The sequence below is a fragment of the Marinactinospora rubrisoli genome, from assembly GCF_042664915.1.
In the GTDB taxonomy this organism is placed as follows: domain Bacteria; phylum Actinomycetota; class Actinomycetes; order Streptosporangiales; family Streptosporangiaceae; genus Marinitenerispora; species Marinitenerispora rubrisoli.
Genome location: NZ_JBHTBH010000005.1, coordinates 396,346 through 454,016, shown reverse-complemented (window position 1 = coordinate 454,016; position 57,671 = coordinate 396,346). Strand labels below are relative to the sequence as shown.

The 57,671-nt window shown below is 73.9% G+C and carries 37 protein-coding genes (2 of these 37 only partly in view); 23 read left to right on the top strand and 14 right to left on the bottom strand.

Annotation, left to right across the window (positions count from 1 at the left end):
- The 3 genes from ACFQRF_RS13300 to ACFQRF_RS13290 all read left to right on the top strand — a co-directional run.
- Positions 1–1,498 carry the 3' end of a pPIWI_RE_Z domain-containing protein gene (locus ACFQRF_RS13300; protein ID WP_379871368.1) on the top strand. Its footprint begins 2,204 nt before the window's first position, so only the last 1,498 of its 3,702 coding nucleotides appear in the window; its start codon lies off the left edge, out of view; it ends in the stop codon at positions 1,496–1,498.
- Between the two features lie 9 nt (positions 1,499–1,507).
- Entirely contained in the window at positions 1,508–4,432 is a 2,925-nt protein-coding gene (locus ACFQRF_RS13295) for a pPIWI_RE module domain-containing protein (RefSeq protein WP_379871367.1), read from the top strand.
- Positions 4,433–4,601: 169 nt separating this feature from the next.
- Entirely contained in the window at positions 4,602–5,138 is a 537-nt protein-coding gene (locus ACFQRF_RS13290; protein ID WP_379871366.1) for a hypothetical protein, read from the top strand.
- Positions 5,139–5,921: 783 nt separating this feature from the next.
- Here the strand turns inward: ACFQRF_RS13290 and ACFQRF_RS13285 are convergent.
- Together ACFQRF_RS13285 and ACFQRF_RS13280 are read right to left on the bottom strand one after the other, a co-directional pair.
- Positions 5,922–6,599: an AAA family ATPase gene (locus ACFQRF_RS13285; protein ID WP_379871365.1), complete on the bottom strand. Its 678-nt coding sequence runs from the start codon at positions 6,597–6,599 to the stop codon at positions 5,922–5,924.
- Between the two features lie 3 nt (positions 6,600–6,602).
- Entirely contained in the window at positions 6,603–6,956 is a 354-nt protein-coding gene (locus tag ACFQRF_RS13280; protein WP_379871364.1) for a TFIIB-type zinc ribbon-containing protein, read from the bottom strand.
- Positions 6,957–7,267: 311 nt separating this feature from the next.
- Between ACFQRF_RS13280 and ACFQRF_RS13275 the strand changes: the two genes are divergently transcribed.
- On the top strand, positions 7,268–8,443 hold the full coding sequence (locus ACFQRF_RS13275) for a S8 family peptidase (protein ID WP_379871363.1): 1,176 nt from the start codon (positions 7,268–7,270) through the stop codon (positions 8,441–8,443).
- Between the two features lie 177 nt (positions 8,444–8,620).
- Here the strand turns inward: ACFQRF_RS13275 and corA are convergent, their stop codons facing one another.
- Together corA and ACFQRF_RS13265 are read right to left on the bottom strand one after the other, a co-directional pair.
- Positions 8,621–9,595 (bottom strand): magnesium/cobalt transporter CorA, encoded by a 975-nt coding sequence (gene corA, locus ACFQRF_RS13270; protein ID WP_379871401.1) that lies wholly within the window; start codon positions 9,593–9,595, stop codon positions 8,621–8,623.
- Positions 9,596–9,719: 124 nt separating this feature from the next.
- Positions 9,720–10,022: a hypothetical protein gene (locus ACFQRF_RS13265; protein ID WP_379871362.1), complete on the bottom strand. Its 303-nt coding sequence runs from the start codon at positions 10,020–10,022 to the stop codon at positions 9,720–9,722.
- Between the two features lie 552 nt (positions 10,023–10,574).
- Between ACFQRF_RS13265 and ACFQRF_RS13260 the strand changes: the two genes are divergently transcribed.
- From ACFQRF_RS13260 to ACFQRF_RS13240, 5 genes are all read left to right on the top strand, one after another.
- Complete coding sequence (locus ACFQRF_RS13260; RefSeq protein ID WP_379871361.1) at positions 10,575–11,609, top strand: sporulation protein; 1,035 nt, start codon at positions 10,575–10,577, stop codon at positions 11,607–11,609.
- A gap of 203 nt (positions 11,610–11,812) precedes the next feature.
- A complete protein-coding gene (locus ACFQRF_RS13255; protein WP_379871360.1) occupies positions 11,813–12,196 on the top strand; it encodes a VOC family protein in 384 nt (127 codons plus the stop codon).
- Positions 12,197–12,497: 301 nt separating this feature from the next.
- Positions 12,498–13,127 (top strand): superoxide dismutase family protein, encoded by a 630-nt coding sequence (locus tag ACFQRF_RS13250; protein ID WP_379871359.1) that lies wholly within the window; start codon positions 12,498–12,500, stop codon positions 13,125–13,127.
- Positions 13,128–13,551: 424 nt separating this feature from the next.
- Entirely contained in the window at positions 13,552–14,460 is a 909-nt protein-coding gene (locus ACFQRF_RS13245; RefSeq protein ID WP_379871358.1) for an SDR family oxidoreductase, read from the top strand.
- Positions 14,461–14,691: 231 nt separating this feature from the next.
- On the top strand, positions 14,692–21,027 hold the full coding sequence (locus tag ACFQRF_RS13240) for an SDR family NAD(P)-dependent oxidoreductase (protein ID WP_379871357.1): 6,336 nt from the start codon (positions 14,692–14,694) through the stop codon (positions 21,025–21,027).
- A 378-nt stretch (positions 21,028–21,405) separates the two neighbouring features.
- Here ACFQRF_RS13240 and ACFQRF_RS13235 read toward each other — a convergent pair whose 3' ends face one another.
- Positions 21,406–21,615 carry a 4-oxalocrotonate tautomerase family protein gene (locus ACFQRF_RS13235; protein ID WP_379871356.1) on the bottom strand — a complete coding sequence of 70 codons (210 nt, stop codon included), beginning with the start codon at positions 21,613–21,615 and terminating at the stop codon, positions 21,406–21,408.
- A 562-nt stretch (positions 21,616–22,177) separates the two neighbouring features.
- Here ACFQRF_RS13235 and ACFQRF_RS13230 point away from each other — a divergent pair.
- The gene (locus ACFQRF_RS13230; RefSeq protein ID WP_379871355.1) at positions 22,178–23,359 is read left to right on the top strand and encodes a methyltransferase domain-containing protein; all 1,182 of its coding nucleotides are present in this window, start codon (positions 22,178–22,180) and stop codon (positions 23,357–23,359) included.
- A gap of 19 nt (positions 23,360–23,378) precedes the next feature.
- Here the strand turns inward: ACFQRF_RS13230 and pabB are convergent, their stop codons facing one another.
- The 3 genes from pabB to ACFQRF_RS13215 form a co-directional block, all read right to left on the bottom strand.
- Positions 23,379–25,604: an aminodeoxychorismate synthase component I gene (gene pabB, locus ACFQRF_RS13225; RefSeq protein ID WP_379871354.1), complete on the bottom strand. Its 2,226-nt coding sequence runs from the start codon at positions 25,602–25,604 to the stop codon at positions 23,379–23,381.
- Between the two features lie 220 nt (positions 25,605–25,824).
- On the bottom strand, positions 25,825–27,192 hold the full coding sequence (locus tag ACFQRF_RS13220) for a cytochrome P450 family protein (protein WP_379871353.1): 1,368 nt from the start codon (positions 27,190–27,192) through the stop codon (positions 25,825–25,827).
- 388 nt (positions 27,193–27,580) lie between these two features.
- Positions 27,581–29,641 carry a glycoside hydrolase family 48 protein gene (locus ACFQRF_RS13215; protein WP_379871352.1) on the bottom strand — a complete coding sequence of 687 codons (2,061 nt, stop codon included), beginning with the start codon at positions 29,639–29,641 and terminating at the stop codon, positions 27,581–27,583.
- A 492-nt stretch (positions 29,642–30,133) separates the two neighbouring features.
- Here ACFQRF_RS13215 and ACFQRF_RS13210 point away from each other — a divergent pair, with 492 nt between their 5' ends.
- The 5 genes from ACFQRF_RS13210 to ACFQRF_RS13190 all read left to right on the top strand — a co-directional run bounded on the left by ACFQRF_RS13210 (position 30,134) and on the right by ACFQRF_RS13190 (position 38,498).
- On the top strand, positions 30,134–31,276 hold the full coding sequence (locus tag ACFQRF_RS13210) for a glycoside hydrolase family 10 protein (RefSeq protein WP_379871351.1): 1,143 nt from the start codon (positions 30,134–30,136) through the stop codon (positions 31,274–31,276).
- A gap of 85 nt (positions 31,277–31,361) precedes the next feature.
- On the top strand, positions 31,362–33,671 hold the full coding sequence (locus ACFQRF_RS13205; protein WP_379871350.1) for a WD40/YVTN/BNR-like repeat-containing protein: 2,310 nt from the start codon (positions 31,362–31,364) through the stop codon (positions 33,669–33,671).
- A gap of 221 nt (positions 33,672–33,892) precedes the next feature.
- Positions 33,893–35,182: a lytic polysaccharide monooxygenase gene (locus ACFQRF_RS13200; protein ID WP_379871349.1), complete on the top strand. Its 1,290-nt coding sequence runs from the start codon at positions 33,893–33,895 to the stop codon at positions 35,180–35,182.
- Positions 35,183–35,329: 147 nt separating this feature from the next.
- Positions 35,330–35,827 (top strand): GNAT family N-acetyltransferase, encoded by a 498-nt coding sequence (locus ACFQRF_RS13195; RefSeq protein WP_379871348.1) that lies wholly within the window; start codon positions 35,330–35,332, stop codon positions 35,825–35,827.
- Between the two features lie 82 nt (positions 35,828–35,909).
- Positions 35,910–38,498, top strand: coding sequence for a hypothetical protein (locus ACFQRF_RS13190; RefSeq protein WP_379871347.1), 2,589 nt, complete (start codon positions 35,910–35,912; stop codon positions 38,496–38,498).
- 75 nt (positions 38,499–38,573) lie between these two features.
- Here ACFQRF_RS13190 and ACFQRF_RS13185 read toward each other — a convergent pair whose 3' ends face one another.
- Both ACFQRF_RS13185 and ACFQRF_RS13180 read right to left on the bottom strand, forming a co-directional pair.
- A complete protein-coding gene (locus ACFQRF_RS13185; protein ID WP_379871346.1) occupies positions 38,574–40,391 on the bottom strand; it encodes a glycoside hydrolase family 9 protein in 1,818 nt (605 codons plus the stop codon).
- Between the two features lie 383 nt (positions 40,392–40,774).
- The gene (locus ACFQRF_RS13180; RefSeq protein WP_379871345.1) at positions 40,775–41,359 is read right to left on the bottom strand and encodes a snapalysin family zinc-dependent metalloprotease; all 585 of its coding nucleotides are present in this window, start codon (positions 41,357–41,359) and stop codon (positions 40,775–40,777) included.
- Between the two features lie 576 nt (positions 41,360–41,935).
- Between ACFQRF_RS13180 and ACFQRF_RS13175 the strand changes: the two genes are divergently transcribed.
- Entirely contained in the window at positions 41,936–43,348 is a 1,413-nt protein-coding gene (locus tag ACFQRF_RS13175) for a glycoside hydrolase family 6 protein (RefSeq protein WP_379871344.1), read from the top strand.
- Between the two features lie 126 nt (positions 43,349–43,474).
- On the opposite strand, the gene ACFQRF_RS13170 is transcribed toward ACFQRF_RS13175, so the two are convergent.
- Positions 43,475–44,644 (bottom strand): site-2 protease family protein, encoded by a 1,170-nt coding sequence (locus ACFQRF_RS13170; RefSeq protein WP_379871343.1) that lies wholly within the window; start codon positions 44,642–44,644, stop codon positions 43,475–43,477.
- An 84-nt stretch (positions 44,645–44,728) separates the two neighbouring features.
- Positions 44,729–45,457 carry a phosphoribosyltransferase gene (locus ACFQRF_RS13165; RefSeq protein WP_379871342.1) on the bottom strand — a complete coding sequence of 243 codons (729 nt, stop codon included), beginning with the start codon at positions 45,455–45,457 and terminating at the stop codon, positions 44,729–44,731.
- A gap of 275 nt (positions 45,458–45,732) precedes the next feature.
- On the opposite strand from ACFQRF_RS13165, the gene ACFQRF_RS13160 reads away from it, so the two are divergent.
- The 5 genes from ACFQRF_RS13160 (at position 45,733) to ACFQRF_RS13140 (ending at position 52,242) form a co-directional block, all read left to right on the top strand.
- Complete coding sequence (locus ACFQRF_RS13160; protein WP_379871341.1) at positions 45,733–46,560, top strand: SAM-dependent methyltransferase; 828 nt, start codon at positions 45,733–45,735, stop codon at positions 46,558–46,560.
- A gap of 309 nt (positions 46,561–46,869) precedes the next feature.
- Complete coding sequence (locus ACFQRF_RS13155) at positions 46,870–48,441, top strand: pyridoxal phosphate-dependent decarboxylase family protein (protein WP_379871340.1); 1,572 nt, start codon at positions 46,870–46,872, stop codon at positions 48,439–48,441.
- Between the two features lie 26 nt (positions 48,442–48,467).
- Positions 48,468–49,802, top strand: a complete 1,335-nt coding sequence (locus ACFQRF_RS13150) for a lysine N(6)-hydroxylase/L-ornithine N(5)-oxygenase family protein (protein ID WP_379871339.1) — start codon at positions 48,468–48,470, stop codon at positions 49,800–49,802.
- On the top strand, positions 49,799–50,407 hold the full coding sequence (locus tag ACFQRF_RS13145; RefSeq protein WP_379871338.1) for a GNAT family N-acetyltransferase: 609 nt from the start codon (positions 49,799–49,801) through the stop codon (positions 50,405–50,407). Before ACFQRF_RS13150 ends, ACFQRF_RS13145 begins: the two co-directional genes overlap by 4 nt.
- Positions 50,404–52,242: an IucA/IucC family protein gene (locus ACFQRF_RS13140; protein WP_379871337.1), complete on the top strand. Its 1,839-nt coding sequence runs from the start codon at positions 50,404–50,406 to the stop codon at positions 52,240–52,242. The genes ACFQRF_RS13145 and ACFQRF_RS13140 overlap by 4 nt, the downstream gene beginning before the upstream one ends.
- A gap of 140 nt (positions 52,243–52,382) precedes the next feature.
- On the opposite strand, the gene ACFQRF_RS13135 is transcribed toward ACFQRF_RS13140, so the two are convergent.
- A complete protein-coding gene (locus ACFQRF_RS13135) occupies positions 52,383–53,354 on the bottom strand; it encodes a siderophore-interacting protein (RefSeq protein WP_379871336.1) in 972 nt (323 codons plus the stop codon).
- A gap of 386 nt (positions 53,355–53,740) precedes the next feature.
- Positions 53,741–54,211: a hypothetical protein gene (locus ACFQRF_RS13130; protein ID WP_379871335.1), complete on the bottom strand. Its 471-nt coding sequence runs from the start codon at positions 54,209–54,211 to the stop codon at positions 53,741–53,743.
- A gap of 98 nt (positions 54,212–54,309) precedes the next feature.
- Between ACFQRF_RS13130 and ACFQRF_RS13125 the strand changes: the two genes are divergently transcribed.
- Complete coding sequence (locus ACFQRF_RS13125; RefSeq protein ID WP_379871334.1) at positions 54,310–55,920, top strand: S8 family peptidase; 1,611 nt, start codon at positions 54,310–54,312, stop codon at positions 55,918–55,920.
- 135 nt (positions 55,921–56,055) lie between these two features.
- Positions 56,056–57,671, top strand: the 5' portion of a protein-coding gene (locus ACFQRF_RS13120) for a hypothetical protein (RefSeq protein WP_379871333.1). It continues 82 nt past the right edge of the window; the window shows 1,616 of its 1,698 coding nt (coding positions 1–1,616); it begins with the start codon at positions 56,056–56,058; its stop codon lies beyond the right edge, outside the window.

The window sequence follows — 57,671 nt, the reverse complement described above, 5'->3', positions numbered from 1 at the left end:
TGTGGAGGTGCAGCTGCGCTTGGAGTCCTCCGCCAACGAGCTCTACCACCGTTCCCCCAACGACTACGGTCCGTTCATCCCCGAATCCCCCATGGGCAACGTGCTGGGCTTCCAGTTCCTGGAGAGCCGCGCCGGCAGGGCAGACGGAGATTCCGTGCCGGCGACGGGCGAACTCCGTTTCTTCCGGTGCGGCGGCGTGGGGCGCGAACTGCTGACCCGGCTCCCGCAGCTGGCCCTCACCGACGGCCTTCCCGGTCCCAACGTGCTGCTGATGTCCGGCACGAGCTGGGCGGGTGCCTCGACGCGCTACCACGTCCTCAGAGACGTGGGCGCCGTCCTCCGGGAGCGGCGGGACGAAGAGGACGCTGCCGCCCCTGGGCCGCGCATTCACCTGGAGACGCTGTTCTTCACCACGGACAGCCCGGCGGCCGACGGCAAGGGCAGACGGCGCCCCCTGCGGGCTTCGGGCGAGGATCCCAAACTGCGGCCGGCGCGGCTGCGCGAGATGGTGACGCTGCTGGCAGAACCGCCGGGCAACGACCCCGATGGGCAGAGCCTGTTCGCCCGGCACCTGAGCGACCTCGTGGACGATGACCGCGCCCGGCTGCTCGTCCTGGTCGGCAGCTACGACGAGGCGGACGACATCGCTGACCATCTGCACGGCTTCGACCGCTGGCGGGGAAAAGTGTGCCGGCTGATCTCCGACGACGCGGATCTGGAGCGTTTCGAGCGGCAACGGGATGAGGCACCGGAGCGCAGCAAGCGAGCCCTGGCGCTGCGGCGCGGCGATATCACCGAATTCGTCGAGACCGGGGCGCAGATCCTCGTGGCCCCGCTGCTCGCGGTGGAGCGCGGCCACAACATTCTCAAGGGTGGCAAGGCGGCGTTCGGGGCCGTCTACTTCCTGGCCAGGCCGTATCCCAGACCAGGTGATATCGAGATCGCCATCCAGGCGATGAACGACTGGACGACCCGCCGGCTCGATCCCGCGGCCTTCCGTCGCGGGCTGGACGCGTGGCACTCGCTGGACAGCGCGGGTCTGGAATTCCGGAAGAGGGCGCGGGCCGAGCTGCACCGGCTGCTCACCCGCGACTCCTCCTGGCCCAGACTCACCGGCGCGGATCGTGAGTACCTGACCTGGGACCTGCTCGTCGTGCTCTGGCAGGTCATCGGACGGCTCACCCGTGGCGGCGTCGGCGCGCGGGTGTACTTCGTCGACGCGGCGTTCGCGCCCACGCTCGCCGAAGGCGGCCGGCGGGAGTCCGCGCACCGCAGCCTTCTGGTCAGCATGCGGGACGTGCTGGCGCCGTACTTCGACGACGCCCCGTCAGCCGCGCCGCCTTCTCACGCCGCGGTGCCGCCCCCGCACCGCATCCCACCGGACGGCGCCAACCGCTACCTGGTGGAATCCCTCTACGCGCCCCTGTACGAGGGGCTGACCAACCTCCTCCGGGCCCCAGGACAGCCGCTGCCCCGCCAGACATCCGATGCACGCTAGGACACCACCATGTCGTCGTCCCCCTACCCGGCCATCCGGTTGACCGCCTACCGGCCGGCGACCGACCTGTCGCAGACCTTCCACGTCCTGCGGTTTCCGCGTCCCTGGCGCGCCGCGCTGCTCGAACTGTGGCGTCGGGGGAAGCGTCGCCCCGAGCGCCACCTGACCTTCCCCATCGGCCGGTTGAACGCGCTGCTCCGTGCTCTGGCGCCCGACCTGGTCTCGGTGGTGAACGGGGCGGGGCTCGATGACGAGGCGCCCTGGCTGTACGCGCGCACCCGCATTCCGTCCGAGGAGCTCATGACGCTCGTCCGGGCATGGGTGTGGGGGTTCGCCGAGCGGCCGGAGCGGCAGGGCGCCTGCCGGGAAGTGATCGACGCCCTCGATCCGGCCGACCTGGAGCGCGAGTGGCGGACCGTGGAGGTGGACCTGTTCGGACGGACGCTTACCTCCGGCGGGACGGCGCAGCCGCACGGCCACCTCTACCAGCTGCTCCCGGACGCTCTCGCTGAACGCATCGCGGCGACCGGGACGTTCCGGCACCGGGAGCTGCGGCTGGACTTCGCCGTCGCCCCGCGCTACCGCGGTGCCGAACTCGTCTCGTGGCCGCCCAACTCCTACCGGGATGAGAAGTCGGGCGAGCTCTGGCGCTACTCCTACCTGCTGACGCTGACGGTGCAGACGCTGCCCTTCACCGATCATTTCCGGGTGCACCTGCGCAGCGGGGTGCGCCGGTGGGTCACGCAGGGGGCGATCAGAATCCCGCCCGGATGGGGTTCGGCGGTTTACCTGCGAACCGAGTTCCCGTGGCTGCTCGGCGCGGGGCACACAGCTCGGTTCGCGGTCAACCGGATCCGCTACAGCTCTCGGAGCGGCGAGGCGGTGTGGAGTCCGGGCGGGTCGGGGTCCGTGATGGCCCGATTGGGCGACGGCGCGCGCTCGCTTCCCGAAGCGGAGCGGCTACGAGAAGACCCCGCCTCCTGGCTGACCGGGCACGACGGTCTGGAAGCGGCCGTTCCGTACCACACCGCGACCCGCCGGTCGCACAAAGTAGGCGCCGGTCTCATGGCGGGGGACCGCGTGCCGCTGAGCGAGTGGGTCGACGCCGCAGTGGCGCCGCACCTGGTCAGGGTGCCCGACTACCGCAGGGTTCACGTCCCGCTGCATCCGGGGAATCTGCTGCCCAAGCCGAAGGGCCAGGACAAGGCCGAGCAGGACGCCGACAAGGCACGGATCGCGCGTGAGACCGCGGTCGCCCATCGGCGGCTTCTCGGATCGGTCCTGCCGGGCGGTGTCCTGCAGGTGACCCTCCTGTGGCAGAACGAGCGGACGCGGGACGCATTGCTGACGGCTCTCACCGACCACCTCGCCCTCGACGGCCCGGGCGGGACGGATCCGGGGGCGCGCGTCTGGCAGACGCGTGAGGTGACCGTGCGCGTGGAGCTGCGCCAGCCCGGAGCGCTGACCGGTGACCTCGACCTGGGCGGCCGCCGACATCTCGACAGGGAGGCTCTCGGCGCCGCGATCGCACAACGCCGCGCCGAGACGGCCCGAGCGCTGGCGGCATCCCGTTCCGAGGGCGCCGGCACCGAGGACACGGCCACGCCCCGGCTGACCATCATCGAAATCGCGCCGAGCCAGGACTTCAAGCCGCGGCACGCCGATCCCAAGTTCGCGGTCCGGCTCGGCTGTGCGGACGCCGGCTCCCTCAGCCAGTTCATCAACACCGCCGTCCGCCCAGATGACGTCACGAGTCTCCCGCACCGCGCAGCGGCCGCCTGGGCGGACGGACTGCGCCAACTAGGTCTGCCGCTGGTACCGGAACACTCCCTCGGCACGGCGATACCCACCGGCTTGAGCTACGTCGCGGTCTGGATGATCAAGCGCCGCCGGGACGGCCCCACCCGGACCGCCTGGAAGCTTCCGGTGGCGGTACGCCTCGTCCGCACCGACAACGGGTGGTCGGTTACGGGCTGGGACCGTGAGCGGGACCGGTGGGTACCCTACCCCGAGCTGCTGCTTCGGCTGGCGAGCGGCGTGCGAGCGCAGACCGTGGCCGGCGAAACCGCCCCGGGATGGCGAGCCGCGGACGACGAGCCGGACGACCAGGCGGACGCCCCGTCGAACGAGGGCGTCCGCAGGTCCCGGTATCTGAGCCGCGACCAGAAACGGGCTGAGGTGGCCGCCTTCCTGCGGGTGCTGCTGTACGAACTGCGCGACGAGCCCACCTTGCTTCTCACGCACGCGCAGAATCTGCGCTACCACTGGACGTGGCTGCAGAACGGCGCGGTCGTGCGGGACCGGATCGCGCTGGAAGGTGAGTCCGCCGACGGCGAAGCCGGCGCGGAGGGCATCCCGTCGCTGGACACGTGGGGTGACGGACTACGGCTGGTGCGGATCCGGGACGGCGACGCTGACGAGACGGCCCAGTGGTACGGCGTGCGGAGAAAGGCCGGCGGCCCGCACGGGCAGCCGGAGGGCCTCTGGGTGGACTCGACGGAGCCCGAAGGGTCCGACGTCCGGGTGTTCTTCAGCACTACGGGTTCCGCGCCCTCGGCAAGGCAGGCGTCCGTGGCAGCGTCACGGTCGCTGCCCAGGATCGATCGCAAGGGCAAGGAGACGATCGACACCGAGCGCACGGCGTGGAACCCGAATCTGCTGGAGATCGCCGTCCTCGGCTGCCGTTCTCCTGAGCTGCTGGCGAAGTCGGAGTCGGGACCGGTCACGCCCGACGTTCCAGAGAGCTGGGCCGCCCTGACCCATCAGTTGCGGCACGCTCCTGGTCACCGGAGCCCACTGGCGCTGCCCCTCCCGTTGCACCTCGCCCGGCTTGCCGCCGAGTACGTGCTTCCGCACAGCGGAGCCAGCGAGGAGCTGATGGACGAGAACGACCTTCCACCGGCACGGGAGGACGTGCAGGAGACGCTGTTCTGAAGCGCCCTGTCAGGGCGGCCGGCCTGCGGGACGCACCGGCTCCGGTGCAGTGGGCTCTGTCCGGGCGTGAGCCGGAGAGGAGGGGAACAATGGGAGGAAGAGGCCGGCGGGGTCGCGTGGGGGAAGTGCTGGGCGGGGCCTTGGCCGGTGGGGATGGAGGGAGGTTGCCATGCGCCGGAACACCGTCCGGGAACCGTCGCAGGCGGAGCTCGCGCGGTACGCGCGGAAGGCCGGGGACGTGTTCGCCTCCGTGGGGATGCCGCGGCTCGCGGGGGAGGTCTTCGGTTATCTGCTGGTCTGCGATCCGGAGCTGCGCACGGCGGGGCAGATCGCCGAGGCGCTCGGGGTGGAGCGGTCCGACGTGGACGCTCCGCTGCGGCTGCTGGCCGCGATCCAGCTGGTGCAGCGGTCCATTCCGCCGCACAGCCCGACTCCCGTCTACCGGCTGCCCGACACCGCGCACTGGCGCGACCTCGCGCGGGCGCGCTTGCGGCTGCCGTCCGCGGTGCGGTCGCTGACCGAGGAGGGACTGGTCCTGGTCGGCGACGAGGAGGGGCTCGGCCGTGGGCGCCGGCTGCGGGAGATCCGCGACTTCACCCGGCTGGTCGAGCAAGATTTCGGGCCGTTGCGGGAACGGCTGGAGGCGCATCTGGCTGCGCGGGACCGCGGGGAGGTTCCGCGGCCCGGGTCGGCGCACGGCCGCTGATCACGTGGCGCCCGGGGGCGCCGGCGCCCCCCGGCGCCGGGGCGGGCACGGTGGGGACGGCCCGGTGGGGGACGCCGGCTACCGCACCGTTTTCGGTCGCTCGATTCTCACGTATTCGAGGTGCCGGACGCGGAATTTCTTACCGCGAGAATTCCGGCGTGCGCACTCGTGAATGCGGGTTTTCGACCGCGCTCCATAGTGAGACGGATCACGTCGCGGAAAATCGGGGCGCGGCCGCCGGGCCGTCCGAACACGACTCGACTCCGCCGGAGGGCGACGGCCCGCGAATTCGGACCCGCGCCGTCGGCCGGGTACGGCCGGGGTTCGCCCGGCACCGGCCCGGCCGGCGTGCCCGGGACGTCGGCTTTCTCGGCGGTCGACGGCGTGCCGGCCGGATTCGGCGTCCGGTTCGCCCGCCTTTCCCAGAGCCGGACGGTGGTCCGGCCACGGAAAGCCCAAGACCGCCCCGCCGTCCCGGTGACGTGCCGCGCGATCGGTGCGGGCTCCGAATCGACGCGCTCGGCTGCAATCCCGTAGCTGGAATACCAGATCGGATAATTCTTTGACTCACCGGTCGCCGCTTCGTAATCTCGGCACGAGTGAGTGGAGCGGCGGTGCCCCCTCGGCGTCCGCCCCACCGCCGCTCCGAACCCGAGGTGGCCGCCTCGGGCCTGACTCAACGTAGCCGCATCAACGCGCTTCGTGAAGCGTTGTCGGTCTCGGCTGCGACATATCCCCGCGAATGGCGCGCGACCTGGAATTCCAGGTCGCGCGCCATTCCCGTCATTCGCCGCACACCTCGTTCATCGGGCGCTCTGCGGCCGGGTCGATACCGCGGTCGGCCGTCGCGGCGATCCAGCCGCAGACGGCGTCGACCGTGGCCGGCAGTGCTGCCCGGGTGGTGTCGAGCAGGGTCATGGGCGGATCCATCGTGTGCGCGGCGGTCCGGATCCACTCGTTGTAACGGAGCATCTCGGCGATGCGCGGCTCGGTCCACTCACGCCATGCGGGGCGGGAGCGGAGCCGCCGTGCCAGCTCCCCGGGCTCGCAGACCAGCGCCAGGTAGTGGACGTCCTGGAACAGCGCCCGTTCGGGCAGCCGCTCGAACTCCGGCGGGGCGACCGTGCCGCACAGCACCGCCGGCCGCCCGCTCTGGTGGAGCATCGCGATCATCCGCAGCCACGTGGACCGGAACGCGCGGTGGTCTTCGGCCGGATCACGCAGTCCGGCCACCCACAGGACGTCCTGTTCCAGGATCACGTAACGGTCGGCCAGCCGGTCGGCCAGCCGCCGGGCGACGGTGGACTTGCCGGTCCCGCTCGGACCGGTGACGCAGTACAACGGGAGCCGGCGGAACGGCCGGCGGGTGCCGCAGTCGGGGCACACGACGACCGAGGCGCCGGGGTCGACGGCCGGCCGGTCCGTCCGGCCGCCGCATGCGTCGCAGATGAGCGGATTCACCGGTCAGTCGAACAGGTCCTCAAGGAAACTGCGGCGCCGCTTCTTGTGGTGGCCGTACGGCGGCGGCGAGTCCGGGTGGTGGTACCCGCCGTGCGGCGGCGGGGAGTCGGGATACCCCCGGTAGGGGCCCGGCGAGTCCGGCCGCCCGTGGAACGGTGGTGGCGAGTCGGGGCGCCCGTACCCGCCGTGGCCCCCGTAGGGCATGGTGGGCGCTCCGTAGTGACGCTGCTCGGCGGCGAGGATCTGTTCCAGCTCGCCACGGTCGAGGAAGATCCCCCGGCAGCGCTCACACTGGTCGATGCGGACGCCCTGGCGGTCGTAGGTGGTCATTCGGCTCTGGCACTTAGGGCAAATCACGCTCGTATCGTACCGATGCCCTGCGCCCCAGGGGTTTCGGCCACGGAATCACCGTCCGTCACACATCGTCACCGCGGCGCGGACGCGAGTGGCCGTATGTGGACACCCGAGCTTTAACCCTCTTTCCCTACCTGCAAAGTGTGTAATGGGAGTCCGCGCTGATCACCAAGAAACATTCACGTAAAGTGATGGGTCTTTCCATTTCCGTCAACTCCTGCCTAAGGTTCGGTCAACCGCGGTGCACACCCGCTCCGCGCGCCACGGCGTCCGAAACCATGGGCCGCCGTGGATCTATCCCCCTGGAGGAAGACGTGGACCGACCGTCCGGGAAAAGGACGCCCCTCGCCATCACCACCGCCGGTCTGCTGGCCCTGCCGCTCGTCGTCCTGGGCGCCGGCGCGGCCGGCGCCGAGGACCTGGCCCCGCTGACCACGGCCGGCGCCGCCGGAGTCGACGGCGAATACATCGTGGTCCTGGAGGACGACCTCTCCCCGCGCACCGTCTCGGCGGCCGACATCGGCATCCAGGCCGGCGACGTCGCCTACACCTACGACGCCGCCCTGAACGGCTACGCCGCCGCGCTGACCGAGGCCGAACTCGCCGAGGTGCGCGCCAGCTCCCAGGTGGCCTACGTCGAGCAGGTCGCCGAGGTGCACGCGCTCGACATCCAGCAGAACGCCACCTGGGGCCTCGACCGGATCGACCAGGCCGGCCTCCCCCTGAGCACCACCTACGAGTACGACTACACGGGCGCCGGCGTCTCGGCCTACATCATCGACACGGGCATCGTGCCGAACCACCCGGACTTCGGCGGCCGCGCGCAGGTCGCCTACGACGCGACCGGCGGCAACGGCATCGACGGCAACGGTCACGGGACGCACGTCGCCGGCACGATCGGCAGCGCCACCTACGGCGTGGCCAAGGAGACCGAGCTCTACGGCGTGAAGGTGCTCAGCGACAGCGGCCAGGGCACCACCGCCGGCGTCATCGCGGGCGTCGACTGGGTGGCCGCCAACGCACCCGCCGACTCGGTCGCCAACCTCTCACTGGGCGGCCCCGCCTCGACCGCCCTGGACAACGCGGTGAACGCGCTCTCCGCGTCCGGCGTCTTCGTCGCCGTCGCCGCGGGCAACGAGACGCAGAACGCCTCCAACGTCTCGCCGGCCCGTGCCTCCGGAGTGACCACCGTCGCGGCCTCCACGAGCACCGACGCCTCGGCCTCCTACACCAACTACGGCTCGGCGGTCGACATCTACGCCCCGGGCAGCTCCATCACGTCCACCTGGACCAATGGCACCCGGTCGATCAGCGGAACCTCCATGGCCTCTCCGCACGTCGCGGGCGCCGCGGCACTGTACAAGGAGGCCCGCGGCGACGACGCCCAGGCCACCATCCAGAACTGGCTGCGCAGCAACGCCAGCAGCGGCGTGCTGAGCGGCGTCCGCTCCGGCACCCCGAACCTGCTGCTCAACGTCTCCGCCCTTTGACCGGCTGAGCGGCCCGGCCGCACGCCGCGGGCCCGGTGCGGCCCCGGGACCGGATGACCGGTTCCGGGGCGGCACCGGGCCGCACCGCCGTCAGCTCCCGCGGCGCGCCGGCCGGCCGATCGCCCCGTACCCGGCGCGAACGCGCGGCGGACGGGCGCACGGCCGTGGACCGGACGCTCAGAGCCAGCGGCTGCGCTTGAAGAGCGCATAAAGCACCGCGCAGGCGCTGAGGATGAAGAACAGCGCCACCGGATAGCCCCACCGGGTGTGCAGTTCCGGCATGTTCTCGAAGTTCATGCCGTAGACCCCCGCGACCATGGTGGGGATCGCCATGATGGCGGCCCACGCCGAGATGCGGCGGCCGTCCTCGTTCTGCTGCACACCGACCTGGGCCAGGTAGGCCGACATCACCTGGCCGAGGAGTTCGTTGATGGCCTCCGCGCGGGCGGCGACCTGCGTGCTGTGGTCGGCGACGTCACGGAAGTAGGGGCGGGCCTCGGGGGTGACCCGGACCGTGTCGCCCGCGGCCACCGCCCCGGTCACCAGCATCATCGGCTGGGCGGCGCTGTGGATCTCCATGACCTCGCGCTTGAAGGCGTAGATCTCTCCGGCGAGGCGGCGGGCCTGTTCGACGAAGACCCGCTCCTCCATCCGGGTGACCTCCTCCTGCACGGCGTCGACGATGTCCACGTAGTCGTCGACGACCGCGTCCAGCACCCCGTAGAGCACGACCGGCGAGCCGAACCGGAGCAGTTCCGGTTCGGCCTCCAGCCGGCGCCGCACCGTCTTGAGCGGGTCGACGTCACCGTGCCGGACGGTCACCACGTAGTTGCGCCCGAGGCAGACCATGATCTCGCCGCCGGTGACGTCGCGGTTCTCCGCGTCATAGGACAGGGACTTCAGGACCACCAGCACGGCCGTCCCGTACCGCTCCAGTTTGGGCCGCTGGTGGGCACTGAGAACGTCCTCCACCGCGAGCGGGTGCAGTTCGAGCTCCCGCGAGGCGAGCGCGAACTCCTCCTCGGTGGGCTCGTGCAGGTCGATCCAGCAGAACGCCTCCGGATCCTCGGCGAGGGCGGCGTCGAGGGCGTCGCTGATGTCCCCGTCGACCTCGATCCGGTCGTTAGCGCGATAGATCGCACATTCGGTCATCACGGAGTTCGATTATGGTGCAGTTCACCACCCGCTACGCCTGAATTCGGACGATCGACCATCAAATGCCGCGAGCGCGCCGCGCGACCGGCCGGACCGTCCCCTCACCGCTCGGCGGACCAGGTCAGCGGGCGGGCGGGGGCACCTCGGGGTTCTCGTCGGCGAGCACGATCAGCAGCGCGTTGTCGTTGGTCATGCTGGTCGTCACCCGGCGCCCCAGCTCTGCGGCGGCGGCGCGGGCCGCCCGGCGGACCTCGGAGCGTTCCGCGGCGTCCACGGCCGGGATCTTCGCCCAGGCGCGGTGCCGGAGGGCGTCGAGGATGCGCGTGACCAGGTCGGCGAACTCGCCGTCCGCGCCGAGTCGCGCCGCTTCGGCGCGGGCCCGCGCGCTGGGCGCCGAGTTCAGGGGCCGGACGTTGTCGACCATGACGAGACTCCTTGGCTTGATTCCTCGCCCTCTCGACGGAGGGGGACCACCGCGGGAGCGGCCGGCCGAACGCGCGGGCCGGCAAGGCCGCCTGCGGGGTCCCGGTGCGACCGGCCCTCCAACGCCGTCCTCACGTCCGCGAGCCTACAGAAAATTCTCCCCTTTCGGATCCACGAACGGACCGGCCCGCGTGTTCGGGGCGCTCCCGTCATGCCGCCGTGGCGGCGGGACCGGGCCATGACGCATCCCCCGCTTCGGCCCGTCCGCAATCGCCGGCGCGCGGGGGCGGACGCGATGGCCCGGCTCCGGCGGCGCGAACGTATCGCCGCAGCTCAGCCGGCACTCCGGTGCGGGGGAGCGCGCGGGACGGCTCCCGTACGGCCCCGGCGCGGCGGTCGCCGCGCCGCCACGGACGGCCCCGCGGAACCGCCCGGACCGCGGCGCCGTTGCCCCGGCAAGGCCGGTTCCGGGCCGGTCCCGGCGCGGGACCCCGGGGAGCCGGCTCGTGGGCGGGGTGCGTGCACCCCACGACGCGCATTCTGGAAGGAAACGATGAACTTCAAACGCGTACTGGCCGCCTTCGGGGTCGGCGGTCCGAGCGTCGACACCGTCCTGGCCAACCCCGACGTGCGTCCCGGCGCGCTGCTGGAGGGGCACGTGGAGCTGTCCGGCGGCTCGGTCGACGTCGACGTCGACGCCGTGGTCCTGACACTCGTCGGCCGGGTGGAGCACGAGGGAGGGTACGGCGAGGAGGAAGAGGCGGCCGGCGTGGAGTTCGCGCGCATCACCGTGCGCGACGCGTTCCGGCTCGCCGCCGAGGAGCGGACCTCGTTGCCGTTCCGGTTTCCGCTGCCCTGGGAGCTGCCCATCACGGACGCGGGCGGCGGCCCGCTGCCGGGGATGGTGCTGGGGGTGCGCACCGACGTCATCATCGGCAACGCCGCCGACAAGGGCGACCTCGACCCGCTGCGCGTGCACCCGCTCCCGGTCCAGGACCGCATCCTGGAGGCATTCGTGCAGCTCGGCTTCACGATCAAGAACGCCGACCTGCACCCCGGCCACCTGGCGGCCACCGGACAGCAGATGCCGGTCTTCCAGGAGATCGAGTTCTACCCGTCACCGCGCTACGCGCACGAGGTGAACGAGGTGGAGGTCAGCTTCGTCGCCGCGCCGCACGGGGTCGAGGTGGTGCTGGAGTTCGACAAGCGCGGCAGCATGTTCCACGAGGGCCAGGACGTGTACGGCCGGTTCCGCGCCGACCACGCCGACGCCGACCGCCCCGACTGGGCGCCGCGGCTGGACGCGTGGATCGCCGAGGCCCTGGAGCAGCACCGGCGGTACTTCGGGCACGGCGGCTACGGCGAGTACGGACAGCCGGGCTACCAGCCCGAGTACGGGCACCCCGGATACCACCCGGAGTACGGGCACCACCACGAGGAGGAGCGCGGCGGCATGCTCAGCGGCGCGGCCGGGGTCGCGCTGGGCGTGGCCGGCGGGCTGGCCGCCGGCTACGTGGCCGCCGAGATCGTCGACGAGGTCTTCGACGGCGACGAGGAGGAGGCCGAGAGCGAGGAAGAGGAGGAGTAGCTCCGGCGGGGCGGTGCACGGCCGTGCCGGGCACCGCCCCCGGCGGCACGCCGGGTCGTTGACGGGATTATTGGGAATTGTTGCCCGTCGCCGGAGGCCGCGCCGCGCGCCCGCCCTGACTAACGTGGGACACGGGCACCGGCCGGGCGCCGACCGCCCGGCGGCCGTCCCGGCAACCCGGACGTCCACAGCGGGAGGACGCAATGGCGGTCTCGCTCAACCACACCATCGTTCCCAGCCGCGACAAGCAACGCTCCGCCGACTTCCTGGCCGGCCTGCTCGGCCTGCCCGTCGGCGAGCCGACCGGCCCGTTCGTGCCGCTCCAGGTCGGGAACGCGGTGACCCTGGACTTCGCCGACAGCGGCGAGTCCGGTGTCATGGCGCTGACCCCGCACCACTACGCGTTCCAGGTCAGCGAGCAGGAGTTCGACCAGATCTTCGAGCGGATCGTGGCGGCCGGACTGCGGTACTACGCCCGTCCGCACGAGCCGAAGGGCTATGGGGAGATCAACACCGAGCGGGGCGGCCGCACGGTGTACTTCGATGACCCCAACGGCCATGTCATGGAGGTGCTGACGGCCGGGTGATCCCCGGCCGCACCGCGCGTGCCCGGGGGCGCCGAAAAGCGCCGTCCCCGGGCACGCGCGGTTTCGTGCCACGCCGGTCGGCCACGGTGAGTGCTCACCCGGAAACAGTCGGTAAGATTCCAGCCGTGACAGTGGCGTACGGCTGCCGGACCCGCCCGCAGGTGGCGGCCGCCGGTCCGGTGCCGGCCGCGGAGCGATTCCGCGGCCGGCACCGGACCGGAAACCGGCCGTGACCGCCGGAGTCCCCGCCCGCGCGGCAGGGAGAAGTCGATCAGTGTCGTTCCTACCTTGGAGTCTCGCCATGCGCACGACGCGTACCACCGTCGGGCTCGCCCTGACCTCGCTGCTCCTCGCCGGATGCGGCGGCGGCACGGCCGGTCAGCATCACGCCACGCCGTCGGCCACGCCGACGCACAGTGCCCCCTCCCCCACCGCCTCTCCCGGGCACGGCGCGGGATCGGCCACCGTGACCGGGCGGTTCGCCCCCTACGCGAGCGGGGCCCCGGCCGTGACCTACGACGACAAGGCGGTCCCCGACGGGGCCGACGTCGGGGTGGACGTCAGCGCGGCGGACGACCGCACGGAGTTCGCGCTGCGGGTGCGCGGGCTGCAGCCCGACCGGGCCTACGGCGCCCACCTGCACACCCGGCCATGCGGCGAGAAGCCGGACGACTCCGGGCCGCACTATCAGAACGACCCGGATCCGCACCAGCCGTCGACCGATCCGAAGTACGCCAACGACAAGAACGAGGTGTGGCTGGACTTCACCACCGACTCCCAGGGGCAGGCGGAGTCGGAGACGACCGTCGACTGGGTGCCGCGCGCGGGCGAGGCCCGCTCGATCGTCATCCACGCCGAGCACACGAGGACCGAGCACGGCCATGCCGGTCAGGCCGGCGACCGGCTGGCGTGCGTCAACGTGCCGCTGTAGCTCCGGCCGCCGTGGGTGCGTCCCGGCCGGGACGCACCCACGGCGCGCACCGGCCCCGCTCCGGCGTCGCACGGGCCGGGGATCTCCCCCAAAGGGCACATCGGCCACCCGCCGGCTCCCTCATCGGCGGCGCATCCCGAGTAATCAGCAAAAGCCACGAAATCCCACGGAACGCGAAATTCCATTCCGGACGTTCTCTGGAAATCCCGCGATCCCCATCGGGAACGATTCACAAAACGCGGGGCGCTTGCGATACTCGGTGATCGAGGACGCGCATTCCGGAAGTCCCGCGCGCCTCGCCCGGCAGCCGATCCGACCCCCGCCCGCGCCTCCGCCTTCCGCCGATGCCCCGCGTCCGAGTCGTGCCGACCGGCGCCGGCCCGGCGCCGCCGGAGCACCGGGCTCCCACGCGATGGAGGCAGCGATGAGTGGTGCGGTACTGGTCACCGGCGCGACCGGCGGGATCGGACGGGCGATCGCGCTGCGGCTGGCCCGGGACGGCTGGCGGGTGATCGGCACCACGCGCGACCGGGACCGCGCCGCCGAACTCCGGGCGTGCGCGCGGCGGCACGGCCTGTCCTTAGACACCGTCCTGATGGACCTCACCGACACCGCCTCCCGCGAACGCGGGTTCGCCGAGGCCCTCGACCTGGGCGGCGGCCGGTTGCGCGCGGTGGTCAACAACGCCGGCATGGCGATGAGCGGGACGGTCGAGGACGTCACGGAACAGGCGGCCCGCGACGTGCTGGAACTCAATCTCCTCGGCCCGGTGCAGCTGGCGCGGCTCGCCCTGCCCGTGATGCGCGACCAGGGCGGTGGCCGGATCGTCAACGTGTCGTCGCTGTCCGGCCGGGTGGCCACCCCGATGATCGGCTGGTACTGCGCGAGCAAGCACGGGCTGGAGGCGGTGAGCGACGCAATGCGGATGGAGGCCGAGCGCGACGGCGTGCGGGTGGTGATCGTGCAGCCCGGCTGCTACGCCACCGACCTGTGGAACGAGGTGTTCGCGCGCATGGCCGCCATCGGGCCCTCCGCCTACGCCGACTGCTACCGGCTGCTGAACGCGGTGAAGCCGCTGGTGGCCGGCCGGCTCCCCTCGCCCGAACCGGTGGCGCGCGTGGTCCGGCGCGCCCTCACGGCCCCGCGGCCGCGCGCCCGTTACTCCGTGGGCGTCGACGCGCGGGTGGCGCTGGCGGCCGAACGGCTGCTGCCCGCCCGCACCGCCGACGCGGCCAAGCAGGCCGTGGTGGGGTTGCGCGCCGCCGCGCTGTGGCGGCTGCTCTGCGGCCGCGCGGCGCCCATGGACGGAATTCCGCCGCTGCCGAGCCGCTGAGGCGCGCCACGCCCGGCCCACGGCGGGCGGACGATTACCGGCGCCGCGCTTTCCCGGTCGGCGTCGGAGAGGTATTCCCCGGGTTTTTGCCATCCCGCGCTCTTTTCATGGATAAATTCGCGGTCGGGGCCAGTCACCACAGGAGAAGGCGCGATGGAAATGCCACTTTCCCGTTCGACCGAGTTCTCGGAACACCGCATGTCGGACAATTCCGGTGCACCATGGGACCCAGTGGCGGTGATCGGCATGTCGTGCCGGCTCCCGGCCGGAGTCGACTCCCCCGAGGGGCTGTGGGACGCCCTCCTGACCGGCCGGGACCTGATCGCCGAGTGCGAGGCGCGCGGCCGCCGGAGCGAGCGGCCCCCCGGCGGCGCCGCACTGCCCGCCGGGGGGCGGCTGGACGGGATCGAGGACTTCGAGCCGGCCTTCTTCGGCATCAGCCCCAAGGAGGCCGCCTTCATCGACCCGCAGATCCGGCTGGCCATGGAGGTGGCGTGGGAGGCGCTGGAGCGCGCCGGCATCCCGCCCCGCGACCTGCGCGGCGGCCAGACCGCGGTGTACATGGGCATGACCCAGATGGGGTACATGCTGCACACCTCGCGCACCCGGGCCGAGGTCTACTCCGCCACCGGCACCATGCTCAGCGGCGTGGCCGGACGGCTCTCCTACCTGCTGGGCTGCCACGGCCCCAGCGTCGCGCTGGACGGCGGCTGCGCGGCCTCGCTCATCGCCGTGCACCTCGCCGGTGCCGCCCTCCAGGCCGGCGAGACGGACATGGCGCTGGCGGGCGGCGTCAACATCACCCTCGACGAGGTGAGCACCACCGGGCTCACCGAGGCCGGTGTGCTCTCCCCCACCGGGCGCTGCCGCACGTTCGACGCGGCCGCCGACGGCTTCGTCCGCAGCGAGGGGTGCGGTGTCGTGGTCCTCAAGCGCCTGGCCGACGCGCAGCGGGACGGCGACCGGGTGCTCGCCGTGCTGCGCGGCAGCGCGATCAACCATGTCGGGCCGTCGCGGAGCATCATGCAGCCCTCCGCGGAGGCGCAGCGCATGGTCATCCGCACCGCGCTGCGACGCGCCGGGCTGCCCCCGGACGGGATCGGCATGGTCGAGACCCACGGCACCGGCACGCCCACCGGTGATCCCATCGAGTTCGAGGCGCTCGCCTCGGTCTACGGCCGCGGCGCCGGCCGGTGCGCGCTGGGGGCGGTCAAGAGCAACGTCGGGCACACCGAGAGCGCGGCCGGCGTCATCGGCCTGATCAAGACGGTGCTGGCGCTGCGGGCCGGCCTCGTCCCTCCCAACCTGCACTTCCGGACGTGGAACCCGGCCATCGCCGGAAACGCCGGTGCCACGGGGGACGGCAGAACCGCCGGAAGCGCCGGGGGCGCCTCCGAGCCCGCGGCGCGGACCCGGCTGTTCGTCCCCACCTCGGCGGTGGCCTGGCCGGTGCCCGGAACGCGCCGGGCCGCGGTGTCGGGGCTCGGCATCACCGGAATGAACGCGCACCTGGTGCTGGAGCAGCCACCGGAACCGGTGGCGGAACCGGAGCACACCCCGGAGCCGTCGCTCGCGCGGCCCGGGGTGTTCGTCGTCTCGCACGTCTCGCCGGGCGGCCTGGCGCGGACGGCGGGGCGGATCGCGGACTGGCTGGAGGACGGCGGTGCCGCGACTCCGCTGGCCGACGTCGCGCACACGCTCGCCGCCCGGCGCTCGCCCGCGCCGTACCGCGCGGCGGTGGTCGCCGGCGACCGCGCGCGGCTGTCGGCCGGGCTGCGCGCGCTCGCCACCGGCCATCCCTGCGAGGACGTGCTGACCGGCCAGGCCGACGGCGGCACCGACCCCGTCTGGGTGTTCTCGGGCCACGGGTCCCAGTGGCCCGGCATGGCGCGGGGGCTGCTGGCCGATCCCGCGTTCGCCGCGGCCCTCGCCGAGGTGGAGCCGGTCGCCCGGGCGGAGTCGGGTCTGGAGCTGCGCGACCTGGTCGCCGCGGGCGAGCCGGTGACGCGGATGGACGTCGTGCAGCCGCTGGTGTTCGCGATCCAGATCGGCCTGGCCGCGGTGTGGCGTTCCCGTGGCGTGCGCCCGTCCGCCGTGGTCGGGCACTCCATGGGCGAGGCCGCCGCCGCGGTGGCGGCCGGGATGCTCACCCCCGAGCAGGGCATGCGGGTGGTGTGCGTGCGCTCGCGGCTGCTGGAGAAGGTCGCCGGCGGCGCGATGGCGATGGTGCCGTGGCCGCGCGCCCGTGTCGAGGAGTGGCTGGCCCGCCGGCGGTACCCGGAGGTCGGCGTCGCCGTGGTGGCCTCACCGGGCAGCACGGTGGTGGCCGGCGACGGCGAGGAGCTGCGGCGGCTGTGCGCCGAGTTCGCCGACGCCGGGATCGAGGCGCAGCCGGTCGCGGTTCCGGTGGCGGCGCACTCGCCGAGCGTGCAGCCGGTGCTGGCCGAACTCGTCGACGCCCTGGGCGACCTCGGCGCCGCGCCCGGCTCCCCGGACGTGCCCTTCTACAGCACGGTCCTGGACGATCCGCGCGCCGGGGCGCGGTTCGACGCCCGCTACTGGGCGGCGAACCTGCGCCGCCCGGTGGAGTTCGCCCGTGCCACCGAGGCGGTGCTCGCCGACGGGCACCGGCTGTTCCTGGAGATCTCGCCGCACCCGCTGCTGGTGAGCGCGGTCGAGGAGACCGCCGCGGCCGCCGGGCACCGCGTCACCGCGGTCCCCACGCTGCTGCGGGACCGCGACGATGCCGCCGCGTTGGCGGCCCACCTGGCGGCGCTGTACTGCGCGGGCGGGCGGGTCGACGCGCGACGGGCCTTCCCGGGACGGCTGGCCGACGTGCCCGCCACGACGTGGGACCGCCGGCGCTACTGGCTGGAGGGCGGCGACCGGCAGGTGCGGGCCGGATGCCACCCGCTGCTCGGCGAGCGCGCCGAGGTGCCCGCACCGGCGGCCACGGACGGCGTCCGGCTGGTGTGGCGCGGCGACGTGGGGACGGCGGCGCATCCGTGGCTCGCCGATCACCGGGTGCGCTCGGTGCCGATCTTCCCGGGGGCCGGCTTCCTGGAGATGATCCTGGCGGCCGGGTGCGCGGCGTTCGGCTGCGCCCCGACGGAGGTCACCGTGCGGGACGTCCGTATCGAGCAGCTACTGGCGCTGTCGGAGCGGGTGGAGGTGTTCACCTGCGCGGCGCCGGCCGGGCCCGACGTCTGCGACGTGGAGATCCTGACCCGCGGCGGCGACACCGGGTGGACCCGGCACGCGTGCGGGCGGGTGCGGCGCGTCGACCCGGCGGCCACCCGACCGGATCCGCGGCCGCTCTCGGCGCCGGAGGCGGCACCCGTCACGGTGTCGCAGCAGGAGCTGTACCGGACGCTGGCCGCGATCGGGCCCGACTACGGTCCCGCGTTCACCGGCGCGGCGGGCGTCGCGACGTCCAAGGAGGGAGCGGTCCTGCTCGGCCGGATCGAGGTGCCCGCCGCCGCGCGGCTGCGGGGCGGCATGCACCTGAACCCGGCGCTGCTCGACGTGTGTCTGCAGCCGCTGCTGCTCGGGCTGGACGGCCGCGACCGGAGCCGCGCGCCGGGCGCCGGGCGGCCCTGGCTCCCCGAGCGCATCGACGGGTTCCGGCTGCTGCGCGCCGGCACGCCGATCCGGTGGTGCCGCACCGAGGTGGTGCGCAGTGACGGCGAGCGGGGCCACGGCCGCGCCCACCTGTTCGCCGAGGACGGCACCCCGGTCGCGGTGGTGGAGGAGGTCACGCTGGTGCGGATGCCGCGGCCGTCGTCGGCCGAGCTGCTCCCGCAGCGCCTGTTCGAGGTGACGTGGCGGCCGGTGGCGCTGCCCGAACCGTCCGGCGGCCCGCCCGGAGAGTACCTGGTCGTGACCGAGCCCGGGGCGGCGGACCTGGCGGCCGCGGTCGTGGACCTGCTGACCGCGGCCGGCCGCCGGGCCTCCCGCATCGCGCCGGACACCGGCCTGGCCGCGGACGAGTGGGCGGCGGTGGTCACCTCGCGGGCCGCGCGGCGCTCCGCCGAGGGAGGGCTGGCCGGAGTGGTGCTGTGCGTGCAGCCGGCCGACGCGGACGCCCCGCCGGACCGCGACGGCGCGCTGCGGCGGGTGAGCGCCTGCATCGCGCTGGTGCGGGCGCACTCCGACGGCGCGTCGCTGCCGCGGCTCTGGCTGGCCACCCAGGGTGGGCGCGACGTCGGCCCCGACGGCCCGGCCGACCCCGGTCAGGGCGCGCTGCGCGGCCTGGTCCGGGTGCTCGCGGCCGAGCACCCGGAACTCCGTCCGTGCCTGGTGGACGTCGACGGCGACCCCGCCGCGCTGGTCGCCGAGCTGTGCGCCGACTCCCCGGAGGACGAGGTCGCCTGGCGCAAGGGCGAGCGGCACGTCGCCCGGGTGACCCGGGCCCCGCTGGCGGCGGGCGAGCGGCGGCCGCCGCGCCTGGTGCCGCGCCGGTTCGGCCGCGACGGGTTCGTCGCCGTCCCGGACGGGTCCGGGACGCTCGGCGGCGTGCGGCTGGTCGAACTGCCGCGCCGGGCCCCCGGCCCCGGCGAGGTCGAGGTGCGGATCGCCGCCACGTCGGTGAACTTCCGCGACGCGATGATGGTGCTGGGGCTGCTGCCGGACGAGGACTGCGACGGCGGCACGCCGATCGGCATCGACTGCGTCGGCACCGTCACCGCCGTCGGCCGCGGCGTGACGCACGTCGCGCCGGGCGACCGGGTCCTGGCGGTGGCGCTGGGGATGACCGGATCGTTCCGGGTCGTCACCGGCGCGCTGGTGCGCCGCATCCCCGGGCATCTCGGGCTGGAGGAGGCCGTCACGTTCGGCGTGCCCTATCTGACCGCGTGGGTCGCGCTGCGGGAACGCGCCCGGTTGCGTCCCGGCGAGACGGTGCTCGTGCACTCCGGCGCGAGCGGCACCGGCCTGGCGGCGCTGCACGTGGCCCGCAGCGCGGGCGCGCGGGTGATCGCGACCGCCGGCACGGAGGAGAAGCGCGAGTACCTCCGCCGTCTGGGGGTCGAGGAGGTGCTCGACTCCCGCACGCTGGACTTCGCGCCGCGGGTGCGGGAGCTCACGGGCGGCCGCGGCGTGGACGTGCTGCTGAACTCGCTGGCCGGCCCGGCGATGCTCGCGGGGCTGGAGCTGATATCGCCGCGCGGCCGTTTCGTGGAGCTGGGCAAGCGCGACCTGCAGGCCGACACCCGCATCGGCCTGCGCGCGCTGCGCGGCAACGCCACCTACGGCAGCGTCGATCTGGCCTCGCTGGTGGCGGACCACCCCGACGAGGTGGGCGCGTGGCTGGACGCGGTGCTCGCCGAGGCGCAGGCCGGCCGGTTCGTGCCGCTGCCGACCCGGGTGTTCCCGTTCCAGCGGCTGGCCGAGGCGCTGCGGGTCATGGCGACCGGGCAGCACATCGGACGGCTCGTGGTGCGCATGCCGCGGGACGACGAAGTGCGGGTGGTCCCCGAGCCGGGCGGTTCGCCGGCGGTGCGTCCCGGCGACGCCTACGTCATCACCGGCGGCCTGCGCGGCCTGGGACTGGCCACGGCCCGGTGGCTGGCCGGGCACGGGGCCGGGCGGATCGTGCTGAACGGCCGGTCCGCGCCTTCGGAGGAGGCGCGCGTGGCCATCGCGGAGCTGCGCGCCGCCGGAACCGAGGTCGAGGTGGTGCGGGGCGACATCGCCGACCAGGCCACCGCCCCGCGGCTGGTCGCGGCGGCCACCGCCGGCGGGCGCGCCCTGCGCGGTGTGCTGCACAGCGCGGTGGTGCTCGACGACGCCCCCATCTCCGCTCTGGACGCCGCCCGGGTGGAGCGGGTGTGGCGGCCCAAGGTGGACGGCGCGTGGCAGCTGCACCTGGCGACCCGCGACTGCGACCTGGACTGGTTCGTCACGTTCTCCTCGATGTCCACCCTCATCGGCAACCCCGGGCAGGCCAACTACGCGGCCGCCAACGCCTGGCTGGACGCCTTCGCGGGCTGGCGGCGGGCGCACGGCCTGCCCGCGCTGAGCATCGCGTGGGGCCCGTGGGGCGAGACCGGGCTGGCCCGGGACTTCGCCGAACGCGGCGCGGCGACCATCAGCACCGAGGAGGGCGTGGCGGCTTTCGAGGCACTGGTCACGCACGACCGCGTGCACACCGCCATGGGGCCGTTCGAGCCGGCCGTGTGGTTCCGCGGCTTCTCGCACACCGCCGCGGCGCCGCTGTTCTCCGCGCTGGTGACCCCGGGCGGAAGCGACTCCGGCGGCAGCCAGGGCGAGATCATGGCGATCCGCGCGGCGGCGGCCGGCGCCCCGCGCCGCGCGCTGCTGCGCGCGCACCTGACCGGCCTGGTGGCCGCGATCACCAACGCCCCGCGTGCGTCGATCCGCACCTCGGCGGGGTTCCGGGCCCTCGGCATCGACTCGCTGATGGCGGTGGAGCTCCGTAACCGGCTGCGCAGCGGCCTGGGCGTGGAGCTACCGCTGAACGCGATCTGGTCCCATCCCACGGTGGCGGAGCTGGCCGCGCACCTCGACCGGCACCTGGAGCCGTCGCCCGTGGCGGTGGGGGGATGATCCGCGCGGCGACACGGCACCCGCCTCGGCGGGCGGGCACCGGCCGCTTCCCGCCGTTCCCGTGCCGGCCGGCGTTCAGCGCGATCCGCCCGGAAAAAGCGCCGGGGGCCCGGGAGCCGGAACCGAGTCGCCGTGCCCGTGCCCGCACCTCCACTCCCGATCCGCTCACGCGGCCGGTGGCAGGGCGCGGGCGGATCGGCCGGCGTAGTGGCGATCCCCCGGTCGCAACCGGCGCGACCCGGTCATCACCCCCGCCGCCGGCATGCTCTTCGGCGGTTCCCGCCGCCCCGGGCGCGCCGCCCGGGACCGGCCGGCCAGGGCGGTGGCCGCCGCGTGCGGCCCGGTGGGCCGCGCCGTGCCGCACGCGGGTGGGCGGCGTCACTCGTCGCCGTTGAGCATGGCCGCGGTCAGGACGTTGCCGGCGACGCCCCAGCCGCCGTCCGCGACCTCGTCGACGAGCACGACCGTGGTGGGCCGGGCCCGCTCACCGTAGATCTCCGCGTACAAGTCGGTGGTGCGCTCGACGATCTTCTTCTTGTCCTCGGTGGTGATGGTGCCCGCGGGAACCTTGAAGTGGGCGAACGGCATGCGGTTTCTCCTTCGATCGGGTTTTCTTCCGTGGCTCAGCGGTCGGCCGGACTCGGCGTGGTCGGCTCACGCCGTCCGCTCGCAGGGCCGTTGCCCGAGTGCCCTTCCGGGCCGGTGCGGAAGGCGACCACACCGGCGATCCGGTCGATCCGCTCGGGCGTCGTGCCGTCGAGGAACGGTCCATGGCCGTGGGACCGGGGGGTTCTCGGTCATGGCCTCCATGATGTGCGACGCCGGCCTTCCCAGCCAGGGGACGTCATCCCCTGGGTCAACGGCCCCGCGGAGGTCCGCACCTCGACCGGCGGATCGACGCCGCGGCCGTTGAGCGCGCGGTCGTGGTGACCGTCCGCGGCCACGCCGGTGACCCACCGCGATCGCGACGCTACGCTTGTAGAGCCACCCGCCTCGCCCCCAGGAGCAGCAACATGGGCCGACACGAAAACCAGGACAAGCCCCGCGACAGTGGATCGGGAGGGAGCGCCGGCACTGACGGGAACAAGCCGAATGATCACGGCTCAGAGGGTGTTCCTCCCCAGAGCGGTGACGGCCGGAACCCCGGCGGGTGAGCGTGCACGGCCCCGGGGCGCGGCTCGCCGAGGTGCTCACTTCGGTCGGTGCCATCACCGATCCGGCCTGGCACCGCGCGATCCGCGCGGTGCCGCGGGCCCCGTTCATCCCCGACACCGTGTGGGTGTCCTCGCGCGACCGGCCGGGCTGGTACCGGCCCATCACCTCCGACGATCCCGAGTGCCCGACATGGGCGGACGCCGACTGGTCCCTCATCACCCAGGTGGACGACGGTGTGCCCGCCGGTGAGGACGGCTGGAGCCGGCTGCCCACTTCCAGCATCTCCCAGCCCTCCCTGGTGGTGGCGATGCTGCAGGCACTGGACGCCCGGGACGGGCAGCGGGTGCTGGAGATCGGCACCGGAACCGGCTACAACACCGCGCTGCTGTGCGAGCGGCTCGGCGATGAGCGGGTGACCTCGGTGGAGATCGACCCCGAAGTGGCCGACAGCGCCCATCGCGCCCTCGGCAAGCTCGGGTACCGGCCGCGCCTGGTGGTCGGCGATGGCGTGCTGGGCGTGCCCGACGGCGCTCCCTACGACCGGCTACTGGCCACCGTGGCCGCCCACGACGTTCCCACCGCGTGGATCGGGCAGGTCCGCCCGGGCGGGGTGATCGTCACGCCATGGTCGACGTGGTTCTCCCCGGGCGTCCTGCTGCGCCTGGAGGTGGCCGGTGACGGCGGCGCCTCCGGCCGGTTCGTGGGCGAGGCCGATTTCATGATGCTGCGGTCGCAACGCTCGCGCTCGCCCTTCGGCGAGTGGCGCGAGTACGTCGACGAGAACGACCCGGCCGCGGTGGCGGGCCGCACCAGGACCAACCCCCGCTGGATCGCGTACCGGAACGACGGGTGGCGGCTGGTGGCCGGTCACCTCGTGCCCGGTGTCGACTTCGTGTCCTATGAGGCGGCCGACGGCTCCGGCGAGGCTTCGGTGTACGTCTTCGATCGCGGCCTGGGGACCGGCTCCTGGGCGCTCGGCGAGTACTCTCCCCGGGAGGACTCCTGGGAGACGAGCGTGCGCGGTCCCCGTGACCTGTGGGCCGAGATCGGCGCCGCCTGGCGGGTGTGGCAGCGGGCGGGTCGTCCCGGGCGGGACCGGCTCGGCCTCACCGTCACCCCGGAGGGGGCACAGGTCCTGTGGGCCGACGTTCCCGAGCGGACCCTGACCACGGCCTGAGCGGCGGGCCGCGCGCCGGTCAGGCCGGCCGTCCCGCCGGGCGCCCGCTGGTCCCGGTGGCGGGCACTCCCGGGAAACCGGTGCCGAGCAGCCGGAGCAGTGGCACGGCCTTCACCGCCGTCTCGGCGTACTCGGCCTCCGGGTCGCTCAACGCCGTGATGGCGCCACCGATCCCGTAGCGGATCCGGCCCGGGGTGACCACGGCGGTGCGGATGACGACGCTGAGATCGGCGGCGCCGTTGAGGGACAGGTAGCCGATCGCCCCGGAGTACACGCCGCGCGGGCCGTCCTCCAGGCGGTCCAGGATGCGGGTCGCGCGGAGTTTGGGCGCGCCGGTCATGGAGCCGCCCGGGAACGCGGCGCGGACGCAGTCCACCGCCGAGACTCCGGGGCGCAGCCGGGCGCGGATCGTGCTCACCATCTGGTGGGCGTGCGCGTAGCTCTCCACGTCGAAGAGCCCGCTCACCTCGACGGAGCCGACCTCGGCGCAGCGGCCGAGGTCGTTGCGGACCAGGTCCACGATCATCAGGTTCTCGGCGCGTTCCTTCTCGTCCTCCGCCAGCTCCCGGCGCAGTTCGGCGTCCGCGCGCGGGTCGGCGGAGCGCGGGCGGGTGCCCTTGATCGGGCGGGACTCCGCGACGCCGTTCCGGTCCACCCGCAGCAGACGCTCCGGCGAGGCGCTGAGCACCGACAGTTCGCCGAACCTCAGCAGGGCGCCGAGCGGTGTCGGGCTGATGCGGCGCAGCAGCCGGTAGGCCCGCCATGGGTCGACGGTGCGGTGCGCCTCGATCATGTTGGTGAGGCACAGCTCGTAGCTCTCGCCGGCCGCGATGAGCTCCTGGCATTCGGCGATCAGCGCGAGGTAGCGGTCGCGGTCGTGCCGCAGCCGCAGCGCGGGGGCCGGTCCGGGGGAAGCGGCCGCGGATCCCCGCTCAAGGGGCGCGGTGCCCGGCCCCGGTGCGGGCGCCGGCTCAGGGCGCCGGCCGGCCAGCTCGGCGAGCTCGCGCGCGGTGCCCTCCAGCCAGTCACGGGCCGGGCGTTCCTCGGCGTCCTCGGCCAGCGCGAGCAGGTAGGTGGTCGCGGTCGCGTGGTCGAACACGACCGCGCGGTCGGCGAAGACGGCCATGGCATCGGGCTCCTCCGCGCGGTGCGTGCGGTCCGCGCCGCATTCGGCCTTCAGGCCGTAGCCGAGGTAGCCGACCCACCCCAGCGCGAAGTCGAAGGGCAGCGGCGGCACCTCGGTCCGCAGGGACCGCAGGTCGCGGTCCAGCCAGTCGAGGAAGCCGCCGGGCTCCGGCCGGACCGCGTCGCGGGTGCGGACCAGGACGGAGCCGCGCCGCACGTCGGCGGACGCGACGCGGGCCAGTGGCCCGTCGGCGTCCCCCATGACCGAGCAGCGGCCGGCTCCCGCGTCGCGGCGGCCGGCGTCCAGCCAGAACGCCGTGGCGGATCCGCCGAACAGCCGGTCGAAGACGACCTCGTCGTCCCACCTGGTGGGCAGCCGCTCGACCAGCACGCGCAGCCGCCGCACCCGGTCCGCGGGACGGGCCGGCCGCAGCCACTCGGCGCCGGGCGACACGCTCGCCGCGCCGGGGCGGGCCGTCGTCCGGCGGCGGGTGAGCTCGGCGAAGTTGCGGAGCAGGCCGAGCCCGTGCGTCGTGCGGATGGACTCCGGGTGGAACTGCACGCCCCACATCGGCCGGTCGCGGTGCCGCAGGGCCATGACCACGCCGTCGGCGTCCCACGCGGTGGCCTCCAGCGGCGGCGGCAGGTCGGGGCCCACCGCCAGGGAGTGGTAGCGGACGACGTCGAGCGGGTCGGGGAGCCCCGCGAACAGGTCGGTGCCGCCGTGGTGGATCCACGAGACCCGGCCGTGCCGTTGCTCGGGCGCGCGCGCCACGGTGGCGCCGCCGGCCAGTGCGATGGCCTGGTGCCCCAGGCAGACACCGAGCAGCGGCAGCGGGCACTCGGCGGCGAGGTCCCGGCAGATGCCGACGTCGGCGGCGCGTTCGGGCGTGCCGGGGCCGGGTGAGAGCACCACGTTGTCGAAGCCGGCGAGGCGGCCGGGGTGCCAGCCGGGCTCGTCGTTGCGCACCACCACGGGCGGCAGGCCGTTCACCTCGGCCAGGTAGTGGGCGAGGTTGTGGGTGAAGGAGTCGTAGTTGTCGACGAGCAGGGTGCGTACGGGCCGCGCGGTGGCGCCCGGCGCGGCCGGGACGGCGCGGTCGCTCCGTGGCACTCGCACCCTGTGTCCCCTCCGAAACGCCGCCGGATCGCCTCCCGGCGGCCTCGCCGGCCTGCTCCGCGCCGGACCGGCGCGGATGCGGGCCGGTGCCGCGGCCGGCCTCATCGGCGTGCTGTCCGCTGACCAGCGTACCCGGGCGCGGCCGCGCGCCCCGTCGCGCCCTCCGGGATCGGGGCGGCGATGCCGCCCGGCGGGCCGGGGCGAGGCGGCCGCCCGGCGGTCACCGGCCCCGGCGCCACCGGTCCCGGCGGCGTGGCCGGGACGGCCGCGCGCCGCCACGCGGGTCCTCCGTTCCGGTGTCCGCGCGCGCGTCCCGGTGCCGCGGTTCCCCCTCGGCGGCCGGCACGGTGGCGGTCTGTTCGGCCTGCTCCCTGACGCGCTCGGGCGGTTGCGGGGTGAACACCACCGGCAGCGCGGTGAGCGCCCGGGCGAACGGCGAGTTCCGCCAGCGGAGTTCGGATTCGGGAACGGCGAGCCGCAGCTCGGGCAGGCGTTCGACCAGGATCTCGACCCCGTTGCCGGCGATCATCCGCGCGATGTCCTGCGCCGGGCAGCGGTGCGGGCCGACTCCCCACGCCAGATGCGCGCGGTTCGCCGTCTCCTGGATCCGCTCCCGGTACTGGTCGGCCAGGAACCGGTTGGCCGCGCCGAGGCCGAGCAGGATCGGGGTGCCCTCGCGGATGATCCGGCCGCCGGCCAGTTCGATGTCGCGCACCGGGTAGAGCACCGGGAAGTTGGTCACCGGCGGGTCGGACCACAGCGCGCGGTCGACGGCGTCGTCGATGCCGACCCTGCTGCCGGCGAGGTCCGCGGCGAACTCCCGGTCGGTCAGCAGCAGCCGCATGGTGTTGCCGATAAGGTTGGCGGTGGACTCGTCGCCGATTCCGAGGATGAGCACCAGGTGGTGCAGCACCTCCTCCCGGCTGAGCCCGGCGTCGTGGGCCATCAGCCGGGACAGCACGTCGTCGCCGGGGCGCGCGCTCTTGGCGGTGACGGCCTCGCTCAGGGTTCGCTCGTAGGCGGCGTTCGCGCGTTCGGCGTCCGTGCCGTCCCACATGCCGCGTACCGCCTCGGCCAGCCGCCGGCCCGCGTTGTCGCCGAAGCCGACCAGCCGGGTGAGCACCAGCAGCGGCAGTTGCCGGGCGTAGTCGGCGAGGAGGTCGGCGCGGCCACGCGCGCAGAATCCGTCGATGAGCCGGTGGGCGAAGCCGCGCGCGTCCGCCGCGATGCGGTGCGCCTCCGCGCGGCCGAGCGCGTCGGTGACGGCCCGGCGCAGCCGCAGGTGCCGGTCGCCGTCGGCGAACATCGCGTTGGGGCGGTACGCCATCATCGGGACGACGCGCGCGTCGTCGCGGACGCGGCCCGCACGCCAGTCCCGCCAGCGCCGGGCGTCCCGGCTGAACGTGCGGGTGTCGCGGCACCACGCGGTGATGATCGTGTAGTCGATCACCAGCCAGGCGCGCACGCCCGGCTCCAGTTCGACCGGGACGACGGGGCCGTGCGTGTCGCGCAGCCGCTGGAGGACGGCCTGCGGATCGGCGTGGAACCGCGGATCGTGCAGGGCCGCGTGGGGGCACGGATGTGTCACGGGGCAGATCCTGGAGAATCCGGGGCGGCACCTCGCGATGCTCGGTACGCCGGCTGGACGGCGGGCATCACCACACAATGCCAACGGTTTCGGTTCGGGGGCTAATGTTTGGCCGGTTCAGGGCACCGCACTTCCGGTCCGGCGCCCGATGGGGTAGGGCATTTCACCATTTCCACGATCCCCCGTATATCGGGATGAAATGCCGCGAGGTGCGACCGGGTAACGCGCCGCATTCCACCCACCGGCCGAAACGCAACCGGTGGCATTCCCGGCCTCCCCCACGCCCGGTCCCGGGCGTGGGGGAGGCCGCGCGCACGGCCGCGGTGCGGTGGCGGCGGTCCCGGTTCCCCGGTCCCGCCGCCACCGGCCGTCCGCCGTGGCGGGCGGCTCAGCCGAACAGTTCGTCGTGCACGGCGAAGGCCGTCGCCACGTCCACCTGCGACCAGAAGCGGTGGTAGGTGAACGTCGGCGCCTCGCCGCCGTTGAGGTAGGCCTCGACCTGCGGCCAGTCGGGGTCGTCCTGGTAGAACGACCGGATGGAGGAGAACGTGGCGCCCGGCTCGACCGGGTCGCCGTTGGCCATCTGGCCGGACCAGCCCTGCGGGATGTACACCTCGTCACCGAACCGCTCGTAGTCGGCGCGGACCTCCGGGGTGGCGACGCCGATGGCGTCCCGGTTGGCCAGCAGCGCGTCCAGCAGCCCCTCGCCCATGGCGCGGGCCTCGGCGTCGCCGGAGGCGGCGGCGTAGTACAGCAGCGTCTTGGCGAGACCCGCGGCCACACCGACGTCCTGGCCGTGGGAGACCACCTCGACGTGCAGCCCGGTGTTGCCGGAGGGCGTCCCCGTCCAGGTGTCCGGCTGGCCGCTCCATTCCAGGTCCGAGGGCACCGCGAAGGCGCCGTCGGCGCCGACCGTGGTGTTCGCCATGGCCCACGGCACCCACTTGTCCAGGATGGCCCCGGCACGCTCGTCGCCGGTGGTCTGGTAGAGCTGGGCGACCCGCTCAATGCCCCAGACCTGGAAGCCGAACCACCGGTTGGACGGCGGGTCGTGCCAGACCGGCTGCCAGTCGTAGTACATCCCGTAGAAGGTCGGGGAACCGGCGGGCGGCTCACCGTAGTCGCCGCCCCAGCTGTTGGTCGCGCCGCCGGCGATGCCGCCCTCGGCGGACTGCAGCCACTGGAGGAACTCCAGTTGCCGGTCCATGCTGACGGCCCAGTCCTCGGCGCCGGTCGCCGACTCGGGCCGCAGCACGTCCACCTCGGACAGCGCGTAGGCGGCCAGCGGGTTCTGGTAGCCCTGGTGCGAGGAGCTGCCGCCGATCCGCCAGGCCCACGGGTACTGGGCGTTCTGCAGCGCACCGCCCCAGGCGTAGTACCAGGACATCAGGTAGTGCGCGCTGTTCTTCCCGGTACCGGGAGCGCAGGAGTTCGCGCCGACGCAGTCGCCGATCTCCTTGAAGTACTTGTCGTACATCGCGTACCGCAGGTAGTCGCCCATCTTGGCGGCCTTGGCGACCGTCTCGGCGACGGCGGCGGCGTTGCCCTGCTCGCTGGCCCAGGTGTGGGCGAGGTAGGCCACCTGCACCGCGCGGGCGTCGGCGTCGGGGGCGTTGGTGTAGCGCCACTGCTGCGAGTAGCTCGCGTCGTCGGTGAACAGGTCGAGGAACCCGTTCGGCCCGCCGTGGTCGAACGTCTCGCACGAGGGGTGCGGGACCGTCTCCCACACCGACTCCTGCGATCCGCGCTGGAAGGTGTTGATGTAGGCGGGGGCGTCGTCGCTGCCGTCGCCGCAGAAGCCGTACCCGTAGGTGTTGTCCACGTCGAGCAGCCAGTGCATGCCGTAGATCTCGTCGGTGCCGTAGGTGCTGCTCAGCTCGTCGGCGAGCGGATCCTCGCCTGCGGTCACGCTGTTGTCCAGCGCCGAGGGATAGCCCTCGGGGCTGTCGTGCTCGGGGATGTAGGTGGCGGGCGAGTCGGGGTTGTACGAGGCGTTGGTGGGCTGGTCGGCGGTGCCCGGGATGATGAACGCCTCCATGGACGCCCAGGCGTCGTTGAAGGGCTGCCACTCCCCGGTGATCCGGCCGTAGGTGGCCTCCAGCCAGAGGTAGTAGCTGAACGCCTCGGAGGTGGTGGCGTGGCCGTGGTCGGGCGCCTCCACGATGAGGGTCTCGACGGCGTGGTAGGGCACCAGCATCCCGTCGAACTCACGGAAGTACCCGTTGGCCGGATCCTTGATCTTCTCGTACTGCTCCAGGAAGGCGTCGTCGTAGGCGGAGATGGCGGGCGGGGGTTCGGCGTCCGCGGCCGCCGGGCGGGGCGGGGCACCGCCCGGGGCGGCGGCTGCCGCGGCGGGCAGCGCGGTGGCGACCAGCGCCACCGCCAGGGCGCCGGGCAGCAGCCCCGTGCGGAGCAGCCGGGCCGCCGGCGCCGACAGTGGAGATCTCATGGTGGGGGACAACCTCCCGAGGTTGACGGAAGCGGGGGGCGTCCCGGAAGCCCGCCCGGGCCGGGAGCCCGGGCGGGCTTCCGGATCGGGTCCGTATCCGGGAACACATCGTCATGGGAGCGCTTCCACGGGATAGTAACCAGTCGAAAACAACCTGTAAACAGCACATTTCCGGATCATCACGACAGTCACTCACGCCGCATTGCCGGCCGCCACGGAAAGGTGAGACAGATCTGACTTCGCGCCGGGTCCGCACCGTTCGGTGCGCGATCCCGGAAATCGATCACCGATCCGGGCGGTTTCCCGATCCGGCACCACCCGGAAATCGGCGCGGCGCCACCGCCGGATGCGCGGCGCCGAATTCGCAGCGAAACACCACTTTCACGCTTCGTTAACGAATGTTACATTCGTCGGCAAATCATGGGAGCGTTCCCACAGCTTCACGTCAGTGCCCGTGACACCTGCCGGAGACCCCCGGAGAAGGACGGACCGATGGAACGGAACGATGACTCCAGCCGGCGCCCGTACATTCGCCGCAACGGCGCGCTGCTGGCCGCCGCCGTGTTCGCGCTGAGCCTGGTCACGCCCGCCGCGGCGCAGGCGCAGACCGGCGCCGCCAGCGGCTCCCTCCGCGAGCACGCCCAAGCGCGCGGCGTCCAGATCGGGGCGGGCATCGAGGCCGGCCCGCTCACCAACGAGGCGCAGTACCGCGACATCCTCGCCGCGGAGTTCAACGCGGTCACCCCCGGAAACGAGATGAAATGGGAGTCGGTCGAACCACAGCGCGGACAGTACCGCTGGGGACCGGCCGACCAGATCGTGGCGGCCGCCGAGGCCAACGGCCAGCAGGTCCGCGGACACACCCTGGTCTGGCACAGCCAGCTGCCGTCCTGGGTGGCCAACGGCGGGTTCGGCGCCGAGGAACTGCGCGGCATCCTCCGGGACCACATCGAGGTCGAGGCCGGCCGCTACGCCGGCCGGATCTACGCCTGGGACGTCGTCAACGAGCCGTTCAACGAGGACGGTTCGCTGCGCGACTCGGTCTTCTACCGCACCCTCGGCGAGGAGTACATCGCCGACGCGTTCCGCTGGGCGCGCGAGGCCGACCCGAACGCCCGGCTGTACATCAACGACTACAACGTCGAGGGGATCAACGCCAAGAGCGACGCCCTGTACGAGCTGGTCCGCCGGCTCCGGGAACAGGGCGTGCCGATCGACGGTGTGGGCCTGCAGGGCCACTTCATCCTGGGCCAGGTGCCCGGCACGATCGAGGAGAACCTGCGCCGCTTCGCCGACCTCGGCGTGGACGTGGCCATCACCGAACTCGACATCCGCATCCCCATGCCGGCCGACGCCGCCGAGATCCAGCAGCAGGCGCGGGAGTACGAGAGCGTGCTGGCCGCCTGCCTCGCGGTCTCCCGCTGCACCGGCGTCACCGTCTGGGGCATCACGGACCGGCACTCCTGGATCCCCGGCACGTTCCCGGGTTACGGCGCCGCGCTGCCCTACGACGAGCAGTACCGGCCGAAACCCGCCTACCACGCGCTGCACGACACCCTCGCGGCGGCCGTGGTGAACGACGGCGGCACCTCCGTTCCGGCCGGCCCGCCCGGCGCCGCCGCACCGGCGGGCTGACCGGCGCTCCCGGGCCAACGCACATCCCCCACGCGCGTCCCGGCCCAGCGGCCGGGACGCACGGCGCACGAAGGAGCAGGCGCACATGCGAACCCGACGACGGCTCGCCGCCATGGTGGCGGGCCTGCTGGTCGCCACCATGGCCGGCTCGGCGCAGGCGGTCCTCGCCGCCCCGGCCGAGGAGACGGCCGCCGACTACCAGTGGAACAACGTGGAGATCGTCGGCGGGGGATTCGTCCCCGGCATCGTCTTCAACCAGTCCGAACCCGACCTCGTCTACGCGCGCACCGACATCGGCGGCGCCTACCGCCTGGACCCCGGCACCGGCCGGTGGATCCCGCTGCTCGACTGGATCGGGTGGGACGACTGGAACCTCACCGGAATCGCCGGCCTGGCCACCGACCCGGTCGACACCGACCGCGTGTACGTGGCCGCCGGCACCTACACCAACGACTGGACGTCGGACAACGGCGCCATCCTGCGGTCCGCCGATCGCGGCGCCACGTGGGAGCGCACCGACCTGCCGTTCAAGGTGGGCGGCAACATGCCCGGCCGCGGTATGGGCGAGCGGCTCGCCGTCGACCCCAACGACAACCGGATCCTGTACTTCGGCGCGCCCAGCGGCAACGGCCTGTGGCGCAGCACCGACCACGGGGAGACCTGGTCGGAGGTGACCTCCTTCCCGAACCCGGGCGACTACGTGCAGGATCCCAGCGACTCCAGCGGCTACCTCTCCGACGAGCAGGGCGTCGTGTGGGTGACCTTCGATCCGGGCAGCGGCTCCGAGGGCCAGGCCAGCCAGAACATCTACGTCGGGGTCGCCGACAAGGAGAACACCGTCTACCACTCGACCGACGGCGGGCGGACCTGGGAGCGCATCCCCGGGCAGCCCACCGGGTTCCTCGCGCACAAGGGCGTGCTCGACCACGAGAACGGCGTCCTCTACATCGCCACCAGCGACACCGGCGGACCCTATGACGGCGGCAGCGGCGACGTGTGGAAGTACGCCACCGCGTCCGGCGAGTGGACACGGATCAGCCCCGTGCCCTCCGACAGCGAGGACAACTACTTCGGCTACAGCGGGCTGACCATCGACCGGCAGAACCCGGAGACGATCATGGTCGCCACCCAGATCTCGTGGTGGCCGGACGTCATCTTCTTCCGCAGCACCGACGGCGGCGAGAACTGGACCCGCATCTGGGAGTTCGCCAACTACCCCGAGCGCACGACGCGCTATGAGATGGACATCTCCGGCGCGCCGTGGCTGGACTTCGGCCAGAACCCGGCTCCACCGGAGACCGCTCCCAAGCTCGGCTGGATGACGGAGTCCCTGGAGATCGACCCGTTCGACTCCGACCGGATGATGTACGGCACCGGAGCCACCATCTACGGGTCGGAGAACCTGACCGCCTGGGACCGGGACGAGACCGTCACCATCGAGGTGATGGCCCAGGGCCTGGAGGAGACGGCGGTGAACGACCTCGTCGCCCCGCCGACCGACACCCCGCTGATCAGCGCGCTGGGCGACATCGGCGGGTTCCGGCACGACGACGTGACCCGGGTGCCCGACCGGATGTTCACCGCTCCCGCGTTCGACAGCACCACCAGCCTGGACTTCGCCGAGCAGAACCCCGATGTGGTGGTCCGGTCCGGCGACTTCACCAAGGCCGACCGGCCGAACGACCGCAGCGTCGCCTTCTCCACCGACGGCGGCGCCAACTGGTTCCAGGGCGGCGAGCCCGGTGGCGTCACCGGCGGCGGCACCGTGGCGGCGGCGGCCGACGGCAGCGGGTTCGTCTGGTCCCCGGAGGGCACCGGGGTGCACCACACGACCGGGTTCGGCAACTCGTGGGCGCCGTCGCAGGGCATCCCCGCGGGGGCGGTCGTCGAGTCCGACCGGGAGAACCCGGACGTGTTCTATGGATTCTCGGGCGGCCGCTTCTACGTCAGCACCGATGGCGGGGCCACCTTCAGCGCCACGCCGGCCGGCGGGCTGCCGGCGAGCGGCGACGTCCGGTTCAAGGCCGTCCCCGGCGAGGAGGGCGACATCTGGCTGGCCGGCGGCGAGGGCGACGGCTACGGCCTGTGGCACTCCACCGACCAGGGCGCGTCCTTCACCCGGATCGAGGGCGTCGAGGAGGCCGACAACATCGGGTTCGGCGCCGCCGCGCCCGGCCGCGACTACCCGGCCCTGTACTCCAGCGCCCGGGTCGACGGCGTGCGCGGGATCTTCCGGTCCGACGACGCCGGCGCCACCTGGGTCCGCATCAACGACGACCGGCACCAGTGGGCGTGGACCGGCGCCGCGATCACCGGCGATCCGGACGTGTACGGCCGCGTCTACGTGTCGACCAACGGCCGCGGGATCATCTACGGCGATCTCGCCGGGTCCTGAGGCTCGCCCAGAGGGGCGCTCGCCCTTCCTCCGGGGCGACCGCACGCCGCTCCGGAGACGAGGCGCCCCTCCGGCCGCGCGGGCGGCCACGTCCGCGCGGCCCCCGGGTGCGGCCCGGACGGGCCGCGCCAGCATCCCCCGTCCTCCTCCCCCGCGCCGCCGCACCGGCCGCGCGGCCCGCCGAACCCAGCACCGACCCACCGCACGAGAAGGAGCACACCGTGCGATTCGGACGCCACCTCGCCCTGACGGGCGCCCTCGCCGGGCTCACCGGCATCTTCTTCACGGCTCTGCCGGCCGACCAGGCCCTGGCCCACGGCGGGCTCACCTACCCCGCCACCCGCACCTACGCCTGCTTCATGGACGCCACCGGCAACACCGGCGGCGGCGCCCTGAACCCGACCAACCCCGCCTGCGCCCAGGCGCTGGAGGAAGGCGGCATCTACGCCTACTACAACTGGTTCGGCAACCTCATCAGCGACGCCGACGGGCGGCACCGCGAGGTCGTCGCCGACGGCGAGCTGTGCGGGCCGACCGAGAGCTTCGCGGCCTTCAACGCGCCGCACGACGAGTGGCCGACCACCGAGCTCCAGTCCGGCGCCGGCATCACCTTCCGGTACAACGCCTGGGCCCCGCACCCGGGCACCTGGTACCAGTACGTCACCAAGGACGACTGGGACCCCGGCCGGCCGCTCACCTGGGACGACCTGGAGCCGCTGCCGTTCGACGAGGTGACCGACCCGCCGATCAACGGCGAGGGCCCGCTCGGCCCGGAGTACACCTGGGAGGCGACGCTGCCCGAGAAGACCGGACGGCACATCATCTACTCGATCTGGGAGCGTTCCGACAGCCCGGAGGCGTTCTACAACTGCGCCGACGTGGTGTTCACCGGCGGACAGAGCGGCGAGGACACCGAGGCCCCCGGCGCGCCGGGCGCTCCGGTCGCCACCGGGGCCACCGCCGACAGCGTCCAGCTGGAGTGGCCGGCCGCCGAGGACAACGTCCGGGTGACCGGTTACGAGGTGCGCGACGCCGCCGGCGAGGTCGTCGCCACGTCCACCCGGACCGCGACGCGCGTCACGGACCTGGAGCCCGGCACCGACTACGAGTTCACCGTGGTGGCCCGCGACGCCGCCGGCAACCGGTCCGCGCCGTCCGAGCCCGTCGCGGTGACCACCGGCGCAGCCCGCAACGCCGACCACTGCGAGGTGGACTACCGGATCACCAGCCAGTGGTCGCAGGGCTACTCCGCCGAGGTGCGCGTCACCAACACCAGTGGCCAGGCCATCAGCGGATGGGACCTGGAATGGTACTTCCTCGGCGACGAGCGGATCGCCTCCGGGTGGTCGGGCACGTTCGAGCAGTCGGGTAAGCGCGTCACGGTGACCGGCAACGGCTCCATCGCGCCCGGCGCGTCGGCGAGCGTCGGGTTCAACGCCGACACCCAGCGGCCGGCCGACGAACCCGACTACTTCGTCCTCGACGGCACCGCCTGCGGCACCGTCGCCTGATCCCCTCCCACCGGGCGGTCGCCGATGGGCGCCCTCTCCCCCATCGGCGACCGCCGCCACGGCCGGGCGGGCGCGGAGTCCGGCCGCCGGTCCGGCGCGGTCGGCGGTTTCCGGCCCGCGGGCGGCGGGATCCGGCATGCTGGCGGCATGCTGATCCGTGACGCGCGGCCGGCCGACTGGCCGCGGATCTGGCCGTTCCTCCGCCGCATCGTGGCGGCCGGTGAGACCTACACGTGGGACCCGGACGTGTCCGAGGACCGGGCCCGCACGCTGTGGCATCCCGCCCCTCCGGGCCGCACCTTCGTCGCCGTTGCCGGGGACGGGGCCGAGGACACCGTGCTGGGTTCGGCGAAACTGCACCCCAACCAGGAGGGACCGGGCGCGCACGTGGCCGGTGCCAGTTTCATGGTGGATCCCGGCCACACCGGCCGCGGGGTCGGCCGCGCGCTGGGCGAGCACGTCATCGCCCGGGCGCGGGCCGACGGCTACCGCGCGATCCAGTTCAACGCGGTGGTCGAGACGAACACCGGCGCGGTCGCGCTGTGGCGCTCCCTCGGCTTCGAGATCCTGGCGACGGTGCCCGAGGCGTTCCGGCATCCGGCGCACGGGTTCGTCGGCCTGCACGTCATGTACCTGCGGCTGTGACGGCGGGCGCGGCCGGAGTCCGCGTTGTCGCCGTCCTCCGCTACCCTGCGCCTCCTCAGGCCCACGGGGAAGGGATGCGCGCATGGCGGGGAAGCGGCCACGGGAGACCGGCTTCGGCCGGTTGCCGGGTTTCGGGCGGGAAGCCGACCTCGTGGAGCTGCTGGAGCGCGGCGCCGCCGATCTGGCCGAGGTCGTGCGGCACGCGCCCGGCCTGCCGCCGCCGCTGGTCGAGGCGGTACTCGCCGTCGGCGGCGAGTGGATCGGCGCCCTGGCCCGCAACACCGCGATGACGGAGAGCGCCGCGCTGCGGTTCCGGCTGGCCGGCACCGGGCATCCGCTGGTCGCGCGGGCCGTCTTCGAGAGCGCCTGGCCGTGGCGGCGGTGGGAGATCCGGGTGCTGCTGGCCGCCGCGGACCCGGCCGACCCCGGCTGGAAGCCGCGGGTGAGCCGGGCCCGCGCCCTCGTCACCGAGTACGCCACCGGCCGGCGCGACGGGGAGCCGCACACCGTGCGCGCGGCCGTCGCCGCGCCGTTCCCGCGCCTGGTCCGGGCGGCCCTGGCCACCGACGGGATCCTGGAGCGGGCGGACGTGCTGCGCGGGCTGCTGTCGCTGCACGACCACGGCGGTCCGGCCCAGCTGCGGGCGGCGCTGGGAGAGCCCGCGATCGACCGTACGCTGCGGCGGCACGGCTGCGCCGACCTCGGTGCCCGGGCGCTCGCCGGTCCGGACGGCGCCGCGGAGCTGCGGGCCGCCGTCGTGGCGGCGGAGGGGACGCCGGGCGGGCCGGCCGAGGACTACCTGAATCCGTGGCGGGAGGTCGACTGGCCCGCGCTGCTCGCCGCGCACGCCGGTCGGGCGCTGCCGCCCTGGCTGGTCGAGGCGCTGGTCGGCCGCGCGGACTGCCCGGACGAGGCGTTCGCGCCGCTGGGCGCCGCCCACCCCGAGCCGGCCGTGCTGCTGGACGGGCTGGAACGCCCGGCCCCCGCGGCGCTGCTCGGCGCGCTGCGCGGCGACGGGATCACGGCCGACACCCTGATCGCGACGTTCGACCGGGGGCTGGGGCGCACGATCACCGGCGAGGACCTGCTGCACCGGGTGCGCCCGGCCCGTGTCGTGCTGGAGGTCGCGCAGGGGGTGCGCGACCCCGGGGAGCGCGCCCGCTCGGAGTGGTGGGCGTTCCGCGCCGCCCTGGCCGATCTGGTGGCGCGGCGGCTGGGCTCGAACGTGGCCGCCTGGCGGGCGCTGCGCGCCGGGCTCGCGGAGTTCCCGGGCACGGTCGCCGAACTGCTGGCCGACGCGGCGGCGCGCGCCGGGGAGGTGGCGGACGCCCCCTGGCCGCACGCCCGGGAACTGCCCGCGCTGACCTTCCCCTGGTGGGTGCTGAAGGGCGAGCGGGCCGCGTTCGTCGAGCTGCTGAACGCGGCGTCGACCGCCGCCCAGCGCGAGCTGCTGCGGCACGTGGACGACGAGACCGCCTCCGACCTGCTCGCCATGGGCGAGTGGCGGCCCGAGTGGCTGGACTGGGCCCGGCGGAGCGGGCCGGGCGGCCGGGACCGGGTGCTTCTCGCCCGGCACCAGCTCGAACGGCAGGTCATCTCCCGCGGCCAGATGGCGACGAGCCTGCCGCGCCGGCCGCTCCCGGCCGAGGTGGTGGCGGAGCTGGCCGCCCTGGACGACCCGGCGGTGAACGCCGCGCTGATCTACCAGCCGCGCCTGCCCCCGCGGCTGCGCGACGCCGTGCTGACCGGCCGGAGGGTCGGCCCCGGGCCGGACGAGCGGCTGCCGTTGGACGCCGGCCTGCGGTCCCAGCTCCTCGACCCGCCGACCTCGTGGGAGGACCTGCTTCCCGCGTTCGGCACCGGCGACCCCGAACTGACGGCGCACTGCATCCGGTCCGGCTGGGCCGACCGGTCACCGGGGCTCCAGCTGCGCGTCGTCCTGGGCCTGTGGGAGCGCAACGGCCCCGGCCTGATCCGCGCGGACGAGCGCCGGTGGCTGCCCGGCTCGTTCGACCGGAGGGTCCGCGTGCTCGTCACCGGGCTGCTGGCCGAGAAGGACGAGGGCGCCGCGCTGGAGAAGCTGCGCGCCGCGGTGGCCGAGGAGGAGTCGACGGAGGCGCTCGTCAGGCGGTTCCGCGAGTCGGGTAGTGACCTCGACATCATCCGGCGGGAGGGGTTCGTCCTGGACTGGCCGGAGCTGTACGCCGCGTTCCAGCGCGGCGCCCTCGACCCGTGGCGGGCCGGCCAGCTCGCGCGCGACGACCTCTGCCCCGAGCCGCTGCGGGACCGTGACTGGGTCCGGCTGACCCGGGCGCAGCAGCGGGCCGTGCGGGAGCTGGCCGACGGCCGCCCCGCCGCCGACGTGCTGGCCGCGACGCCGCTGGCGGCGCGCGCCGGGCGGAGCTGGGTCGAGGAGGCGCTGCACACGCCCGGTCCCGGCCCGGAACGCCGCCTGCTGACGCCCGCCGACGTGCTCCGTCACGGGCGTCCGGCCACCGACGTCCTCACCGCCGTCACGCTCGACGCCCCGGCCCGCCGGGAGCTGGCGGAGCTGGTCCGCGAGCATCTGGACGGACGGCCCGAGGCGTGGGCGCTGGTCTCCCACCTGATCCGCGACTTCCGGGGGACCCTGCCCGAACTGCTGCGCACCGCGGCGCTGGCGGTGGCCTGAGCCGCGGCGCGAGCGCGCGGTGCGGCCCGGCCGGGTGCGCCGGCCGGGCCTTAGCGCGGGGTTCCCGCGCCGCGGTCAGCTCGTGGCGGCGAACACCGCCACCCAGGACAGCGCGGAGTTCCAGTTGATGGTCAGCTCGTTGGTCGCCCACGAGCCGATGTCGTCGATGAAGCAGGTCTGCGGCGCGCAGCCCTGCAGGTTGGCGCGGGCCACGTCATCCCAGGTGTCGGCGTTGGAGTTGGGGCCGCCGGAGACGGTGCCGACGGGCGGGTTGGGCAGGCTGGGGTCGAGCTGGTCGGCGTACCACCGGCTGTGCTGGTTGCGCACGTCGTTGGTGCCGTACCCGGTCACGTAGGACTGGTTGAGGGCGTTGCGGCCGAGGAGGTAGTCCATGCCCTGGAGCACGCCGTCGCGGAACCGGGCCTCGCCGGTGAGGTCGAAGGCGGTCGCGAGCACCACCATGTTGTTGAGCACCTGGCTGTTGGAGCCCCAGACGAACTGGCCGTCGGCCGGGGCGTACGGCATGCCGTACGGCTGCTCCTCGATGGCGGCGAGGTAGCGTTCGGCACCCGCCACGACGGTGGCGCGCACGTCGTCGAGGCCGGGCAGGTCGTTGGGCACGGTGGCGAGCGTGAGCCGGCCGAGCGGGGCGGTCCATTGCCAGCTGAAGCCGTGGTCGGTGAACACGTCCTCGGTGTGCACCGGGGAGGAGGTCACGGCGTCGCGGTATTCGGCGTCCCCGGTGGTGACGTACAGCTCGGCGGCGGCCCAGTAGAACTCGTCCTCGACACGGACGTCGTCGTAGGGGCCGCCGCCGACGCCGGTGGAGGGGGCGAGGATGTCGGGGTTGGCCACGGCCGCCTGCCAGGCGGTCTCGGCCGCGGTGCCGCACCGGGCGGCGAACTCGGCGTCGAAGGGCGCGAACACCCGGGCGCACTGGGCGGCGGCCGCGGCGAGGTTCAGCGTCGCCGCGGTCGAGGGCGGCTGCAGGTACCGGCGCTCGGGGTCCTCCGACGGCAGCAGGGGCAGGCCGGTCCAGTTCTCGTCGTGGATCTTGTGGTGCGCCATCCCGGCGAGGCGCTGGCCCTCCGGCACCTGCATCTTCAGCAGGAACTCCAGCTGCCAGCGCGCCTCGTTGAGGATGTCGGGCACGCCGTCGCCCCGTTCGGGCAGCCGCAGGGTGCCGTCGCCGAGCGCCGCGGGGTCGCCGGTGTCGGCGAGGGTGCTGCGCTCGTAGGCGCTCATGAGCTGGCTGACGGAGATGCCACCGTTGACGACGTACTTGCCATGGTCACCGGCGTCGTACCAGCCGCCGGAGACGTCCAGCCGGTAGTCGCACGTGCCGGGGGCGCAGGGGACGTCGGTGTCGCCCTGGTTGGGTGCCGTGCCGACGTGGCCGGCCGGGCGGCCGTAGCCGGGGGCGATCGCGTCCTGGATCTCGATGCCGCTGCGCTGCGGGTAGTAGAAGGACAGCGCGTCCACCGGTAGCTGCCGGTAGATGTCGTCCGCGATGGTGAAGGGGTGGCTGACCTCGCCGTCGACGGCCAGCGTGTACCCCTGGCCGGCGGCGGTGTGGCCGGTGAAGTCGACGGTGTGCACGTTCTGGGCGGAGCTCGCGTCGTGGCCGCGCGGCACGGTCCGGCCTTCGGCGGCGACGGTTCCGTCGGCGGTCCGCAGCTCCCAGCTCAGCGGCTGGGTGGCGTCTGTGACCACGGTGGCGTTCTTCGGGCCGTCGGGCAGGTAGCCGACCTGGTTGACCTGGACGCGGGGGCCGGTGTCGGCGTGCGCGGGCGACACGGCCGGCGGGCCGATCGGGAGAAGGGCGAGCGCGGCCGCGCAGGTGAGCGCGGCGGCGGCGCGGGCGAGGCGCCGCTCGCGGAACGGGTTCGGCACGGGGGATTCCTCACTGTCGTGGCGACGTCACGTAAGGAAGCGCTCCCGGCCCTGTCCGGCAATGTAACAGCCGCGCGCGGCCGGCGGAAGGGCGCGGCGGCCGCGTGCGGGCGGGGCGGGGTACGGCTGTGCAGGTGTCACCGCAGCTCCGCGCCGACCGGCCGTCCGCGCGGCCGTCCGGGATCGGCCGTTCACCGCCACGTTGCGGACCGGTCCGCCCTGCCGTGGACGTGGCGGGCCGTGCGGTGCCGGCCGGGCCGCGTCCTCGCCCTGCGTGGCCGGGCGGGCGGCGTCATCGGCCGGACGTGGCCACGCGCGGGGTGGGCGCGGTGCCGGACCGCGCCCACCCGGGGTCCGGTCATGGCCGGACCCCGCTGCGTGGCTCAGGGGGCGTCGACCAGCACCCGGCCGTCGGCCGGCGCGTGGTGGGCGAGCGTGCCGCTGTAGTTCGACTCCACGCGGGCGCGCTCGGAGGCGTTGGGGACGGGGTTGGTGCAGGCGGTGCCGGCCGTGGAGCCGGACATCAGGGACGAGCAGGGGCCGGGCTTGACGTCCGGCAGCCCGAGGCTGTGCCCCAGTTCGTGCGCGGCGATGCGGACCGGGTCGTACCCTTCCTCGACGCCCTGGCGGCCCATCCAGACCCGGACCTGGCCGCCGGGCCGGACCGGCCCGAGGTTGGCCTGGGGCCAGCCGTCGCTGGCCAGGACGATGATCTGGGCGCGCTGCCCGGCGCCGGCGCGCACGAGCTGGACGTTGCTCACGTTCTCGTTCCACACCCGGGCGCCGGCGGCGACGGCGTCCCGGAACTCCGCGGCCTGGCTGTCGTCGTAGTAGAGGGTGGTGGCCGCCGCGGACGGCGCGGCCGGGGACGGGCCGGTCGCGGCCACGGCGCCGGTCGTTCCGGTGAAGAGGGCGAGCGCCGCCGTGGTGGCGGCGACGAGGACGCGCAGCGATGTACGTCGCGGCATGTGGGGTCTCCTGGGGGTGAGGGGGCTGCCGGGAGGAGTGCCGTCGGGGGTGTCCGGGGCTGGTGGCCCGCGGGCGCTCGGCGGGGACTCCGTGACCCTTGTGGGGGTTTGGGGATTTTACGTCCGGTGACGGATCGCGACAAGAGGGAAGCATCCCGACATTTCGCCTGGTCAGTCGGCCGCCTCGGTGGCGGCGGCCACGCAGCCCCCGGCCGGAACCGGACGCCAGGGGGCCGCGGCGGGCCGGGGACGCGGGCGGTTCCCCGGGACCGAGTTCGGGCCCGCCGGGGACGAAGACGCTGGTTACGATCCGTTTACATATCGTTTCAGCCTTATTACAATCAGCTTTGGGAGCGCTCCCGCAGCCCTCGCGCTCCCACGTCCCCTTCAGCCGACCGCCGCGCACCACCCCGTGCGGCACGGCGGCCGGCCGGACATCCGGCCGGCCGCCGTAGCGGTCGCCACCACCGATGCCTTCGCTCCCTCGACCGCCCGGCGCAACCGGCGGGCGGCCGGGGCATCGCACTCCCCCGCAGGGGCGCCCCGGCGGCGCCCGGACCTTGAGAAAGGCCGACCATGAGATCGACCTCTCGAAGCACCACCCGCCCCTGGCTCAGACGCGGCCTCGCCTCGGCCGCCGCACTCGCCCTCGGCTCCTCCCTGGTCGCCGCGTCCGCCACGCCGGCCGGCGCCGAGGAGCGCGTCGACAACCCGTTCGCCGGCGCCGACGCCTACGTCAACCCGGAGTGGGCCGAGAACGTGCGCTCGCAGGCGGCGGAGACCGGCGGAGCGCTCGGCCAGCAGATGGAGAGCGTCGCGCAGTACCCCACCGCGGTGTGGATGGACCGCATCGGCGCCATCGAGGGCCCGGCCGGCGGCATGGGCCTGCGCGACCACCTCGACGCGGCACTGGAGCAGCAGGACGGCGGCACGCCGCTGACCGTCACCGTCGTCGTGTACAACCTGCCGAACCGCGACTGCGCGGCGCTGGCCTCCAACGGCGAGCTGCGCATCAGCGAGAACGGCATGCAGCGCTACCAGCAGGAGTACATCGACCCGATCTCGGAGATCCTCGGCGACCCCGCCTACTCCAGCCTGCGGATCGTCACGATCGTCGAACCGGACTCGCTGCCCAACCTGGTGACCAACGTGGACGGTCCGCACGCCACCGAGGACTGCCGGGAGGCCGCCGGACCGGGCGGCTACGTCGAGGGCGTGCGCTACGCGCTGGACAACCTGCAGTTCGAGAACGTGTACAACTACGTCGACATCAGCCACTCGGGCTGGATCGGCTGGCCGGACACCAACTTCCCGCAGACCGTCCGGCTGTTCGACGACACCATCAGCGGCGCGGCGGCCGGGGTGAACAGCGTCAGCGGCTTCATCACCAACACCGCCAACTACACGCCCACCGAGGAGCCGTTCCTCACCAACCCCGACCTCCAGGTCGGCGGCCAGCCGGTGCGGTCGGCCCAGTTCTACGAATGGAACCCGCAATTCTCGGAGCGCCCCTTCGCCCAGGCGCTGCGCACCGCCCTCGTCAACGCCGGCTTCCCCAGTGACATCGGGATGCTGATCGACACCTCCCGCAACGGCTGGGGCGGCCCGGACCGGCCGACCCAGGTCAGCACCTCCACCGACCTCAACACCTACGTCGACGAGTCGCGGGTGGACACCCGGCCGCACCGCGGCAACTGGTGCAACCAGGACGGCGCCGGCATCGGCGAGCGCCCGCAGGCCACGCCCGCGGCGGGGATCGACGCCTTCGTGTGGGTGAAGCCCCCGGGCGAGTCCGACGGCGTCGCCCAGGACGGCATCGTCGACCCCGACGACCCGAACAAGGGCTTCGACCGGATGTGCGACCCCACGCACCACAACACCTGGAACCCGAACATGCCCACCAACGCGCTGCCGAACGCGCCGCACGCGGGCCGCTGGTTCCCCGAGCAGTTCGAAATGCTGGTCGAGAACGCCTACCCCGAGCTCTGACCCGCACCCCGGCCGGTGCGTCCGCCCCCGCGGTGGCGCGCCGGCCCCACCGGCCGGCCTCCGGCGCTGGACGACCCCGCGGCGCCGGAGGCCGCACCACCCCCGTGTGGCCGGCCCGGCGGCGCGTCACGGCTGCGCGGACGGCGGCCCGGGGAACGAGGGCGGCCGGGCGGCGCGCCGCAGCGGCGCCTGGCGTATGACGCGGGACAGGTCCGCGCTGGTGACCATGCCGACGACCCGCCCGCCCTCCACGACCACCCGGACCAGCTCACGGCCGGGCGTCCCCGCCTCCAGCAGTCCGGTCGCGTCGGCACCCGCCTCTTGCACGCCCTGCTCGGGGAGCCGGCGGGCGACCTCGCGCAGCCGGACCTCCGGCCGCCGCTCCGCCGGCACGTCGCGCAGCGTCTCCAGGGTGACGTAGCCACTGGGCCGGCCGTCGAAGTCGACGGTGGGGAACACCGTCTGCCGGGACTCCAGCACGAGGTGCCGGACGCACTCCTCGACGGTGAGCCACTCCGCGGCGACGGCCGGATCCGGCGTCATGACCTCACGCAGCCGCAGTCCGCCCAGGCCGTCGCGCAGGTCACCGGCGGCAGCCTCGCCCCGGGCCGCGGTCGAGAGGAACCAGCCCACGAGCACCAGCCACAGCCCCTCGACCCGCGCCCACACCAGCGTCATCGCCAGGCCCGCGAACACCAGGCCGAGGCCCAGGCCCTCCCCGGCCCGCGAGGTGGCCCGGTCGGCGCGCGCCCGTTCGCCGAACCGCCACCACAGCGCGGCGTGCAGCACCCGGCCGCCGTCCAGCGGCGCGCCCGGCAGCAGGTTGAAGACGGCGAGCAGCACGTTGATCCCCGCGAGCCAGGACAGCGCCATCAGGACGAGCACCGGGGCGGTGGCCAGCGAGGCCGCCACCGCGGCCAGCCAGAACAGCACGCCGGCCACCAGGCTGGTCAGCGGGCCGGCGGCGGCGATCACGAACTCGGCCCTGGGGGTGGCGGCGGGCGCCTCGAACTCGGTGACGCCGCCGAGCGCGAACAGCGTGACGGAGCGGACCCGCACCCCGCGGCGGCGCGCGGTGACGGCGTGCGCGAGCTCGTGGGCGAGCAGCGCGGCGAGGAACAGCACGGCGGCGCCCGCGGCGGTGACCCAGTACAGGCCCGCGGCCGCCTCGGCGCCGCTGCCCGGCAGCACCTCGACCGCCAGCAGGACGGTGATCAGCAGCAGGATCACCACCGTCGACCAGTGCGCGCCCACCGGGACGCCCGAGAGCCGCCCGAGCGGCAGACTGCGCTTCATGGGTTCGGCCTCACCCTCTCCACGATCGCCTTCCCCGATCCCGGCGGCCCCGCGCCCGGACCCGCCGGGCCGGCCGCACAGTGGTCATCCCCGTCGCGTGGTGGGGGGCGGCTCGCGGCCGGCTCGCGGCGCCGCCTCCGGCTCGTCCGGGCGGCGCTGCGCGGGAGCCGTGACCCGGTCGCGCGCCGCGCGCTCCAGCAGCCGCTGGACCTCCGTCTCGGTCGTGGCGGAGAAGTCGGCGTACCACTCGCCGATGGCCATGAAGAACTCCGGCTGTTCGGGGCAGACGACCTCGTCGGCGACCTCACGGAGCCGGTCGACGGCCTCGGGCGCGCCGACGGGGACGGCCACGATCACCCTGGCCGCTCCCTGTGCGCGGGCGATGCGGCAGGCGGCCCGCGCCGTCGCGCCGGTCGCCACCCCGTCGTCGACCAGGACGGCGGTGCGTCCCGAGAGCGGCACCCGGGGGCGCAGGGCGCGCAGGCGGCGGACGCGGCGGTCGAGTTCGGCCCGCTCGCGTCGCTCGACCGCGGCGACGTCCGTCTCGTCCAGACCGGCGTGCCGCAGGGTGTGCTCGTCCAGCACGCGGACGCCGCCCTCACCGATGGCGCCCATGGCCAGCTCCGGCTGGTAGGGCACGCCGAGCTTGCGGACCACGACGACGTCGAGCGGCGCGGCGAGCCGCACGGCGACCTCGTAGGCCACCGGCACGCCGCCGCGCGGCAGACCGAGCACGACGGCGTCCGTGAGCCGCCGCAGCTCCGGCCGGGCGGCCAGCCGCCGCCCCGCCTGCGTTCGGTCCCTGTACAGCATCGCCGACCTCCCGGTGGGCCGGTCCGGGCCCCGCCGCCCTCGTCTGCGATACAACCAGCGGGTGCGGCGGCGCGCCAGGGTCGGAGGACCCGGGAGGGCGGCCGGTGGCACGGACGGGCGGTATCGCGGCGCATGCGACGTAACGTGCCCGTCACGAACAATGACCGGCGCGCCCCGATTCCGTTACTCTGCGGGGTGGGTGGACCGGACACCGTGTCCGCGGTCTCCGGCTTCCCCTACCGCGCCAGCGCCCCCGCGAGAATGGAGCCGCTCCCATGTCGAACGCCGCCTGGATGCGTGGCAACTCGGAGACCCCGCCGGAGATCGACACCTCCACGCCGAGTTTCGCCCGCGTCTACGACTACTTCCTCGGCGGCAAGGACAATTTCGAGGTCGACCGGGCCGTGGGCGACAAGGTGCTGTCGCTGGTCCCCGAGGCGTCGGTGGTCGCGCAGGGCAACCGCACAGCGATCGAGCGGGCGGTGCGGTACCTGGCGGGCGAGGCCGGGATCGACCAGTTCGTCGACATCGGGTCGGGGCTGCCCACGACGAGCAACGTGCACCAGTTCGCCACGGCGGTGAACCCGCGGGCGCACGTCGTCTACGTGGACAACGACCCGATCGTGCTCGCGCACGGCCGGGCCCTCCTGGCGGAGGCGGGCGTGGCGACGGTGATCCAGGCCGACCTGTACGAGCCGGAGGCGATCTTCGAGTCGCCGCAGTTGCGGGAGCTCATCGATCTCTCCCGGCCGGTCGCGATCATTCTGGCCGCGATCATCCACCACGTGCCCGACGAGCAGGACCCGGAGGCGGTCGTCCGCCGGCTGCACGACTTCGTGGTGCCGGGCAGCCATTTCGTGCTGACGCACCTGCACGACTCCGACGAGGACCCGAACGTGGACGAGGCCAAGCGGGTCATCCAGCGGGACCTGGGCGGCTCGATCTTCCGGTCCGCCGACCGGATCCGCGGCTTCCTCGACGGGCTGGAGATCCTGGAGCCGGGCGTGGCGCCGGTGACCGCGTGGCGGCCCAACGGCCCGGCCGGCGAACTGGAGCATCCGCTGCACACGCAGATGGTGGCGGCCATGGCGCGCAGGAACTGACCCGCGCGGTCGCACCGCGCCGGGCGTCTTCGCGGCACCGGGGAACCTCACGGCCCTGTCGGGCGGTGGGGTTCCTTGTATTCGGGCGGGTGCGCGGCCGTCCCGCCGGGACCGTGTCGCTCGGTAGCCGACCGGTGGCGCGTTCCGTGGGGGTCACCCTGTCCCCACCGGATTGCATAGGTTAGCCTAACTTTATGTAGGTAAGGCTTCCTTTAATAAAAGCCGGCCTGACCTGCGTGTCCGCGTCCACCCACCCGTACCCGGCCGCCCGCCGGGTATCGGTCATGCCCGCATCCAGGAGGACAATCGATGAGTTCCCTCGCGCGGCCCACCGACGACCCGCCGGACGGCATCGCGCCCGCGCCCGTCGAGCCGGACCGCACGGCCCACCTGTTCGACGACGGCAACGTGGATCGGTACCGGCGGTCGGTGACCGAGGCCGTCGAACGGGTGGCGAGCAGACTCGCCCGGGTCGACCGGCCCTTCACCGGGATAACGGCGGCCGAACTCGAACCCGAGTTCGCCGCCATCGACCTGGACAAACCGCTGGGCGACCCGGCCGAGGCCCTCGACGAGCTGGAACGCGTCTACCTCCGCGACGCCGTCTACTTCCACCACCCCCGCTACCTCGGCCACCTCAACTGCCCCGTGGTCATCCCGGCCCTGATCGGCGAGACCGTCATCTCCTCGATCAACTCCTCCCTGGACACCTGGGACCAGAGCGCCGGCGGCACCCTCATCGAACGCCGGCTCATCGACTGGACCGCCGGGCGCCTCGGGCTGGGCGCGGCGGCCGACGGCGTCTTCACCAGCGGCGGGACGCAGTCCAACCTGCAGGCGCTGCTCATGGCGCGCGAGGAGGCCCGCGAGCGCGCGCTCGCCGATCCGCGCAACGCCGCGTGGACGGCCGCCGACGTGCTGCCGCGGCTGCGGGTCCTGACCTCCGAGGTGAGCCACTTCAGCATCGCCAAGTCCGCGGCGTTACTGGGCCTGGGGTACGAGGCCGTGGTCTCCGTGCCGTGCGACGCGGACCGCCGGATGCGGCCCGCCGCCCTGGCGGCCGAGCTCGACCGGTGCCGCCGTGCGGGGCTCATCCCCATGGCGGTCGTCGCGACCGCGGGGACCACCGACTTCGGCAGCATCGACCCGATCCCGCGGATCGCCGACCTGTGCGCCGAGGCCGGCGCGTGGCTGCACGTCGACGCCGCCTACGGCTGCGGGCTGCTCGTCTCCCGCCGCCGCCACCTGCTGGACGGGATCGAGCGGGCCGACTCGGTCACCGTCGACTACCACAAGTCGTTCTTCCAGCCGGTCAGCTCCAGCGCGGTCCTCGTGCGCGACCGCGCCGCCCTGCGGCACGCCACCTACCACGCCGACTACCTCAACCCCGAACGGGCCGTGCGCGAGCTGGTCCCGAACCAGGTCGACAAGAGCCTGCAGACCACCCGGCGCTTCGACGCCCTCAAGCTCTGGCTCACGCTGCGCATCATGGGGGCCGACGGCGTCGGCGAACTCTTCGACGACGTGCTCGACCTCGCCGCCGCCGGGTGGGCGCTGCTGGACGAGGACCCGCGCTTCGAGGTCGTGGTCCGGCCGCAGCTCAGCACCCTGGTGTTCCGCTATCTGCCGCCCGGCGGCGCCGACGACCCGGCCCTGGCCGACGCCGTCAACCTGCACGCGCGCGCGGCGCTGCTCGCCTCCGGCGACGCCGTGGTCGCCGGCACCAAGGTCGACGGCCGGCACCACCTCAAGTTCACGCTGCTCAACCCGCGGACCACCCCCGGCGACATCGCGGCCGTGCTCGACCTCATCGCCGACCACGGTCGGCGGTACCTGTCCGAACTCGCGGGCCGCGAGCTCAGCGGCTCGCACGCGAGCTGACCGACGCCCACCAGCGGGAGAACCAGTTGCCCAGCACACCCGACGCCCACGACTTCATCGCCATCGGCCTGGGTCCCTTCAACCTCGGCCTGGCCTGCCTGACCGCCCCTATCCCCGACCTCAACGGCCTGTTCCTGGAGGAGAAGCCGGAGTTCGACTGGCATCCGGGCATGCTCCTGGAGACCGCCGAGCTGCAGACGCCGTTCATGGCCGACCTCGTCACCCTGGCCGACCCCACCTCCCCGTTCTCCTTCCTCAACTACGTGAAGGAGGCGGGGCACCTCTACTCGTTCTACATCCGCGAGCGGTTCTATCCGCTGCGCAGCGAGTACAACGACTACTGCCGGTGGGCCGCGGGCCGGCTCGGTGACGCCGTCCGGTTCGGGCACCACGTCGCCGCGGTCGAGTACGACGACCACGACGGGATGTACGTCGTCCACTCCGTCGAGCGCGCCACCGGCGAGCGCCGGACGCACCGCGCCCCGCGGCTGGTCCTGGGCACGGGGACCCCGCCCTACCTGCCCGAGCCGTGCCGCGGCCTGGCCGGCGACGCCGTGCACAGCTCCCGCTACCTCGACAGCAAGGAGGCGCTGCAGGCCAAGTCGAGCATCACCGTGGTGGGCAGCGGGCAGAGCGCCGCCGAGATCTACCACGACCTGCTGCAGGACATCGACCGGGGCGGTTACGCGCTCAACTGGATCACCCGCTCGCCGCGGTTCTTCCCGCTGGAGTACACCAAGCTCACGCTGGAGATGACCTCGCCGGAGTACGCCGACTACTTCCACGCGCTGCCGTCCCGGACCCGGGACCGCCTCGTGGCCTCCCAGAAGAACCTGTACAAGGGCATCAACTCCTCGCTGATCGACGAGATCTTCGACCTGCTGTACGTGAAGAACCGGCGCGGGCCGTGCCCCACCCGGCTCATGACCAACACGGCCGTGACCGGCGCCCGGTACGACGAGGCGCGCGGGGAGTACGCCCTGGCCCTGCGCCAGGTCGAGCAGGAGCGGGACTTCGGCCTGGCCACCGAGGGACTGGTGCTGGCCACCGGGTACCGGTACGAGCCGCCGTCGTTCCTCTCCCCCATCGCGGACCGGATCCGGTGGGACTCCGCGGGCCGGTTCGCGGTGCGGCGCGACTACACGATCGACACCGCGGGCGGCGGCGTCTTCGTGCAGAACGCCGAACTGCACACGCACGGCTTCGTGGCCCCCGACCTGGGCATGGCCGCCTACCGCAACTCCTGCATCATCCGCGCCATGCTGGGCCGCGAGTACTACCCGATCGAGCGGTCGATCGCGTTCCAGGAGTTCGGTGCGCCCGCCGACGAGAACCGGCCGGCGAAGGCGGCCACCGCGTGAGCGCGGCGGTCCCGGGAGCGGGCGGAACCGTGTTCACCCGCACCGACGAACGGCTCGGGGGGTTCGCGCTGCGGCACGTCGACCCGGCGGCCGACGCCGTCCTGCTGCACGGCTGGCTCACCCACCCCAAGTCGGTGTTCTGGCAGATGGGGGACGCCACGGTCGCCGACGTGCGGCGGCAGTTCCGGCAGACCACCGAGTCCGCGCACGCCGACGCGTTCCTCGGCCTGCACGACGGCCGCCCGGCGTTCCTGGCCGAGCGGTACGACCCCGCCCACAGCGAGCTGCGCGGCAGGTACGCCGCGCGGCCGGGCGACGTCGGCATGCACTTTCTGGTCGCCCCCACCGACCGGCCGCTGCACGGCTTCAGCCGGGCGGTGATCACGACCGTCATGGAACTGCTGTTCGCCGACCCGGCCGCCCGCCGCGTCGTGGTGGAGCCGGACGTGCGCAACCACCCCGTCCACGTCCTCAACGCCGCGGTCGGCTTCCGGGTGATCGGCACCGTGGCGCTGTCCGGCAAGGACGCCTACCTCAGCACCTGCACCCGCGAGCAGTACCTGGCCGCCCGCGCGGCGGCCGCCGTCGAAGGAGCCAACGGATGACCCTTCCCCAACGCGCTTCGGGCGACGCCGTCGCCCACCTGACCGCCGCCAACTGGGACCGCGCCAACCGGCTGCTGGTGCGCAAGGCCCTCGCGGAGTACGCGCACGAGCGGCTGGTCACGCCCGAGCCCACCGCCGACGGCGGCTACGTCGTGCGCGGCGACGGCGGGACGGTGGAGTACCGGTTCACCGCCCGGGTACGCGCGCTCGACCACTGGCAGGTGGACGCCGACAGCATCACGCGGCACCGTGCCGGCGCCGAGCTGCCGCTGGACGCCCTGGACCTGGTGCTGGACCTGCGCGACAGCCTCGCCCTGGGCGACGGCGTGCTTCCCGTCTACCTGGAGGAACTCACCAGCACGCTGGCCGGCAGCGCCTACAAGCTGTCCCGGCCGCCGGTGAGCGCCGCCGAGCTGGCGCGCGCCGGCTTCCAGGCGATCGAGGCGGGGATGACCGAGGGCCACCCATGCTTCGTCGCCAACAACGGGCGGCTCGGCTTCGACTCCACGGAGTACCTGGGCTACGCCCCCGAGACCGGCTCCCGGGTCCGTCTGGTGTGGGTGGCGGCGCGCCGGGAGCGGTCCACGTTCACGTGTTCGCCCGACATCGACTACGACCGGCTGATCGCCGGCGAACTGGACGCGGACACGCTGCGGGCGTTCGCGGCCCGGCTGGCCGAGCGGGGCGGCGACCTCGCCGGCTACCACCTCATCCCCGTCCACCCGTGGCAGTGGGAGAACCGGCTGTCGGTCACCTTCGCCGGAGACGTCGCCCGGGGCGACCTCGTGTACCTGGGGCCCGGCCCGGACGACTACCAGCCGCAGCAGTCGATCCGGACGTTCTTCAACATCTCCGAGCCGTCGCGGCACTACGTGAAGACCGCGCTCTCCGTGCTCAACATGGGCTTCGTGCGCGGGCTCTCGGCCAAGTACATGAAGGCGACCCCGGCCATCAACGACTGGGTGGCCCACCTGGTGTCCGGCGACGAGGTGCTGCGCCGGACCGGGTTCACCGTGCTGCGCGAGCGGGCGGCGATCGGGTACCACAACGAGCGCTACGCGGCGGGGTCCCCGCCCGGCTCGCCGTACACGAAGATGCTCGCCGCGCTGTGGCGGGAGAGCCCGGTGCCGGCCCTGGAGCCCGGAGAGCGGCTCGCCACCATGGCGTCGCTGCTGCACGTCGACCGCGCGGGCGCCTCGGTGGCCGGCGCGCTCATCGCCGAGTCGGGGCTCCCGGCGCCGACGTGGCTGCGCCGCTACCTGGACGCCTACCTGACGCCGGTGCTGCACTGCTTCTACGCCCACCGGCTGGTGTTCATGCCGCACGGCGAGAACATCATCCTGGTCCTGAGGGACGGGGTGCCCCGGCGGGCCATAATGAAGGACATCGGCGAGGAGGTCGGGCTGCTCGACCCGGACACCCCGCTCCCGCCGGAAGTGGACCGGATCCGCGCCGAGGTGCCCGACGACGAGAAGCTGCTGTCGATCCTCACCGACGTCTTCGACTGCTTCCTGCGGTTCCTCAACGCGATCATGGCGGAGGAGGGCCTGCTGACGGAGGCGGAGTTCTGGCGCACCGTCGCCGAGTGCGTCACCGACTACCAGGAGTCCGTACCGCACCTGGCGGAGGAGTTCGCGAGGTACGACATCTTCACCGAGCGATTCCGGCTGTCATGCCTGAACAGGTTGCAGCTCCGCAAGAACACCGAGATGGTCGACCTGCAGGACCCCTCCAGCGCACTCCAGTTCGCGGGGACGCTGGAGAACCCGATCGCCCGGTTCGCCGGGCGGACGGCCCCCCGGCGACCGGCGGAGGAAACGGCCGTCGGCAGGTGACAGCGTCGCGGCGGCCGGGAGGGACGTGGCTCCCGGCCGCCGCGGCTCCGCGCGTACGTGACCTTACCGGCGGTGTCAGTGCTCATGCCCGCCATCGTGCGCCATCCGCCCGCCACGTCGGCGGGTTTCCGTGGAAGCGCTCAGAGCTGCGAGCGACCGTTCCGCCAGTACCCCATGAAGGCGACGGCGTGCCTGGGCACGCCGTGGTCGTTCACCATGAGACGGCGCAGCCGCTTGATCACGCCGGCCTCGCCCGCCAGCCAGCCATAGAGCTCTCCCGCGGCGGCGTCCACCTGGTCCGTGGGCGCGTCGGGTACCTCCCACAGGATCGCGCCCTCACCGTCGATGTCGACGTCGTCCACGTGCTCGGTGCCGGCTCGCTCGCCCGGCCCGCACAGCTCCGTCAGCGCGGCGCGCACGGCCGACTCCAGCAGCTCGCCGTGCGGTCTGGCCGCGTCACCCCGGACCGACCACCGCACCTCGACGCCCTCCGGGAGCCGCCAGGACTGCCGGTCGCCGTCCGCGGGGACCTCGACGCAGACGATTCCGCGCGCGTCCGGCGGAAGGGCCTCGACGATGGACGCCATGGCCGGGACGGCGGTCTCGTCACCGGCCAGCAGCAGCCGCCGGGCGGTGGCGGGCGGCGCCCACTCCACGCCCCACATGCGGCCGGTGCCCGGCCGGGCGGGGCCCACCAGGGCGACCGGCCCGCTCCGGTCGGCGGTGGCGGCCCACCGCGAGGCCGGGCCGGCGTGGCCGTTCTCCAGGCCGTGCAGAACGAAGTCGACGTCGAGCTCCCCGGCCTCGGGGCGGAAGGCGCGCACGGTGTAGGTGCGCAGCACGGGGCGGGTGTCCTCGGGCATGGCCTGCCAGGCGGCGTACCAGCCGTCGCCGTCGGGGACGTCGGCGACCGTCCGGCCGGGGGCGGGCAGCATGAGCTTGATGCGCTGGTCGTCCCCGCCGAAACCGAACTCGCGCAGGGAGTCGCCGCCGAACGTGATCCGCACGAAGTTCGGTCCGAGCCGTTGACGGCCGGCCACCTCGACCGGGTACACGCGGTAGCCGGGTGCCGCGGTGGCGCTCCGCGCGTCGGTGGCTCTGCCCGTGGACATGCGCTCTCCTTTGGTTCCGCTCGCGAACACGAGAAGGCCAGCCTAAGGCAAGGCTTGCCTTACCGAAACCCCGCAGGCGGCGGAAATGGCGGAATTCATGCGGACGGATCGCCGTCCCCGCCGTTACCGGCCGCTTCCGGCGGGCGGCCGCGGGCCGAGGCGGCGCGGCGCGGAGCGCGCGACATGGACGACGTACCGGGAACCGGTGATCGGGCGCGATCAGTACCGGACGAGCCGCGGTTCGCCGTCGCCGAACGGACGCCGGCCGATCCCGTTGGCGCGCGGCCAGGCGCGCGACGCGCCCCAGGCCGGGCGGGCATCGGCGTCGCACACCACAGGAACCCAGTTGGGATCGCCCGCCGACCGGGCCGCGCCGTCGCGCCGGCTCATCCGCGGGCCTGCCGCTCGCCGAGCAGTTCCGGCTCGACGTGCCGTACCCCCGGGAGGGCGGCGATCGCGGCCGTTCGCCGCAGGGCGGCGGCGATACCGCCGTCGGCCGCCCGCACCCAGGCGGCGTGCGGGGCATAGCCCAGGATCCGGTCCATCCGGTACCCGGTCCGTTCCAGTTCGCCGCGGTGCCGTTCGGCCCGGTCGCCCTCGGAGTAGCGGACCAGCACCCGCCCGGTGGGGACCACGAGATCGCCGCCGGGAACGCGCCGGTAGACGGGCCCGAGCACCGCGTCGCCGGACGGTGGCCGCGCCGCCTCGCGGACCGGCCGGACGGCGGGGACCGGGCGGTCGGGGCGGTGCACGGCGACGAGGTCGGCGGCGAGCCGGTACCGGGCCGGGCCGGGGCCGGCCGGACCGGCCGGGACCGTCACCTCCAGCGGCGCCACGGCCGATTCCGGGTGTCGCACACCGGCCATTGTCGCACGTCGGCGAGGGTAGGCCGTGTGCGGGACGGGGCATGCCTGGAGAGGAGGCACGCAGCCGCGACGCATGAGGGGGAGGCGTCATGATCTCGTTCCGGTACGGGGGCGCCCAGGGGGTCCGCCACGAGCTGCAGGACCAGGACGACCTGGTCGTCGTCCGGACGTGGCGGCGCGGCGCGCGGCACGACGTCTCACCACTATCGGCCCGCAGCCGCGCGGCCCGCGACCAGCTCACGCCGCTGTTCGGCTTCCCGCTCGCCGGAGTGGGCGTGTACGGCGCGCCGCCGGGCGCCGCCCCGGAGCTGTCCTCGACGCTGGACGCCGATCCCGAGATCCAGTTCGCCGGTCGCGGGCTGCGCGACGAGCACGGCGCCCCGGTGCTGTACACCGAGAACGTGTTCGTGCGGTTCGCCACCGGCACCACGCCCGGCGCGCGCGAGCGGCTGCTGCGGGCGGCCGGGCTGGTGGTGAAGCGCGAGGTGGAGTACGCGCCGGACGCCTTCTTCGTCGCGGCGCCGCCCGGAACCGGCCGGGACGTCTTCGCCATCGCCGAGGAATTGCTGGAGCACGAGGAGATCGACCTGTGCCACCCGGAGCTCCTCCGCGAGGTCAGCCGCAAACGCGCGTTCCCCCAGCAGTGGCACCTGGCCGCGGCCGTCGTCGAGGGCGAGCACATCGACGCGCACGCCGGAGTGGTGGCGGCCTGGGGGGTCAGCCGAGGTGAGGGCACCACGATCTGTGTCATCGACGACGGCGTGGACGTCGGGCACGAGGAGTTCGCCTCGGCCGGCAAGATCGTCGCGCCGCGCTCGCTCAGCGGGCTGCGCGGTGGCGACCCCCGCCCGGGGGACGGCGACAACCACGGCACCGCGTGTGCGGGGGTCGCCTGCGCGGACGGCAACTGGGGTGCCTCGGGCGTGGCCCCGGCCGCGCGGCTCATGCCGATCCGGCTGGTCTCCGGGCTGGGTTCCCAGGACGAGGCCGACGCGTTCGCCTGGGCGGCCGACAACGGCGCCGACGTCATCTCGGTGAGCTGGGGACCACCGGACGGGCCGTGGTGGAATCCGCAGGATCCCGCGCACGACCGGCGGGTGCCCATGCCGGACAGCACCCGGCTGGCCATCGACCACGCCGTCACGGCCGGGCGCGGCGGGCGGGGCTGCGTCATCGTGTGGGCGGCCGGCAACGGTGCCGAGAGCGTGGACAACGACGGGTACGCGAGCTACGAGAAGGTCATCGCCGTGGCGGCCTGCAACGACTCGGGCCGGCAGAGCGCCTACAGCGACCACGGCGCCGCCATCTGGTGCGCGTTCCCCAGCAGCGACGGCGTGCCGTCCCGGACACCCGGCATCTGGACGACGGACCGGTCGGGCAACGACGGCTACAACCCCGGCGGCGGCGGGGCGCTCGGCGATTCGGGCGGCGACTACACCAACTCGTTCGGCGGCACGTCGAGCGCGGCGCCGGGGGTCGCGGGCGTGGCGGCCCTGGTGCTGTCCGTCGCTCCGGAGCTGTCGTGGACCGAGGTGCGGGAGGTGCTGCGCACTTCGTGCGAGCGGATCGACGACGGCCCCGGAGAGTACGACGAGAACGGGCACAGCGACCGGTACGGCTACGGGCGGATCGACGCCGAACTGGCGGTGGCCAAGGTGCGCGCCCGCCGGACGCTGACCGCCCCGTCCTCCGACGGCTGAGCGCACCGCCCGCTCACGTGCCCTCCGGCGGGCCGGGCGGTTGCCGGGCGGGGGCGGTGGCGCCATCATGGGTGCGCCGCACCGGGCCGTGCCCGGCGCCGGGCACGATATCCGAGCGGACGGGAGCGCGGGCGCATGACGGATCAGGAACCGATCGACCCGGCACTCCCCGGCCTCGTCGGATCGATCTACTGGGTCGACGAGATCGTCCACCGGGTGAGATCGCAGGGGCGCTCGCCCGACCCCGATCAGGTCGCCGCCGACCTGGACTTCGTCCAGCGGACCCGCCGGGAGATCTCGGCGGAGGACCCCCTTCCGGCGCGCGCCCACGGGGAACTGGCGCGGATCGCCATGGCGTTCGACCTGCTCGGCAAGACCACCGCGGCCGTGGACACGCTCACCGAGATCACCCTGCGAGGCCCCGAGTCGGGTCCGGTGAGCGGCCCCTTCGCGGCCAGGCTGACCGCCTACCTCCGGCTCGCCGAACTGCACCGCGCGGCGGGTGACACCGGCCGCGCGGCCGCGGCGCTGCTGGAGCGCGACGCGGTGCTGGCCGCCGTTGCCGGCCCGCCGGACGCCGCACGCGCCGACGACCTCGACGTCCTCGAACAGCGCGTCCGCGGCGCCGCCGCCCTCGCCGGACTCGGCGGCCGCACCGCCGAGGCGCGCGCCATCCTGGCCGACGTCGGGGAGCGGGCGACCTCGCGGCCCACGGTCCTCGGGTCCAGCCCGGATTTCTCCCGGCCCTGGCGGGTGCGCCGGGACGCCGACCGCGCCCTCGCGGGCATCGACGCCGCAGAGGGCCGCCACGCCCAGGCCGGCTGGGCGTACGTGGATCTCGCTCGTGCCGAGGAGGCGGTGTTCCTGGCGGGGGACGGCTACCTCGGCGGCGCGTGGCGCCGGGCCATGGGCGACCGGCTCCGGGCGATGGAGTGCTTCCTCGCCGCGCGAGAGTGGAGGCAGGCGGAGCGGGAGGCCCGCACGGTCCTGCACAGTGTCGCCGCCAGCGAACGCGTCGACGACATCGAATTGAAGAGCCGGGAGCGGCGATCGTTCGAAGAACTCCGCCGATTGACGCACACGGCGCAGCCGAAGGCGACGCAGGCGCTGGCCGTGGCCTTGGTCCGCCAGGGAGACCACGGCGCCCCCGTCGACCCCGACGTCGTCGAGCTGAACGTCCCCGCGACCCTCTCCGCGGGCCGGAGCCACCTCCTCGGCGTGTGGCGGGAGGCGCTGGCACGCCAGCTCAACGTGCTGGAGTCCACCCTCGCCACGCGGACCTGGAGCCGGGATCCGCAGCGGGCGGAACGGCAGGCCCGCACGGTCCTGTACAACGTCGCGAGGCAGGAGCGTCTCCACTACCAGGCCGCGTCCCGGCACGACCGGGATCCGGCGCTGACGGAACTCGACCGGCTGGGCGCCGAGGCGGGCCGGCAGGCGCGGAAGGTCCTGGTGCTGGCGCTGGCCCGCCAGGGAGAGTGGCGCCGGGTGGCCGAGGCCGCCGGGGACGTCGCCGGGCTGGCGGCCTCCCCCGGTGATCTGGGCGGCGTCGGGCAGAACTGGCGGCTCCGGCCGGCGCCCGACGACGAGGACGTCGTCCATGTCCTGGAGCGGCTGCCCCGCAATCGGCGGACCCGGCCCGGCGACCGCCCCTACCTGCTGCCCTGGGAGACCCCGGAGGTCGCGCGCACCCCCGCGGCGGGCCTGCCGGGCGCGGTCACCACCGCGGCGGCCTCTCGCGACCGGGCGTC

Coding starts and splice junctions, on each gene's coding strand:
- ACFQRF_RS13135 (WP_379871336.1), bottom strand. CDS start 53,354: ATGTCCACGGGCAGAGCCACCGACGCGCGGAGCGCCACCGCGGCACCC.
- ACFQRF_RS13175 (WP_379871344.1), top strand. CDS start 41,936: ATGAGATCGACCTCTCGAAGCACCACCCGCCCCTGGCTCAGACGCGGC.
- ACFQRF_RS13215 (WP_379871352.1), bottom strand. CDS start 29,641: ATGAGATCTCCACTGTCGGCGCCGGCGGCCCGGCTGCTCCGCACGGGG.
- ACFQRF_RS13170 (WP_379871343.1), bottom strand. CDS start 44,644: ATGAAGCGCAGTCTGCCGCTCGGGCGGCTCTCGGGCGTCCCGGTGGGC.
- ACFQRF_RS13290 (WP_379871366.1), top strand. CDS start 4,602: ATGCGCCGGAACACCGTCCGGGAACCGTCGCAGGCGGAGCTCGCGCGG.
- ACFQRF_RS13160 (WP_379871341.1), top strand. CDS start 45,733: ATGTCGAACGCCGCCTGGATGCGTGGCAACTCGGAGACCCCGCCGGAG.
- ACFQRF_RS13250 (WP_379871359.1), top strand. CDS start 12,498: ATGCGCACGACGCGTACCACCGTCGGGCTCGCCCTGACCTCGCTGCTC.
- ACFQRF_RS13245 (WP_379871358.1), top strand. CDS start 13,552: ATGAGTGGTGCGGTACTGGTCACCGGCGCGACCGGCGGGATCGGACGG.
- ACFQRF_RS13255 (WP_379871360.1), top strand. CDS start 11,813: ATGGCGGTCTCGCTCAACCACACCATCGTTCCCAGCCGCGACAAGCAA.
- corA (WP_379871401.1), bottom strand. CDS start 9,595: ATGACCGAATGTGCGATCTATCGCGCTAACGACCGGATCGAGGTCGAC.
- ACFQRF_RS13235 (WP_379871356.1), bottom strand. CDS start 21,615: ATGCCGTTCGCCCACTTCAAGGTTCCCGCGGGCACCATCACCACCGAG.
- ACFQRF_RS13125 (WP_379871334.1), top strand. CDS start 54,310: ATGATCTCGTTCCGGTACGGGGGCGCCCAGGGGGTCCGCCACGAGCTG.
- ACFQRF_RS13190 (WP_379871347.1), top strand. CDS start 35,910: ATGGCGGGGAAGCGGCCACGGGAGACCGGCTTCGGCCGGTTGCCGGGT.
- ACFQRF_RS13140 (WP_379871337.1), top strand. CDS start 50,404: ATGACCCTTCCCCAACGCGCTTCGGGCGACGCCGTCGCCCACCTGACC.
- ACFQRF_RS13295 (WP_379871367.1), top strand. CDS start 1,508: ATGTCGTCGTCCCCCTACCCGGCCATCCGGTTGACCGCCTACCGGCCG.
- ACFQRF_RS13265 (WP_379871362.1), bottom strand. CDS start 10,022: ATGGTCGACAACGTCCGGCCCCTGAACTCGGCGCCCAGCGCGCGGGCC.
- ACFQRF_RS13180 (WP_379871345.1), bottom strand. CDS start 41,359: ATGCCGCGACGTACATCGCTGCGCGTCCTCGTCGCCGCCACCACGGCG.
- ACFQRF_RS13165 (WP_379871342.1), bottom strand. CDS start 45,457: ATGCTGTACAGGGACCGAACGCAGGCGGGGCGGCGGCTGGCCGCCCGG.
- ACFQRF_RS13205 (WP_379871350.1), top strand. CDS start 31,362: ATGCGAACCCGACGACGGCTCGCCGCCATGGTGGCGGGCCTGCTGGTC.
- ACFQRF_RS13210 (WP_379871351.1), top strand. CDS start 30,134: ATGGAACGGAACGATGACTCCAGCCGGCGCCCGTACATTCGCCGCAAC.
- ACFQRF_RS13155 (WP_379871340.1), top strand. CDS start 46,870: ATGAGTTCCCTCGCGCGGCCCACCGACGACCCGCCGGACGGCATCGCG.
- ACFQRF_RS13260 (WP_379871361.1), top strand. CDS start 10,575: ATGAACTTCAAACGCGTACTGGCCGCCTTCGGGGTCGGCGGTCCGAGC.
- ACFQRF_RS13195 (WP_379871348.1), top strand. CDS start 35,330: ATGCTGATCCGTGACGCGCGGCCGGCCGACTGGCCGCGGATCTGGCCG.